This is a genomic window from Ruegeria sp. CDSB013 (assembly GCF_059611165.1).
On record NZ_JBXWPA010000005.1, the window covers coordinates 170,046 to 226,852 of the forward strand.

A 56,807-nucleotide genomic window follows, 5' to 3' on the forward strand; every position below is an offset into this window, starting at 1 on the left:
GACGATTAGCATATCGGTTTGATATTCCATGCGCCCGTCCCTCCCAAAACGACCGATCTGTTTGGGTCAGACTATAGGCGTTGGAATGCGTGAGAACAGCTTCCCGTAGGGTCAGGAGCCGTTCACGGTTTATTCAGCCGCGTAGGATTTCACCATTTGGATCAAAAGGCGGCTCGGACAGAATGGTCGCCTTGTGCGGATGTCCCAATACCATCACCTCGACCTCATCCCCTGCTTTGGCATCGGTTACAAAGCCAAGCGCCAGAGACATGCTGACGGAATAACCATAAGCGCCAGAGGTCACGCGGCCGATACCCTGACCATTTTTGAAGATTGGCTCACCGCCAGTCGCGTCGGCGTTCGACGCGCTGGTGTCAGCCTCATCCAGTTGCAAAAGGACAAGCTGTTCGCGGGCAGGGTTGGCTATAACGGTCTCGGCTGCGTTCTTGTTCAGAAAGTCTTTGCTGAACTTGCACAACCGATCCAGACCTACCTCATGCGGCCAGTATTCGGGGCTGTATTCGCGGCTCCACGATCCATACCCCTTTTCGACGCGCAAAGACATCAACGCCCGGCTGCCAACTGGACCCGCGCCGAATTCCTGACCGGCTTGAAGCAGCGCGTCATACAGACCGGCCTGATCTTCGGTGGCGCAGTGCACCTCCCACCCCAGGTCACCCGTGAACGAGACCCGCAGGGCCAGCACCTCAATCCCGGCCAGTTCGATTTTCGCTGACCGCATGAATGGAAAATCCTCGGTGGCGAGTGAGGTATTAGTGAGTCGTTGCAAAATCTCGCGCGATTTTGGGCCCGCGACGTTGAACCCGCACACAGCTTGGGTCTTGCTTTCGAAAGTGGTGCCCTTGGGCAGAGGAACCTGCTTGAAGAACCGCTTGTGATAGCGCTCCGCCATGCCTGAACCGATGATCCAGAATTCGTCCTCGGCCACGCGGGTAACGGTGAAGTCCCCAGCGATTCCTCCGCGTTTCGAGATCAGCGGCGTCAGGCAGGACCGACCTACCGCTTTAGGCATCGTGTTGGCGAAAACTGCGTTGAGCCAACCCTTGGCCCCGGGGCCTTTGCAGACATATTTGGCAAAGTTCGAGATGTCGATGATCCCTGCGCGGTCACGCAGCATACGGCATTCCTCGCCAACCGGTCCCCACCAGTTCTGACGCGTAAAACCATTGGTGTCTTTGGCACCCGGAGTGTCTGCGAACCATAGCGGATGTTCCCAACCAGCATTCAGGCCGAAGACCGCACCCATTTGAGCCTGCGTGTCGTAGACAGGGCGCGTACGCGCCGGACGACCTGCGCTGCGCTCTTCGTTGGGGAAGTGAATGGCGAACCGGTGGGCGTACTGGTCCTGAACGCGGGCCATTGTGAACTCTTTCGTCGCCCAGTCATCGAACCGAGCCATATCCCAGGCGAACATATCGTACTGCGTTTCACCCTCGATGATCCATTGCGCCGCCATCAGGCCCATGCCGCCGGATTGTGAAAAGCCGGGGATGATGCCATTGCAGCAGAAATAGCCGTCGACCTCGGGCACTGGTCCCATCAGCACGTTGCTGTCGGGCGACCAGATCATCGGCCCGTTGATAACCCGCTTGATTCCGGCTTCACCCACGGCGGGCAGACGTTCGATGGCGTTCATCATATTCTCTTCGATCCGTTCCAGATCGTCGGGGAAGAGATCATGCGCGAAGTCGAGTGGCGTGCCATCCTCGGCCCAGAATTTCATGTCTTTTTCATAGGCGCCAACCAGCAGGCCCTGACCTTCCTGCCGCAGGTAGTATTCGCCGTCGCGATCACTGACCGAAGGCAGGCGCGTGCCGTGCGCGGCTACGTCCGCCATGGTTTCGGTCACGAAGTACTGATGCTCGGTCGGTTGCAGGGGCAGCTCGATGCCAGCCAATCTGGCGACTTCGCGCCCCCACAGACCGGCGGCATTGACGACCCAAGGGGTGTGGATATCGCCTTTGGGAGTCCGAACAATCCAAGTACCATCTTCTTGCTGGTCGGTCGCGGTGACTGGGGTGAAGCGATGAATCTCGGCCCCGCGCTGCCGGGCGCCCACCGCATAGGCATTTGTGACACCCGAAGGGTCCACATTGCCGCCGTCAGGTTCGTACATCACGCAGCGGATGCCATCGTAGTTGACCAGCGGGTTCAGTCTTTGGGCCTCTTCGATGCTGATCTTATAAAAGTTCATGCCGTAAAGCTTGGCCTTAGCGGCCTGCAACTTCAGCTGATGTTCGCGTTCTTTGGTCTGCGCCAGATACAGCGAACCAGGCTGGAACACGCCGCAGCTCTGGCCGGTTTCGGCTTCAAGTTCTTTGTACAGGTTCATCGTGTAGTGCTGAATGCGGCTGATATTGGTGCTGTCGTGCAGCCCGTGGATGTTCGCCGCGGCGTGCCAAGTGGACCCGGATGTCAGTTCATCCCGTTCCAGCAGAACCACATCCGACCATCCCAGTTTGGTCAAATGATAGAGGATCGAACACCCGATCACCCCGCCGCCAATCACCACCGCCTGTGCATTCGTTTTCATGAGCCTGCCGTATCAAAGTTGGTCCCGCCGCCATGTGTCATCATCGCAATGGCACCGGCAACGGACATTAATTTCAAGTTGGGTTGAGTGAATTTAATCTGAAGCTAAACTCAGAACTCCAGCTTATGCGTGCGGCCATGCGCGACCAGCCGCTGGTTCAGCGCATCGGCTTCAGGCGCGCCGGATTCCAGTGCGAAAATGAAGGCATGGGTCAGGTAGAAACAGGCGGCGTCGATGTCCCGCGCCGTTTCGCGCTCATCCGCGGCCAGCGTATAGTACCGGATCAGGTCGGCAGGATCGTTGCGATCATGAGCGTCCAGCAGAAGTCGATCCAGTTCCTGTTTGTCCATAGGTGTCCCTATTTGTCGTCGACCGGCCAACCTCTGACTGGCTGGCCGATCCGATAAGGTTAGCCTGCGCGGCCGTTTTCGACTTGCGTCGCGACCCAATGGTGGAAGTTATGCGTCGGCCCGTCCATGGCGGGCGAAAACCGACCGCCGTCGAATAACATACCATGTCGGCCTTTCTGCATGCCTTCGACGACAAAGACATCCTCTTCGAATACCGTCTTCCACAGCTGCGCGTTCGAAGCACGCAGTCCATCATGCTGCGGAGTGTCATCAGTGCTTTTGGCGTAGTACAGCTCGATATGTTCGACGGTGTTTTCCTGATCGACTGCCTCCAGCACAATGGCAAATGCGTGATCGCGTTGCACACCCAGCAGAACGTTTGGATAAACCGCAATATACTCAGCGCCTTCGTTCCACTTGTCGCTCAGCCCGTCAAAATCCGGGAAGGTTGCGCCGTCCTGATCTGTCAGTTGGCGGTAAACCAGGGTTCCTTGGCCCGAATACTGATCGCGCTCTTCGATGTTGTAGTGATCCTCCAGCCGCGAATAACTGTTCAGACCGGGATGCACCCATGGCAGGTGATAGCTTTCGCAATAGTTCTCGACCGCAAGCTTCCAGTTGGTCTTGACCTCAAGCTTGAATGAGGACGTTTCACCGCCGTGGAAGACGGGTTTCTCAAATTCCTTCCAACGTTCCAGCAGGGGGCCGTGTACCTCTTCGAATTCCGGTGCTGTGCCGTCAACATTCACAAAGATCACATCCCGCCAGACGTAGGACCGCACGCGGATCAGACCCAGGTCTTCGCGATTGACGTCTTCGTGCTTGTTCTGGCCGGGACCACCCACATGCGGGGTTGCGCGCAGCTCACCTTTCAGGCTGTAGCACCAGCTGTGATAGGGGCAGCGGATTGCGCCGCCGATTTTGCGCGGCGTGTCTACCAGAATCATCCCGCGGTGGCGGCAGGTGTTTTGGAAAACGCCAACCTCGCCGTCTTTGTCCCGGACAATCAGCAGCGGCATGCCCAGAAAATCGACTGGTTTTGCATCGCCTTCTTCCGGAACATCCTTGCCGAAGCCGATCCCGGACCAGTTGGCATACAGCACAGAACGCTTTTCTTCGTCAAAAACGGTCGGATCGATGTAATGTTCGTTCGGCAGGCCATTTGCGACGTTTACATCGGCCAGAACGGAAGACAGCGCGCTATGCTTGTTCATCGGGCTCTCCTGAGGTTTTGCTGGATGCTATTAATCCCTATTGGCGGATTGAACCTGTTGGTCTCAATATCAGAAAAGCTCATCAGAGAGTGATTTCACCTAAACCGAACCTTCCTGAACCTCTTGAACGATCCAGTTCTTAAGGGCGCGGGCACTTTCTGAGAGCTCTTCGTCCGGTCGCCCGACCAAATAAAACTGGTTCGGCGCGGGCACTTGATGCGTGCCAATCGGCACCAGTTTGCCTGATTGCAGCATGGGTTGGATCAGCCGCTGCCAACCCAGCGCCAGCCCGGCACCCTTGCGCGCAAGCTGCAGCGCGACGGAATAGCTGTTGACGCGGGATTCAATGGGCACTGTGCCATTATATCCCAACTGCTGGAACCATTCGGGCCAGGTGGTCCAGGTGCGGTCTTCTGACTCCAAATGGATCAGCCGTTCAGAGGTCAGATCCTCAAGACCGGCATCCGCAAGCCTTTCTGCCATCTCTGGGCTTCCGACCGGGACTAGCTGGTCGCGAAACAGCGGAGTGTGTGACAGGTTGGGATCGCTGTCCCGCCCATAGCGAATGAAAAAGTCGACGTCAGGCCGATCGCGAAAGGGGCGATCCTGTGACAGTTGATCAACATTGACTTCGGGCATGTCCCGCCAGAACCGAATGACAGCCGGAGACAACCACAACGCGGCAACCGCGGTTGTCGATCCTACGGTCACCTTTCCGGCTGTCGATCGGTCGCGGATCATGCTCAGCGTTTTCGAAATGCGGCCGAAGGACGTGGACAGCGCGTCATAAAGCGCCTTGCCATCCTCGGTCAGATCAACGCCGCGATGCTTGCGTTGAAACAACGGTGTGTCCAGATCGCCTTCTAGCGCCTTGATCTGGTGGCTGACCGCACCGGGTGTAACGGACAGTTCAACGGCGGCGTTCTTAAAGCTCAGGTGGCGGGCGGCGGCCTCAAAAGCTGACAAGGTTGTCAGCGGCGGCAGGTTGTAGTGTCGTCTGGACATGGAAGCTGGTGAATCGTTTTTCGGGTTAGTTTAATTTTTATCAACTCAGTTTTAGTTTTTTTGAAGGTGAAAGCTATAGCGCTTTTGATGATTTGATGTTTTTCTGGCTCAAGTTAAAGGCGGATGTCGCATTTTTCGTCAATGCGTCGGTTCTGGCCGAATTTTGAACGGAGCGCCACTATAGTCAGTTCTACCAACAAACTTTGTGTTTTTCGGGCTTTTCGAGAGAATTTTCCGGGCGTCGCAAGACGGTACTGCGACACAATGATGTCCCGAACTGACAAACGGGAAAGGTCGAAAGGGGACGTGAAGGAGGCGCGAACCCATTCCCAGTTGGTAAGACCGAGTATCGCCTGATTGCACGGTGTGTTGAATTCAATGCAACTCAGAAGGCGTAAGACCATGCGGCGGTGCCGCATTTCTGAAACACAGAAACGAGACAAGAAAGAGCCGATACGTCTGCTGCAGCACCTTCCCCATCGTTCGAGGCGATTGGGCGAATTGCGTGAAGTGCAGAGACAGTATCGCAATTGATACAGCACCACGGAGGAGCAACATGTCGATACCCGAACCCTTTACGGATCTAGAGATAGAAACGGCCGATGCCGGATTCTATGAAAATTACAGCGTCCCAATCGCCCTAATCAGTAAGGGCATCATGGTTGCCCTTGTGCTATGGGCACTTGTCTTTCCGGCCAATGCCAATAGCACACTTGGCAGCTGGAACGGAAAGTTGCTGGAAGTCTTCAACAGCTTCTACGTGGTCATTGTCGGCCTGTTTGTCATCTTCCTCGTCATTGTTGCCATCCTTCCAACGACCGGAAAGCGGGTTATGGGAACAGCGGGCGAAAAACCCGAGTTTTCGAACTTCTCCTGGTTCTCGATGATGTTCGGAGCGGGTCTGGGTGTCGGCCTGATGGTTTTTGCCACCGCTGAACCTTTGGGCCTGTGGGGATCGAACCCCGAAGTCGTGGCCGGTGCAGTTGCAGGCAATGATCCAGAGTCCGTTCAATCCGCGTATCGGTATACTTTCCTGCATTATGGCTTTCATGCCTGGGCAATTTACGTGGTGACCGGCCTGTCGCTGGCCTACTACGCCTATACTCGTGACATGCCTCTGACCATTCGCGCGGCTCTTACCCCGCTTTTCGGTCGTCTGATGAACGGTTTTCTCGGCCACGTCGTTGACGTTCTGGGTGTTGTTGCAACGATCCTGGGTGTGTCTGTTACGATCGGGTTTGGTGTCAGCCAGTTCATCGACGGTCTGTATGCAATCACCGGCATGGAATGGATCATGGATTTTGGTGGTGAAGTACCTACGCCAAGCAAAGTTGGTCTGATCGCAGGTCTGGTTGTCATCATGGGTCTGTCGATCATTTCGGCGGTCTCGGGTGTTGGTCGCGGTGTTAAATACTTGTCGAACCTGAACCTTGTTCTGTCGATCATCCTGCTGGGCACCTTTGTGATCTTCGGCTCGTTCGTATTCGCCATGACAACCTATGGCACAGCACTGTTTGACTACCTTCTGCACTTCCTCTCGCTGAGCTTTGGTGCATACGGTCCGTTGTCGACCGAAGCGTTTGCAGCGGCTCTGCCTGCAGAAGCGCAGGCGCATGCTGCTGATCTGGTGGGTGGCGCAACCAACGCATGGGGCAGCTTTGACGGCTTTAAGAGCGGTCTTGAAGGTGCTGCGGCGGAGTTGAGTGACGACACGCTGGCGGCTGTTTACGCCGCAGGCGAGCAAGGCCGTCAGTTTGGCTGGCAGTCGGGCTGGACCACCTTCTACTGGGCTTGGTGGATTGCGTTCTCGCCGTTCGTGGGCCTGTTCCTGGCGCGCATCTCCAAGGGTCGGTCTGTGCGTGAGTTCATTCTGGGCTGCGTACTGGCGCCGGCGCTGGTTTGCTTTGCCTGGATGACTGTTCTGGGTGGTACCGCGATTGATCTGGAATTGGCTGGTGCAGCAGAAGGCGCGATCATCGGTGCGTCGAACACCAACAAGCTGTTCGTGACGCTGTCTTACATGATCGACGGTGGGCTTCTGTCCATGCTGAACGTCATGTGCGTGATCCTGATCATGACCTTCCTGGTGACTTCTGCGGACTCGGGCATTCTGGTTATGAACACCATCATGTCCGGTGGCAGCCAAGAAACCGGCGTTAAGCACCGTATCATCTGGGGTGTTATCCTGACAGCTGTGATCGGTGCGCTGATCTTGGCCGCTGGCGAAAACAACCCGATGGACGCGTTGCGCAATGCGATGATCATTGGTGCTCTGCCCTTTACTGTTGTCATGGGGCTGATGATGGTTTCGCTGACCAAGGCGCTCTATCGTGATGGTCGGCGCGACAAGCACACCGATGCTAGCGCGCAGGCCGCAGAATAAGCGCAGGTCTTAATGCCAAAACAGACGCCGCCCCATTTGGGGCGGTGTTTTTCGTTCCGGGTGTCTATGTCGTTTCCTGCAAACAGATATCGCAATCAGTGAGGTGCGCCGGCGCCGAATCCGTCAGTCTGATTAGCAAGATTGGAGGATTGCCCCGTGAACATTCGTACTGCGACACGCTCGGGCGGACGCTCTGCCCGCCGCGCCCTGCGCACTGCCCCGAACTTTGAAATGCTGCCTGGCCTGACCAGAGGCATCCCCTTGTGTGAAGTGATGGATAGCGCTCAAGTCGAACGCATAGACAGTGCCTCGATGGACATCCTTGAGAACGTTGGCGTTCAGTTCCGAGACCCCATCGCGCTGGAAGATTGGAAGAAGGCCGGTGCCAAAGTCGATGGCGAACTGGTTTACCTCGACCGCGGGTTGGTGCGCGAGTTGATCGCCACCATACCCAGCGACTTCACATATCACGCGCGGGATCCGAAAAAGAATGTGCGGCTGGGCGGTAAGCACTCGATCTTTGTGCCTATGACCGGCGCCCCATTTCTGCGCGATCTGGACGACGTGCGCCGAAATCCGTTGTTGGAAGATCTGGCGATGTTCCACAAACTCAGTCACATGATGCCCGCGCTGCATTCCTCGGCCCATCACATCGTGGAACCCTACGACCATCCGATCAGTCAACGGCACCTGCGCATCACCTATTCGTCGATGAAGCATTCGGACAAGACGTTCATGGGCATGACCACTTCACCCAAGAATGCCGAAGACGTCATGGACATGTGCGGGATCTTGTTTGGCGAGGAATTTCTTGAAGATCACCCGGTGACCACCGGTAACTGCAACGGCAACTCGCCGTTGGTGTGGGACGAAACCATGCTGGGTGCATTGCGGGCCTTTTGCCGTCGCAATCAACCAGTGCTCTGCTCACCCTTCGTTCTGGGGGGGGCCAACACGCCTGCATCTGTTCCGGCCACTGTGGCGCAGCTGAATGCCGAGGCGCTTAGCGCGCTGGCCTACACACAGGTCATTCGCAAGGGTGCGCCGGCGATCTATGGGCACTACCTGTCGACCGTGTCGATGAAATCCGGTGCGCCGATGGCGGGTACACCCGAAATTAACCTAATGAATTTCATGATTGGCCAGATGGCCCGGTATTATGACGTCCCTTGGCGTACTTCGAACACGCTGGGTGGTGCCAAAACCTTTGACGCCCAGGCCGGATATGAATCTGCCACCACCTTGCAGGCAGTCATGCATGCGGGCGCTAACTACATCTGGCATTCAGCCGGATGGAATGAGGCCGGGATGCACTGTTCCGTGGCCAAGTTTATCGTCGACGCCGAACAATGCGCGATGGCCTATCGCATGGCTGAGGGGCCGAGATGGGATGATTTTGATCAAGCTCTTGCAGCAGTGCCCGATGTCGGGCCCGGCGGGCACTATCTGGGACATCCGCACACGCAGGACAATTTCCAGAGCGCCTTCTTCATGCCTGAACTGTTCGACAACAACTCGATCGAACAATGGCAGGCCGAAGGTAGTGTCGAAATCACGGAACGCGCCCTGAACCGCGCACGCGCGTTGCTGGCCGAATATGAGGAACCCAAACTGGACGAGGCGAAAAACGAAGCCCTGCTGGATTACATCGCCCGGCGCGAGCGCGAGATCCCGGCGGCTGACGAGCTGAACCAGAGTTACTAGGATTATCGCCCCCGAGACTTGCCCGCCCGACACCAGGGCGGGTTTTTTCCTTTCAAGACACGATGGAATATCTGCAGTGAAAATTACCGAAATTCACATCTATAGCCACGATCTGCCGGTCAAGAACGGCCCCTATACAATGGCCAATGCCGAGGTCTGGGCGTTGGACGCCACACTGGTCAAGTTGGTGACCGACAACGGATTGGTCGGATGGGGAGAGACTTGCCCGGTTGGCCCCACGTATGCCGAGGCACACGCTGCTGGTGCGCGTGCCGCTCTGGCCCAAATGGCAAATGGGTTGCTGGGCGCCAAGGTTTCGCTGCTGGGGCTGCACCGTCGGATGGATGGTCTTCTAAACGGCCACAACTATGCCAAAGCGGCCATCGACATTGCAGCGCATGACCTGCTGGGCAAGCAATTTGGGGTCAGCGTATCGGAACTGCTCGGCGGTGCCGAAGTGGACAAGGTTCCGTCGTATTACGCGACTGGTGTTGGGGCGCCGGATGATATCGCCACACTGGCAGCAGGAAAATTGACCGAAGGCTATCCGCGACTGCAAATCAAGGTTGGCGGTCGTCCGGTTGAGGTTGACATCGAAACCATCCGCAAAGTGTGGGAGGTCATTGGCGGGTCCGGAATGCGCTTGGCCGTGGACGGAAACCGAGGTTGGACAACCCGTGATGCGTTACGCGTCAGTCGCGTATGCCCGGATATCCCTTTTGTCATGGAACAACCCTGCAACACGATTGAGGACCTGCAAAAGATACGGCCACAAATTGGCCATCCGATATACATGGACGAGAACTCCACCGATCTGAACACGGTTATCTCAGCGGCCGGCACTGGCCTGGTGGATGGGTTTGGTATGAAAGTCACACGGATTGGTGGCCTGCAGCCAATGCGCGCGTTTCGAGACCTCTGCGAGGCGCGCAATCTGCCTCATACCTGCGACGACAGTTGGGGCGGGGACATTATCGCCGCGGCCTGCGTGCATATTGGCGCGACGGTCCGACCCGATCTGCTGGAAGGTGTTTGGCTGGCTGCACCATACATCGAAGGAAATTACGATGCCGAGAATGGAATCAGCATAGAGGGTGGGTATATCCAAGTTCCAACCGGGCCGGGGTTGGGCGTCGTTCCCGACGAAACCCGCTTTGGCGCGCCCGTCGCATCTTTCTGATGGAGCATATCATGGAGTTTGCAGGAAAATCGGCTTTGGTCACGGGCGCTGCTGGGGGGATCGGAACCTCTCTGGTGCGCCGCCTACGTGCTGCCGGCGCGCAGGTTGCCGTTGCTGACCGCCTGACCGACGGGATCGAGGCTGATGCCCATCTGCCCGGCGATCTGCTGGACCCGGTCTATGCCGATGCGCTGCCGAAACGGGCGGCAGATGCGCTGGGCGGGTTGGACATTGTTGTTAACAACGCAGGTGTCATTACGCGGGGTGCCGTCACTGAAACCTCGGATCAGGATTGGTCTCTGTCTCTGGGCGTGAACGTCGAAGCCCCCTTTCGAATTTGCCGCGCTGCGATACCGATAATGGCTGCGAACGGAGGCGGGGCGATCGTAAACACCGCATCCTGTTGGGGTCTGCGTCCTGGCCCAAACCATGCGGTCTACTGCATGACCAAGGCAGCGATCGCCTCTCTGACCCAATGCATGGGGATGGACCACGCCCATCAGGGCATCCGCATCAACGCCGTTTGCCCAAACGAGGTGAACACGCCTATGCTGCGGTCCGGGTTCGCCAAGCGCGGGTTCGATCCGGATACCGCGGTGGCCGAACTGGGGCAGACTGTTCCCCTGGGCAGAATTGCCGAACCTGAAGATATTGCCGACGTGATCCTGTTTTTGGCCTCGGATGCGTCGCGGTATGTGTGCGGTGCGTTACTGGAAGTGAATGGAGGCAAGCCGGTATCATGACCCGATTTAATGGCAAAATCGCCCTTGTCACCGGAGGACGCAGCGGGATCGGTCGGGCCATTGCTGATCGACTGCGTCAGGACGGGGCGCAGGTGTTTACCGCACAACGCGGGCAAGATCCCAGGTTCGAAGGGATCGAGGCAAATTTTGGTGATCCGAGCAGCCCGCAATCTGTGGTAAATCAAGTCGTTGAGCGGGCAGGGCGTCTGGATATCCTCGTCAACAACGCGGGCATGATGCAGGAAGCCCTTGTCGAAGATATGAGCCTGGAGGATTGGCAGCGCAACCTGACAGTCAACCTGACGGCCCCTTTTTTGCTGATCAAGGCGGCATTGCCCCATCTGCGGCAGACGCAAGGGAACATCGTCAACATCGGCTCGATCGAAGGATTGGGCTGTAATCCGGGCCATGCGGCCTATTGTGCGACCAAGGCCGGGTTGCACGGCTTGACCCGTGCCGTCGCCGTGGATCACGGGACGGAGGGGGTCCGCTGCAACGCGGTGGCGCCCGGCTGGATCGACACTGAACTGAACATGGGTTTCATCGACGCTCAGCCGGACCCGGATGCATTTCGCCGCGACATTGGCCGCATCCATCCCGTCGCCCGGACTGGCCGACCAGAGGAGGTCGCGGCAGTGGTGGCGTTTCTTGCGTCTGAAGAGGCCAGCTTTGTCACCGGTCAGATTTATACGGTGGATGGGGGTCGCATGTCCAAGCTCAGCCTGCCCTGACAGGTCATTCCTTTCCGGAACGCCACTCTTTCCAAATCAGATAGCTGTTTGCACCCAAAGATGCGAACGGCTCGGGTGGTAGGCGCGGCGGCATCGGCTGGGTCAGGAAATGATCCGCAATGTATGATCCGCCCTGCGTGACCAATTCCGCCACCGCCATGCCCTGCAATGTCCCTCGGGCAATTCCCAAACCGTTCTGACAACAGGCCGAGAAGACGCCCGTGTCCAACTCTCGGAACGCCGCTGATCCGTTTCGGCTAAGGCAAAGCATTCCAGCCCAACGATGCTCCATTTGCACATTGGGCAGATGCGGGAATCGTTCGCGGAACTTGCGGTCGTGCACCCACCCTGCATTACGCAGGCGCATTGGGCTGGTTTCGATTGTCGGGTGAAATGTTGAACAAGACCGGATCAGGATCCGGTCGCCATAGCTGCCCGAGACCCGCCGGACCGAGGTGCCCATCGGATCAGCCGGAGTGACCGACCAGCGGGATTGACCGCCCAATGTCGTGACCTGTTCAGGCGTCAAACGCTCGGTGATCGACGCGTAAAGGCAGATGTGCATCAGTCGGCGCTCGTAGAACCCGAAGCTTTCCAAATGGCCGTTATTGGCCAGAATGATCCGACCTGTTGAAACTTGCGCATCGGGTGTTTTTACCAGCCACCCCGCGCCTTGTTTTTCCAAGGCGGTAACGGGAGAGTTTTCGAACAGATCAACTTGTGACGATAAGTGGGAGGACAGAGCCCGAATGTAACCGGCGGGCTGAATCATCACCGTGCCAGGCGCATAAAGGCCCGAGCTGTAGTGCGGGCTGCCCGTGATCTCTTGCATCTGTTGGCGGTCAAAAAGCGTGCTGGGCTCTCCCAACCGATCCAGATGTGCGGCGAATTCGCGGTTGTGCCTGTCCCCGGCTCGTGTGGCAGCGGCGTTGAACTTGCCACATGGGTCGAACATTTCCTGCGGCAGCTCGCATTCTTCAGCCACGTTCGTTGCAAATCTTATTGCGCGGCGGTTTAGGGCTATGGTTGCGCGGTCCGCTTCCAGCCCGTTTCCGGCGTAATTGTCCGAGGCCAGATCATGAGGCAGATCGATCATGAAGCCCGAATTGCGACCAGCGGAACCTTCGGCAAAACGACCGGCCTCTAGCAGAACAACCTTGAGCGCTGGGTCAACCTGATGCAGCCGGCGCGCAGCGCTCAGCCCGGCAAACCCGCCACCGACAATTGTGACGTCGGCTGAGATGTTCTGTTCAAGTCGGGGGAGCGATGTTTGGGGCGGCAGAATGGCGTTCCACCCCGCCGGCCCAGTCTGTCGTGGCAGCCGTTTTGCAGTATAGGCCGTCAATCGATCGCCTCGTCCGCGTCATCGGCCAGATCAATCCAGATGGTTTTCAACTGGGTGTACTGGTCGTGGGCGTGGACCGAGTTGTCGCGGCCACCAAAACCGGATTGTTTGTAGCCGCCGAAGGGGGTGGTGATGTCACCCTCGCCAAAGCTGTTCACCGTCACGGTTCCGGCGCGGATCGCCCGCGCGCCGCGGATGGCTCGCTTGGCGTTAGCCGTAAAGATCGAAGCACACAGGCCATAGTCGGTGTCATTGGCAATCTTGATGGCCTCGTCAAAGCCAGACACTTCGATCACCGACAGAACGGGACCAAAGATCTCTTCGCGCGCCAGAGTGCTGTGATTGCCGGGCACTTCGACCACGGTCGCTTCGACAAAACCCTTGTTGGCATTGCCACCAATCACCACGTTTTCGGCTTGTTCTAAGTAGCCGCAGACCTTGTTGTAGTGGCCTTCGCTGACCAACGCACCCATTCGGGTTTCCGGGTCCAGCGGATCACCGATGTTCCACTGCTTCGCGTGATGGGCGATCCGCTCCAGCAACTCGGCCTTTACGTCCTTGTGCACGATCAGACGGGACGAGGCGGAACAGTTCTCACCCATATTCCAGAACGCGCCATTCACGACATGGGCCGCCACGCGGTCAAGGTTCTCGGCATCATCCATCACGATGGCCGGGTTCTTGCCGCCCATCTCCAACACAACCTCTTTGGCGTTGCTTTCCGCCGAATAGGTCAGGAACCGTTTGCCAGTGACGGTCGAGCCGGTGAAAGAGACCATGTCGATATCCATGTGTCGACCAATCGGCTCACCGACATCAGCGCCGCCACCGGGCACGATGTTCAAAACGCCGCGCGGCAGGCCCGCCTCCATCGCCAGTTCCGCGAGGCGCAGGGCGGTCAGCGTGGTTTCGGTCGCCGGTTTCACCACGACGGAACAGCCCGCCGCCAGCGCTGGCCCGATCTTCCACGCCAGCATCAGCAGCGGGAAGTTCCACGGCAGCACCAACCCCACAACTCCGATGGGTTCGCGCACCACCATGGCGATGTGGTCGTCGCTGGCGGGCGAGACCTGATCATAGATCTTGTCGATCGCCTCGGCATGCCATTTCAGGCAGTGTATCGTTTCGGGGATATCCACGGTTTCGCAGTCATAGATGGTCTTGCCGCTGTCGATACTCTCCATCACTGCCAATTCACGGGCATTGCGAGTCATCAACTTGGCCAGTCGGATCAGTATGTCCTTGCGATCCGAGGGGTGCATTCTGGACCAGCGTCCATCGTCAAACGCCTCGCGCGCTTTTTCGACGGCAAAATCCACATCCGCCGCGTCGCAAGCGGCAATATCGGCCAGATTCTCACCTGTAGCGGGGTTCACCGTCGCAAAGGTCTTGCCTGAGATAGCCGGGCGGTAAGCGCCGTCGATGAAGGCCCCGGTGGGCAAGGTCAGGCCCGCAGCGATGGATTTGTATTCGTCCTGTGTCAGCAATTCCATGCCTTAGCCCTCCGCCACGATATCTGCGATTGTTTTCTTCAGCACGCGCGTCACCTGTTCCAAAGCGCGTTTGTCATCCTTGTTCAGCCCCTTAAGCGGGGGCCGCATCGAGCCTGCGTTGATCCCGTTCATGGTGACGCCATGCTTGATGGTCTGGATGAACTTGCCGCCCTGTTCCAGCACCCGCATCAACGGCATCATGGCGGACATGATGCGGCGGCCCTTTGCGAAGTTCCCTTCGACAACGCAGGCTTGATATAGTGCCACATGTTCGGCTGGCAGGAAGTTCGACCCACCGCAGACCCAGAACGGTGCGCCCCAGGCGAAGAATTCCAGCGCCTGATCATCCATGCCGCAGCCAAGCTGGATATGCGGGTAATCCCGCGCCAACAAATGCACCCGGTTGATATCCCCTGAGCTTTCCTTGATGCCGCAGAAGTTTCGGCTGCGCCCCACGCGGTCAAGGAATTCTTCCCCCATCATTGTACCGGTGCGGTGCGGGTAGTTGTACAACATCACCGGCAAGTCAGCGGCCTTGTCGATAGCCAGCGCGTTCAGGGCGTTTTCCCGATCGGTCGGCACAGAATAGGGTGGGCTGGCCAGCAGGATCGCGTCTGCGCCAATCTCACGCGCGCCCGAGGCCAGCGCGATGGAATCCGGCGTCAGCATCGCTCCAGTTCCGACAACCAGAGGCAACCGGCCTTTCAACTGCTTATGCGTGAACGACGCCAGTTCCAGCCGTTCTTCGACGGTCTGGGCATAGTTTTCACCCGTTGACCCGCCCGAGATCAGCCCGTGCACACCATTCTCGATCAGGTATTCGATCACGTGGGACAGGGCATCCCAGTTCACGCGGCCATCTTGGTGATAGGGCGTGACCACCGGGGTATAGATCCCCTCAAATCTGAAAATCGGGTTCATTCCGTCCTCATGCAGGTTTCGAAAGGGGCGGGATACCCATCGGGATATCCAGCGCAGCAGGCATCACGAACAGTTCGATTTGGTCGCGTGACAGGTTCCAGTGGTCCTCGGCCAGCTGCGCAGCAGCCGCCTCATCGCCCGCCTCGATGGCGGCGATGATGGCGTCATGCTGGCGACTTGCCTCGGACAGGTTTTCGGTCTTGTGCGCGGATTGGGGTCTATAGAAGGTCATCCCGATCCGGGCATGGTCGATCAGCAACCGGTTGAATGATGGCCGCAAGTAGACATTGTCTGACATCTCTCCGGTCACATCATGAAAGCGGTTATTGGCCAATGCCCGATCTTCGGCGGATCCGGATTGCAAAGCGGCCATGAACGCCTGTTGCGCGTCTTTCAGGTCGTTGATCTGCGTCCGCGTGGCGTTCTGCGCGGCAAGTCGCAAAACTGCGCCATAGACCATGGGTGCCGCCAGAAAGAAGTCACGCAGGGTGGTATAAGACATCTCGGACACCCGGGCACTGCGGTTGGTGCGCAAGTCCAGATAGCCTTCGCCCGCCAGTTGCCGGAACACTTCGCGCAACGGTGTCCGGGACAAGCCGAAAGCGTCGGAAAGATGCGCCTCGTCCAGATCTGTGCCTGGTTGCAGGCGCAGCGTCAGGATCGACACCTTCAGGTGCTCCATCAACTCTGCCTTACGGGACTTGGCGTCGTCTTTCATCCGTTCCTCCAACAGTCGCTGCGCGAATCGTGCCGGCCATTTCGTTCATTCTCTGTATTCCAATAAAATACAAGTTGTATACAGAAAAGAATCGTGCAGCATAGGCCGTCGACCACGTCAAACTGAATCGGACGTCTATGCGCCAACCCCGTCACATCACTTTCATCCTGATCGAGGAATTCTCACACCTCGCCTTTTCCTGCGCGGTCGAGCCGCTGCGCATTGCCAACCTCGTCAGTGGTGAAAATCTGTATGAGTGGTCTTTTGTGTCTGAACACAGCAAGCAGGCCGTCTGTTCCAACGGGTCGGTGACATTGGTTCATGGTGGACTGGATGCGCTGCCAAAAACAAACCAGCTGTTCGTGCTGTCGGGTATTCATATGCGCAACCATGTCTCGCGCCCTTTGCTTGCAACCCTGCGGCGCGAACGGGCACGGGGAACCGCCATCGGCGCCTTGTGTTCGGGCGCGTGGTTGCTTGCCGAGGCAGGGTTTCTGGATGGGATGCAGGCCGCCATTCACTGGGAGTACCACGATGCCTTTATGGAAGCCTTTCCCGAGGTGAACTTGGTGCGCAGCGTCTTTGTCGCCGATGAAAAGCACATCACTGCCTCGGGTGGCACGGCGACCGCCGACCTTATGTTGCACCTGATTGAACGGGACCACGGCCAAGAGTTGTCCATCGCGGTTGCTGACCAGATGGTCTACAACGCCGTGCGCAATGCTACGGCTAAACAGCGTGTGTCTCTTCAATCGCGCAACGGGATGCGTAACGCGCATCTCGCCAAGGCAATTCATATCATGCAGGACTGCATTGAGGCACCGGTTTCCCCATCTGATATTGCCGGGGGTCTGGGGATTTCAACGCGCCAGTTGGAACGGTTGTTCGGCAAATACCTCAACACGTCGCCCAAGAAGTACTTTATGGAGCTTCGGCTGGAGCGCGCGCAGAAGCTGCTATTGCAGACCGAAGCATCCGTGACCGAAGTGGCAATGGCCTGCGGGTTCGAAAATCCGGGACATTTTTCGCGCGTTTACCGGTCGAGTTTTGGTGTGACGCCACATGCCCAAAAGAACAAGATAGACTAAGTGATAAGGACGGGGGGAGCGTCTCTGTCCTAAGGCGAGCCTGGCTGAACAGGCGCTCACCCCCTGATCCTGCTTCGTACCCCCTCGTTAAAACTTTACTGGTAAACTGGTCAGCAGGATTGAGTATTCATACATATCGAAGTGGGCATAACTATTACAAGATCGTGTCAGATATGTGTGCTTTTTGTTTAAAACATTAACGTTTGCGGTGTTCACCAGTTGACCAAATGGCTCAAAACAGGCCAACTTATAGGGTGAAATGTATAGACAGACTCTGAAGTTGGCCAAAAAAGACGACAAATCGGGAAATTCTGACCGCAATTCCCATGCCGGCGATGCCGTCAGATTTTATATCTTCATCACAAATTGACGGTGGAGGATATCAATGCACTTGGAAATCGGTAAATCTGACTCCCGCTTCGCCAACGGCGCGGTTTCTCGTGCCAGTCGCGAGCGTCAGATTTGCGATGCGGCCAAATTGGCCGAAGCTGCCTTTTCCGAACTCACCGCTGTTGCAGACCGCGCGCCGGATATGGCGGCGTCCAACGGTCAGGTTTTTCAGGTGTTCCGTTGGTTTTTCTTGTCGGCTTATTGCACGCGACTGCTGACCAACGCCGCCCATCGCCTAGAGCGTCAGACTTTGCAGGTCTCGATGGATGTATTCAGCGCAGTTCGAATGGCCCTGCCGGAGTCCGAGGTTGAGGTTTCCATGGCCTTGGCTCGCGATAAGGCGACAACTCTGGCCGCTGCGCGCACGAACAAAATAGGATGCCGCGGACATTCTGCGGGCTGGATCGCCGCAAAGATGAAACAGCAAGGCCGGAACATCCCGTCTGAGATCAAAAGCTCACTAGCTGGTGCATTGTCGGCGTCGGAACGGCGCATTTGACGCATTCAACGGTACCGTCGCAAACTGGGTGATTTCTAAAACGGGCTTTCGGGCGTGAACCGCACAGCCCTGGTTTCGGGCATTTGTGGCGCAACCAGCGCGACAACCAGATTCCACATTCATAACAAAGCAGCGCTTGCGTTTAGCAGTGGAGATTGGATGGTGCTGCTGGAGAGAATTGAACTCTCGACCTCTCCCTTACCAAGGGAGTGCTCTACCTCTGAGCTACAGCAGCGCTGTGGGCGGGTGATTAGACTCAAACGAAACGCGGCGCAAGGGTGTCTGGACGGTTTTTTTTGTCTCCTGTAGAGAAAGACAATGGCAGACAAAAATTCACCCAAAAAAGACGGTAAATCCGGGGACGCGCGCGAAGAACGGCTTAAGGCCGCGCTCAAGGCAAATATGGCGCGGCGCAAGGCGCAGGCCAAGGCACGAGCGGCTTCCGGAGACAAGGCCGGCAAGGACGAGGGATAAGAGCAGATGGATTCGATTTTGGTAACGGGCAACGGGCCGCTGAACGGACAGATACCGATTGCGGGGGCCAAGAACGCATGTCTGACGCTGATGCCCGCAACGTTGCTCAGCGAAGAACCGCTGACGTTGACCAATGCGCCACGGCTGAGTGACATCAAGACAATGACTGCGCTGTTGCAATCGCTGGGGGCCGAAGTGTCCTCGTTGCAGGATGGGCAGGTGCTGGCGATGTCCAGCCATGACCTGACCAGTCAGACGGCGGATTATGAGATCGTGCGCAAGATGCGGGCGTCCAATCTGGTGCTGGGTCCGTTGCTGGCGCGTTTCGGGCAGGCCGTCGTGTCGCTGCCCGGTGGGTGTGCCATCGGCGCGCGTCCGATGGATCTGCACGTCGAAGGACTTGAAGCGCTGGGCGCAGAAATTAAACTGAAAGACGGTTACTTGCACGCCAAAGCCCCCGGAGGGTTGAAAGGCGCGGTGCATGAAATGCGCTTTGCCTCGGTGGGCGCGACCGAGAACATCGTCATGGCTGCGACGCTGGCCAAAGGCACGACCGTTCTGAAGAACGCTGCACGAGAACCTGAGATCGTCGATCTGGTCGAATGTCTGCGCAAGATGGGTGCACAGATTTCGGGTGAGGGGACCTCGACCATCGAGATTCAGGGCGTAGATCGGCTGCATGGTGCAACACATCAGGTGGTGACCGACCGGATTGAATTGGGTACCTATATGCTGGCCCCTGCGATGTGCGGCGGCGAGGTTGAGCTGTTGGGAGGTCGTATGGCTTTGGTCGAATCCTTTGCGGCCAAGCTGGATGCGGCAGGCGTGCATGTCGAAGAAACTCAAAATGGCCTGAAGGTTGTCCGCAAGAACGGTCGTGTCAGCGCCGTGGATGTGGTGACCGAGCCATTCCCCGGCTTTCCGACCGACCTGCAGGCGCAGATGATGGCACTGATGTGCACGGCCGAGGGAACTTCGGTTCTGGAAGAACGTATCTTTGAGAACCGCTTCATGCATGCCCCCGAATTGGTGCGCATGGGCGCAAATATCGAAGTGCATGGCGGTACAGCGACCGTGACCGGAGTTGAACGCCTGAAGGGAGCGCCCGTGATGGCGACGGATTTGCGGGCCTCAGTCTCGTTGATTCTGGCCGGAATGGCAGCTGAGGGGGAAACGACCGTCAGTCGGGTCTATCATCTGGACCGCGGATATGAACATGTGGTGCGTAAGCTGGAAGGCGTGGGCGCAAAGATTGAACGGATCAAAGGCCAATGACAGATGCAAGTTTCGAAGACGGACGCGAAGCCCCACTGAATCTGGGGGCCGAGGACGCCGATGACCTTCAGGTGATCTCGACCCTGGCGCAGGATGCGATTTTCCCAATCACCGAAATGACGTGGCGACCCTCTGAACGCCGCTTCGGTTTACTGCTGAATCGCTTCCGCTGGGAAGACAAGGACGCTGCCGCGCGCCGGGATCGGCCATTCGAACGGGTGCAGGCGGTTTTGGTTGTCGGCTCGGTCCTGTCAGTGGCCAGTCAGGGTGTCGACCGCAGCGATAAGGACATGGTGATGTCTCTGCTGTCGATCGATTTCGAAGCCGGAGAAGATGGCGCCGGGCAGATTACGCTGACGCTGGCAGGCGACGGTGCAATCCGTTTGTCGGTCGAGGCGCTGGATGTCACCCTCAAGGACGTGACCCGGCCGTATCAGGCCCCATCCGGTCAGGCACCGCACCATCCGGAATAAGCGCGGCATAGCACAGGCATTCACCGGACCCCCACAGGGTCTGGTGCTGCGCCGTGCGACCGTTTTCGATGTGTTCGATCTGAGCCATGTTCTGATCCGGTCAATTACCGAACTTTGTAAGGCGGACCATCAGGATGATCCTGAGTTGATCGCGCAATGGACCGCAAACAAGGATCCGGCGACGATCAGGGGTTGGATCAGAAACGGCGCACAAATCTGGCTTGCCGAACATAACGGGCAGCCTGCGGCAGTTGGTGGGCTGACCGAAGCCGGAGAAATCACGCTTTTGTATATCGATCCAGGTCACATTGGTTGCGGTATTGGCGGTGCTTTGTTGAAGACGCTAGAGCAGGAACTAATCGCTCTTGGCTGTACCGAGGGGCAGCTTGAAGCCACCCGAACGGCACAGGGTTTCTATGCGCGACACGGCTGGAAAGCCACCGGAGGATGCAGTCAGCGCTGTGACTTATCCTGTCTGAGTATGCGCAAATCGCTGCACCTACAGGACTGAGGGTTGAGGCCGGCCCATCTGGGCGGTATGTCCCGATCAAACGCTCCGGAGTGCCAGAACATGCCTGTTTTCCTCGACACGACGTCGTCTGAATTCGAGACCGCCTTCAAAACACTATTGTCCGCCAAGCGCGAGGACAGCCCGGATGTGGACGCCGTTGTCGCTGAGATTATCGATGACGTGCGGAAACGCGGCGATGCGGCGGTGATCGAACTGACCGCCAAGTTTGACCGGCTGGAGCTGACCCCCGAAACATTGGCCTTCAGCGCTGAACAGATCACTGAGGCTGTGGATCAGGTCTCGGCCGAAGATCGGGCCGCGCTGGAATTGGCTGCCGACCGTATCCGGACCTATCACGAAAGGCAGATGCCTGAGGATCACGCGTGGACCGATGAAGCAGGCGCAACGCTGGGGTGGCGCTGGTCTGCAGTGTCGGCTGCTGGTCTTTATGTGCCCGGCGGGCTGGCATCTTATCCGTCATCAGTGCTGATGAACGCAATCCCGGCCAAGGTTGCGGGGGTCGAGCGTTTGGCCATCGCGGTGCCAACGCCGGACGGGCAGGTGAACCCGTTGGTCCTGCTGGCGGCGCAGCTTTCCGGTGTGGATACAGTCTATCGTGTAGGCGGTGCACAGGCGATTGCCGCACTGGCCTATGGCACCGACAGTATCGCGCCCGTCGACAAGATCACCGGGCCGGGCAACGCCTTTGTCGCCGCCGCCAAGCGCCGCGTTTTTGGAAAGGTTGGCATAGACATGATTGCCGGCCCGTCCGAGATTCTGGTGATTGCCGACAAGGACAACGACCCCGACTGGATCGCGTTGGATCTGCTTAGCCAAGCAGAACATGACGAAAGCGCGCAGTCGATTCTGATTACAGATGACGCCGGGTTTGGGCAGGCTGTCGCCAAAGCCGTCGATAAAATCCTTGAAACCCTGCAACGCCGCGCAATCGCGGGGGCCAGCTGGCGTGATTTCGGCGCGATCATCACCGTGCGTAATTTGGACGAGGCGGCGGCATTGTCGAACCGCATCGCGCCCGAACACCTTGAGTTGTGCGTGGCCGACCCGGTCGCGCTGAGCGCCAAGACTGTCCACGCTGGCGCTATCTTCCTGGGCCAGTACACGCCCGAGGCCATTGGAGACTATGTTGGCGGCCCCAACCACGTACTGCCGACGGCCCGTTCGGCCCGCTTCTCCTCGGGTCTCAGCGTGATGGATTTTCTCAAGCGCACCACACTCAGCCAAATGACACCAGAAGCCCTGCGTGCAATCGGACCAGCAGCTGAGCAACTGGCACAATCCGAAAGCCTAGAGGCGCATGGGCTGTCTGTCACGGCGCGGCTGAAGCGCCTGAATGGCTGAAGGTTTATGGCTATGGGGTCACACCTGCTGTGAACCTGTATTGGTTTTCATGGATTGGGCTTGAAACATATGGGTGTTCAACGGCGCCCTAGCCGCAAGACGACCCGGTACAAAGGAGCCAGACTTGGAACGCGTGGCAACACTCTGGATCGGCAAACGGTTTAGTTTTCTAGAGCATTTGTGCCTGAAATCCTTCGCGGATGTGGACCAGAAGCCGATCGTCTACCACTATGGCGACCTCGAGGATATTCCGGATTACATCGAGGCGCGTGACGCACGTGAAGTATTTGATACGTCCGAGATTTACTGCGACCCGATCACCCGATCCGTTGCCGTTCATGCGGATCTGTTCCGCCTGAAGCTTATGCAGGATACCGACTATATCTGGGTGGATGCCGATGCCTACGCGAACAGACCGTTCGAGACCAAACAGGGTTACTTGTTTCCTAAGGCGAATATGAAACGTCGACGTATGATGAATGGTGTTGTTGCCTTGCCAAGCGACAGCCCGGCATTGAAAAAAATGTGTGATTTTGCTTTTGACAGTGACCTTGTTCCGCCCTGGTGGGCAGAGGATCGGCGAAAGAGCTACATCGACATATTCGGCAGATCAACTGTCTGGAGTTTGCCGCTTTCGACCTTTGGGCCACCTTTGTTCTTTCACTACATTTATGACACGCCGGAACATGATATGTGTTCTGCCCGCGCCGAGCTTTACGCGATTCCTCTTAGGTACAGAAAGCACTGGAACGATCCGGATATGTCGGCGCTCGAGTTTCTGGACTGGCAGAACAAAATGTCCGTGCATTTCTTTGGATCTTGGTTTCGGAAGATTTTTCAGGGTCGTGAAATCGCCAAGGGCTCGCTTGTCGACACCCTGCTGCGGAAGCACGGAATCGACCCTTCGGATCACCCGTTGTAGCGAGTTTGTCAGGAAATGGTCTGTGTGCGTTGCCCATTTAATTTTGTTGCTATAAGTCTGTCCCGACCTGAACGGACCACGCCTTATGACTCGTATCTCGCACATCGAACTTGACGACCGAAACCTGCCTCCGCCGACCCCCGAGATTGAGCAGGAGCGTAAGGTTGCGATCTATGATTTGCTGGAAGAAAACAGCTTTGCGCTGCCGGTGCGCGATGACCGTGTCACGCCTGATGGACCATACCGTGTGCAGCTGTCGATCCGCGATAAGCGGCTGGTCTTTGACATAGCCACCGAGGCCGAGGAAAAGGCAGCTGAGTTTCACCTGTCGCTGGGGCCGTTCCGGCAAGTGGTCAAAGATTATTTTCAGATCTGCGAAAGCTATTTCAACGCGGTAAAAACCCTGCCGCCCAGCCAGATCGAAACCATCGACATGGCCCGTCGCGGCATCCACAACGAAGGCAGCCGCGTCTTGCAGGAGCGACTTGAAGGTAAGGCCGACATAGATACCGATACCGCGCGTCGCCTTTTCACGCTGATCTGCGTGCTGCATTTCGGGGGCTGACGCGTGAAGCCTTTACCGCAGTCGGTCCTGTTTTGTTGCGACCATAACGCGGTTCGGTCCCCTATGGCCGAAGGGCTCATGAAAAAGTTCTATGGTACGGGCACTTATGTGCAGTCCGCCGGTGTGCGAAATGACCTTGAGATTGACGGATTTTGCATTGCTGTCTGTCAGGAAGTCGGCGTTGAACTGTCCCGCCATCGGTCCCGCTCGTTTGATGAGATGCAGGAATGGGGTGACGACCTCAGCTCGTTCGACTTGATCGTTGCGTTGTCTCCAGCCAGTCAGCGCCAGGCTCTGGAATTGACGCGCATTTTTCACTTGGATGTCGATTATTGGCCAATAATGGACCCTACCGGACTGGGCGAAAGCCGCGCAGACAAGTTAATTCACTACCGACAGACCCGCGACCAGATCATTCAGCATCTCAAAGGTCGCTGGGGCGAACCTACGGAGTGACCATGAACCAGACCGTCAAAACCTATTTCGACGCTTTCAATGCCGGTGACGTCGACGGCATGCTGGCTTGCCTGTCAGATGACGTGGCTCATCACGTGAACGAAGGCCAGATCCGCACTGGCAAGGAAAAATTTGCAGCCTTCTGCGCCCATATGAACCGCTGCTACAAGGAACACCTGACGGACATCGTGGTGTTTGAGGCCGAAGGCGGCACCCGCGCTTCGGCCGAGTTCACTGTGAACGGCACCTATCTGCAAACGGATGAGGGTTTGCCCGAAGCCCACGGCCAGACCTATCGCTTGCCCGCTGGGTCGTTCTTTGACTTGAAAGACGGCAAGATCACCCGCGTTACCACGTTCTACAACCTCGCTGACTGGACAAAGCAGGTTTCGAATGGCTGAGGTTACAGCTGTCCGCCCCCTGACTGGCGCGGCGCTGACAAGTGCTTTGGACGATGTGGCGCGTTTGCGGATTCTAGTGTTTCGGGCATGGCCGTATCTGTATGACGGCGACATCGATTACGAGCGGAAGTACCTGCAATCTTACCGTGACAGCGACAAAGCGGTCGTTGTTGGAGCGTTCGATGGTGACCGCCTGATAGGCACTTCAACCGGTGCCCCTCTGACCGATCACGCTGATGATTTCGCCGCCGCCTTTGAAGGCTCGGGCCTGGACCTGACCGACATCTTCTACTGCGCCGAATCTGTCCTTTTGCCGGACTATCGGGGGCAGGGGGTTGGGCATAAGTTTTTTGACCTTCGCGAGGCACACGCGCGCAAGCTGGGCTACAGAAAATGCGCCTTTTGCAGTGTACAGCGCGCCCCAGACCACCCCATGCGGCCCAATAATTATCGCCCCTTGGATACCTTCTGGCGCGCGCGGGGATATGAGCCGCTGCCCGGTGTGATCGCGCAGTTTTCGTGGAAGGATGTTGGCGAAGAGGGCGAGACAGCAAAGCGACTGCAGTTTTGGATGCGGGATCTGTAGATAGTTTTCGTCTGCTCTGCGGACAAATCGGTCTTTTGCTGTTCTTGTGCCTTGTCTTAGTCGAGCCTGAACCCGATTTTCATAGCGACCTGGAAGTGACCAACTTCGCCATCCGTTATGTGACCTCGGATATCCGAAACTTCGAACCAATCAAGGTTTTTAACTGTCTCAGCCGCCTTTGAGATACCCGACCTGATAGCTGCATCAACAGATTCCGTTGACGTGCCGACGACATCGATTTTCTTGTAAGTTGCATTCGTCACTTTCATTCTCCCTAAGCTGAACTGGATTATTGGGTGCGTGTTTGATGGCCCCTCGGAACCGACCCTCAGGCTCTCTCATCATTGCCAAGACATCAACTGAATCTGTCTCTTGCAGACTGACAGATGGTTGTATGCTGACATACCAGCACTTTAAAATGAATTGTGTGCTGGTTCACCGGTCAACAATGACGGTTTCGTTGGCCGCTCATTTCCGACAAGAGCAAGGATTGGCAGTCATTCATGCATCCTGCGGCATTTGACAGTTCGGGGTCATAGCGGAAATGGTCACTCAAAACCCAAGGTGTCAGGATGGGGCTATACAGCCCGCGAACTCACACTTAAATTCGCCCGAGTTTGGACCGCAAGGATAGCCCATGAAAGTCGCTACTGCCGCCTATAACCTCGATTGGCTCGACAGCTGGGCGCAGTATGAAGATAAGCTGGACCGCTGGGTCTCAGACGCCGCGGGGCAGGGGGCGGACCTGCTGGTTTTTCCTGAATATGGCGCGATGGAGCTGTCTACGCTCGACGGGGCCGAGGTGGCGGGTGATCTGGAGCGGTCGATCCACGCGGTCTCGGATCGGATGGCGGATGTGCGAAATCTGCACCGGCGCCTCGCGCAGGAGTACAAGACGTACATTTTGGGCGCATCGGCCCCGGTTCTGGATGGCCCTGGTCGACCTGTGAACCGGGCTGCATTCTATGCCCCAGATGGCAAACAGGACCACCAGGACAAACAGATTATGACCCGGTTCGAACGCGAGTCGTGGGATATCGCCCCTGGCGGCCCATTGAAACTGTTCGATACGGCGCTGGGCAAGATCGGGGTGTTGATCTGTTATGATAGCGAATTTCCGTTGCTGGGTCGTGCTCTCAGCGAGGCAGACCTTATCCTTGTCCCCTCGTGTACCGAAGCGCTTTCGGGTTACTGGCGCGTTCGGATTGGTGCTATGTCAAGAGCGTTGGAAAATCAGTGCGTTACGGTTATGGCGTCATTGGTCGGGAACAACGACTGGTCCGAGGCTGTAGATATGAATACCGGAACGGGTGGCATTTTCGGCCCGCCAGACAAGGGCTTTCCGGCCACCGGCGTACTGGCCGAAGGCACACTTAACCACCCCGGTTGGACCTATGCAGACATCGATCTGTCCGCCATCGCGGAAGTGCGTGCCGACGGCCAGGTGCTGAACCGAACGCACTGGGAAGAACAAGCCCCCCGAGTCGAATCGGTCACATTATCCGCCCTTTAGGTGATTCCGCCCTTGAAATAAGCCCCAAATGGGCTCATTTAAGCGCACATCCTCGCAGATTCTGCGAGTGCAACTTAAATGTGGAGACAACATGGCCAAGGAAGATACGCTCGAATTTCCCGGTGTCGTGAAGGAACTCCTGCCTAATGCGACGTTTCGGGTCGAGCTGGAAAACGGCCATGAGATCATCGCACATACGGCAGGCAAGATGCGCAAGAACCGCATCCGTGTTCTGGCCGGCGACAAAGTTCAGGTCGAGATGACCCCCTATGATCTGACCAAGGGTCGGATCAACTACCGCTTCAAGTAACGCCTGCCGCAATGGCGTTTATCTTAGGATCGGGCAGCCCAAGGCGGCTGGACCTGTTGGCCCAGCTTGGCGTGCAGCCCGATGCCATCCGAGCACCCGACATTGATGAAACGCCGCTGAAAGGTGAGCTGCCGGTGCCCTATTGCAATCGCATTACGCGGGCAAAAGTGCAGGCGGTACAGGCCGATGGCGACGATGTAACTCTTTGCGCGGACACCACGGTCGCACTGGGGCGCCGTATTCTAGGAAAACCAGAAGACGCGAGCCAGGCGGCTGAGTTCCTGCATGCTTTGTCCGGTCGACGGCACCGCGTAATCACCTCGGTCGCCGTACGGTGCGGGGACCGCGTTCTGCAACGTGATGTGGTGTCTCAGGTCAAGGTCAAACGCCTGTCAGACGTTGAAATCAACGCTTACCTGGCGACCGGAGACTGGCAGGGCAAAGCAGGCGCTTACGCCATTCAAGGCCCCGCCGGGGCTTTCATCCCGTGGATTTCCGGTTCGTTTACCGGCATTGTGGGTCTACCTTTGTCCGAGACCGCCGCGCTTTTGCAAGGCATCGGCTATCCCCTGTATCGTGAGGTGTCATGAAGGGTCGAACCATCGTTCTGGATCACATCGAAAACCGCGAAGCTGCCGCCCTTATGGTCGACGGCCAGCTGGACGATTTCCTGATTGCAGCTGACGCGCCCGCGCCGGGTACGATTTACCGTGCCCGTGCCGACCGACCGGTCAAAGGGCAGGGTGGCATGTTCCTGACCACGCCAGATGGTCCGGCCTTTTTACGACAGGTCAAAGGGCTCGCACCCGGTGCCCTGATGTTAGTTCAGGTGACGGGCTATGCCGAACCCGGTAAGGCGCTGCCAGTGACCGATCGGGTTCTGTTTAAAAGCCGCTATGCGATCGTCACGCCTGATGCGCCCGGTTTGAATATCTCACGTTCCATCCACGACGAAGATGAGCGTGACCGCCTTCTTGAAATCGCTCATGAGAGCATGGAGGGCAGCAGCCATGGCCTGATCCTGCGGTCCTGTTGTGAGGGCGAAGGTGCGGCTGAAATCGCCGGAGATATCGGCGCAATGCTGGCCCATGCGGATCAGGTTTTGAACGATCCGGGAACTGAGCCCGAGCTGCTGCTGGAAGGTGACGGACCCCATGTTCTGGCCTGGCGCGACTGGACTGACCCAGCTGAGGTTGTGACACAGCTGGGCAGTTTCGAAACGCATGGCGTATTGGATGCATTGGACGTGGCGCGTGGTATTTCCGAGCCACTGCCCGGAGGCGGGTATCTATATATTCAGCCCACCCGGGCCTTGGTCGCTGTGGATGTCAACACTGGGTCCGACACGTCGATGGCGGCCGGAACCAAGGCCAATTTCGCCTGTGCCAAAGGGCTTGCCCGTGCATTGCGCGTTCGCGGTTTAGGGGGGCAAATCACTCTGGACCTAGCACCAATGCCCAAAAAGGATCGCCGTGGATTCGAGGCCTCTCTGCGCGCTGCGTTGAAGGCAGATTCGATCGAAACCACGCTGGCAGGCTGGACCCCTCTTGGCCACTACGAACTACAGCGCAAACGCGGCCGTATCCCGTTGTCGGAAGTGTTGAAATGAGCTGCCCGATCTGCGCAGAAAAGTCTGTAACCGAGTTTCGGCCATTCTGTTCGAAACGGTGTGCTGATATTGATCTGGCCAAGTGGCTGAACGGGTCCTACGCGGTTCCATCGCAGCGGGAAGAGGACGTTGAAACCGAAGTTTCCGATCCCGAAGCAGAGCAACAACGTCCACATTGAAAAAATGTGAAAAAGCCTCTGGACACTGCCTGTAGCAAGTCATAGAAGGCCTCCACCCAACGGCAAACGCCGTTCCCGTGCCCGGGTAGCTCAGGGGTAGAGCAGTGGATTGAAAATCCTCGTGTCGGTGGTTCGATTCCGCCCCCGGGCACCACTTTATCTGGTAAAGTATTGGTTTCGCATCGGCTTTTGACAGTTGGCTGAAACTGCAGACAAGTTCATCAAAAGATACCTACGTGACCGGCGGTTTTTTACTTCGGTCACCACAAAAGACACGGCTATACATTGCCAGCGACTCCCGTTAAGAGGCGGTCTTTAACCTTGGAAGATGCGCTGATTGCAATACCGCAAGGCACGTATCCCCCGGCTGATACAAAGAACACCACCGTGAAACAGACCATCGCAGATGCGCTTGCCCGCAAGGGTTACGATACTTTGACACAAGTCCAACAGGCCGTGACACAGCCTGAGCTGGAAGGGCGCGATATGTTGGTGTCGGCGCAAACCGGATCGGGAAAAACCATCGGGTTCGGGTTGGCGATTGCACCACAGTTGCTGGGCGAAGATGAGACGTTCGGGGCGTCCGGTGCGCCGTTGGCTTTGGTGGTTGCGCCTACGCGGGAACTGGCCATGCAGGTCAAGCGTGAACTGAGCTGGCTTTTCTCTGATGCCGGCGCGTTTCTGGCCTCGTGCGTCGGTGGCATGGATATGCGTGATGAACGCCGGGCTTTGGCGCGGGGGGCGCATATTGTTGTCGCAACGCCGGGGCGACTGCGCGATCATATCATGCGTGGTTCCATTGATCTGACCGCGATCCGGGCCGTGGTTCTGGACGAAGCGGATGAAATGCTTGACCTTGGATTTCGCGAGGATCTTGAGTTCATCCTGGATGAAACCCCGGCGGAGCGGCAAACGTTGCTGTTCTCAGCTACGGTCCCACGCGCCATTGCTAGCCTGGCAACCAGCTATCAGCGCGATGCCGAACGGGTGAGCACTGTCAGCGAGAAAACCCAACATGCCGATATCGAATATCGTGCAATGATGGTGGCGCCGCGGGACGGGGATAACGCGATCATCAATGCGTTGCGGTACTACGAAGCCCCCAACGCCATCGTTTTTTGTAACACGCGTGCGATGGTGTCACGATTGACCACGCGGCTTTCCAACCGCGGGTTTTCTGTGGTGGCACTGTCTGGTGAGCTGACGCAGAGTGAACGCTCTAACGCGTTGCAGTCGATGCGTGATGGGCGTGCGAGGGTATGTGTGGCGACAGATGTCGCGGCGCGCGGGATTGATTTGCCGAACCTCGATCTGGTGATCCACGCCGAGCTGCCCAACAGTCACGAGACGCTTTTGCATCGCTCTGGGCGCACGGGCCGGGCAGGGCGAAAGGGCGTCAGCGCCCTGGTGGTCGAACCGTCATCGCGGAAAAAGGCCGAGCGCATTCTGAAATTCGCAAAGCTCACGGCGGATTGGGGCGTCGCCCCGTCTTCGGATGAGGTGAACGAGCGGGATCAGGCGCGGATGCTCGCCTCGGATGACTGGCAGGTTGAGGTTACCGAAAGCGAACATGACGCGGTTCAGCACCTGGTTGAAAAATTTACCCCTGAACAAATAGCGGCAGCGTATCTACGTCAGTATAAATTGCGCCATTCAGCACCGGAAGAGTTGGCCCCGGTTACGGCGGACCGCCCCAAACCCCGCGCCGCCTTTGGTCCGAGCGTTTGGTTTTCCTTGTCGGAAGGTCGCAACCAAAATGCTTCGCCGCGCCATTTGCTGCCGATGATCTGCAAGGCCGGTGATCTGACCAAAGACGATATCGGTGCGATCCGGATTGCCGATGATGTGTCTTACGTCGAGATCCGCGAAGCCAGTGTTGCGGGCTTTCTGGCGGCTGTTGGACCGGGTATGAAAATCGAAGGTTCGAAAGACGTTGTGCGCTTGGATGGCGCGCCTGACGTGCCAGCGTTTGAGCGTCCAAGGTCCAACCGCCCACCCAAGGGTAAACCGCGCCCGCGCAAAGGGGACACCACCCCCGTTGATTGGAACGATGCCCCGACGCCCCGTAACCGCAAACCCAAGCCCGAAGATCGCAAGCCCAGTAAAGCAGCGGAACGCGGTTTCAAACAGACCCGATCAAAAGAACATGGCTCGACACCGCACCGCGACTCGTCACTGAGCGAGCCGGATGTTAAATTCACGGCAACGAGCGCAAAGAAGAAAACCCACAAAACGCCCGCTAACAAGAGCAAAGACGGAAGCGTAAAGCCCGGCGGTAAACCCACCAAAGGCCCGCCGCCGCCCAAGGGAAAACCCAGCAGCAAGAAAAACCGCGCCCGCGTTTCAGCCGCGAAAGCGGGCAAGGGCGGAGATGCTGTGCCGAAACGGCGCAAGACTTAGCACCGCTCAATGTGGCCGCAGCAACGCGCCAGCGGTCATATTCCCGTCGACGCTCAGGTCCGAGCGTCGACGATTTCGAGTATCCGGTTACGCTGAATCTTACCCGATGGCCCTTTTGGCAGATCACGCAGGATGTGAACCTCGTCAGGGGATTTGAACCGACCCAGCTTGGTCTCACAAATCTCCAATAGGGTCAGCGGCGTCAGCTCGGACCCTTCCCTGATTTTGACAGCGGCCTCGACGGTTTCGCCATAGCTGCGACAGGGGCGTGCAAAGGCTGCGGCTTCGACAACGTCGGGGTGGGAATAAAGCGCCTCGTCAATCTCACGCGGTGCGATGTTTTCGCCGCCCTTGATGATCAGCTCCTTCAGGCGGCCGGTGACATAGACGTATCCATCCTCATCCATACGCGCCAGATCGCCGGTGCGCAGCCATCCATCGGCCGTAAATGTGCCCGCAGTCGCATCTGGGTCCTTGAGGTATTCAAGCATCACGTTCGGGCCGCGTATGACCAGCTCTCCCTCGGTTCCGTGCGGGACGGGCTGTTGGTTCGCATCCCGGATCGCGGCGTCGTTTCCATAGGCGACGCCCGGTGAGCCGATTTTGCGCACACCCGGCGGAAGTGGGTTCGACAGGATCTGCGCGGCGGTTTCGGTAAGCCCCATGGTTTCGACGATAGGAACGTCGAATCGTTCTTCGAAAGCCCGTTGTACGTCCGGTGCCAGCGCGGAAGAGGCAGAGCGCCCGAACCGCAACCGCTGGCGGGTTTGGATGTCCGGATTGGTGTCGGATTGCAGCAGATGAGAGATGATGGTCGGGACTACCGAAAACCAAGTTGCCTCAGTCTTTCCAAGATTGTCCCAGAACCGGCTGGCCGAAAACCGTTCGCACATAGCCAGGGACCCGCCCGAAACGAGGGTTCCCATCACAGTCACGCACAGACCGTTGATGTGATAGATCGGCAGGACGCAGAAACCGCGATCCGTGTCGGTCAGCTCATGTGCGACAGCGGTGGTCCAGCCGCCTGCCAAAAGGCTGGAATGGGTATGAACAACGCCCTTTGGTCTGCCGGTTGTGCCTGAGGTGTACATGAGAAGGGCATGATCATCGGGCGTCAGGTCGTAAAGCTGGGTATCTGCGTCACCAGCACCGGCGACCTGCAAAGGCTTGGTCACGGCAGGGTCGGCTGTTCGGCCAAACAACTCTGATTGATCCGGGTGCACGAAGGCAAAGCGTGCGACGCTGTGTTCAAGGGCGTAGGCCACGGCACTGTCGCCAGCGACGAGATTGATCATGGTTGCCCGGAATCCGCCATAGAGAACGCCGAACAAGGCGATAAGGGCCTCGCGGCAATTAGGATAGACAAGGGCGACGCTTTCGCCTTTTTGCGCCCCAAGGCTGGTCAACATGCTTGCGACGTTTTTGGCCGAGCCGTGCAATTCAGCCCAGCTCAGATCCTGTGCGCCATCGGGAAAAACAAACCCGGTTCCGCCCTGATCGGCTCTTAGGTCGAGCCAATCGCGGACCGTTCCTTTGGGCGGTTCCATCATTGGTCAGCCTCCCTCCAATACGCGCCGAATACGTCCTCGAGCGCGGGTTCGCGTGGGGCTATTTCACGCACAATTTTGGTGGTCTGGACGAAGTGCCGCCAATGCAGGTTGGTATCGATAGAGTTTCCGCCCCAACTGCCGCATCCCATAGATAGAGAGAAAGGCATTCCGTTGGTGAAGCTGCCGCCCGTGGCAAAGGTATGGGCTTGGTTCACGATAACTCGGCAGGTGGGCAACTCTCGACCCAGCTCAATGGCGCGTGCGTCGTCGCTGGTGTGAATGCCGACCGAATGTCCGGCTCCCTGATAGGCCAGGACGCGCGCTGCTGTGGCCTTGGCAGCCGCATAGTCCGACGTCCGGTACAGCGCCAGAACGCGGCTCAGCTTTTCTCCGGACAGGGGATGATCGGGACCGATCCCATCGGTCTCTACCGCCAGAAACTTTGTGCCTTCGGGTGCTTTGTCTGCCATCCCCAACGCATCAAGCATCTTGTCGGCGTCCTGAGCGATCGCGGATCGGTTGAGGTGCCCGTCCGGCCAGAGACGCGCAATGATACCTGCGGCATCGGATGCGGGGACCAGCGCGCCACCTTCGGCGGCCATTGCTGCGACAAAGTCATCATAGACCGCGTCTACCACCACAACTGCGTTTTCGGACGAGCACGAAGTCGCATTATCAAAACACTTTGACGCCGTGATCTTGGCTGCCGCCGCCGACAGATCGGCGGTTTCATCGACAATCACGATGACATTGCCTGCACCAACCGCGACAGCCGGTGTGCCGCAGGACTGAGCGCGGTGAACGTTGTTCTGACTGCCGGTGCAGATCACCCGATCCGAGGTCTCCATCAGCCGTTGGGTTTTGGATTTTGATCCCGGTGCGGGGATCATCTGAACCAGATCCCGATCCAGACCCAGCTTGTCAAACTCCGCGTGGATGAAGCTTAGCAGCTTCTCACAGGATGCCACGCCCTTGGGCGAGGGGGCGACGACGATAGCATTGCCACCTTTGAGAGCATTAATGATGTTGTTGGCCGGTGTTGCGGCCGGATTGGTCGAAGGAACCACCGCGCCTACGACGCCGATCGCACGGGCGATTTCTGTGATCCCTGTTTCAGGATCGTCGCTGATGATGCCATATGTCTTTGCCTCGGCAATGTCGCGCAGAAGACCCAGAGTTTTGCGATGGTTCTTGGTAATCTTGTCGGGGACATTGCCCAGTCCGGTGGTTTCAACCGCCAGTTCTGCCAGTGCCTGATTGCGTGCGGGTTCCATGATCGCCCAACCTGCCGCCAGCGCCGCCTTGTCATAGAGCGCCTGACTGCCAGTTGCCTCATAGGCAGCCTGAGCCTTGCGTGCCTGTGCCACGATCCGGTCCACTTCGGCGATTTCGGGGGCTATGTCGTTTGGAGCGTTCATTTTGGTCCTCGATTGGTTGTCCGGGGCGGGTTCTGCCCGCCCCGATTGGGGTCGGTTAAAGACCAGCCAGCAATTCGTTCAGCGTTTGCTGGCGCTGCGCCCACATCTCGATCACTTCGTCACGTGTCATGATGTGCATGGGCGAGCCACCCGCCTCCATCTTCTTGGAAACGCGAGAATTGGCGAACATCTCGGGCACGGTTGCGGCCAATTTTTCAATCACCTCAGGAGGTGTTCCCTTGGGCACCATTACACCCCGGAAATTGACCGAGGAGTTGTCCACGTCCAACCCCTGTTCCATCATCGTCGGAACATCCGGCAGAAACGCATTGCGCTCAAGATCAGCAACGCCGAGGATCTTCACATTGCCCGCCTCTTGCGCGCGGAACGCATCGGACAGGTTGTTGATGCCGCCCATGACTTCACCAGCGATGACGGCCTTCATGGCTGCTGCTCCGCCACCTTTGGTCGGGATGTAGGCCATCTTGGTCCCGGCTGCCTTGTCGATCTGCAGTGCCGCGATGTGGTGGCCCACAAAAAGGCCCGCGCCGGATACCGTCAGCTTGCCCGGGTTTTCCTTGGCATAGGCGACAACGTCATCCATCGAGTTGAACTCACTGTCGGCACCAACCACGAACACGGCCGGGTCTGCGCCCCAGTTCGCGATGGGTTCAAAGCTGTCGGTCGAATATTCGACGCCACCCTTGATCGACTGGGCGATGAAATGAGGAACGTTGTACGCACCCAGCGTATAGCCATCTGGATCGGCCTGAGTTGCGAACCAGTTCCAGCCAACGCGCCCACCGGCACCGGGCTTGTTGATGATGGCGATGGGCATTCCTAGCGCATCCTCGTTGCCCGAGGTCATGGTGACGATCCGTGCCTGAAAATCGGTCGCGCCTCCGGCTCCGTAACTGACCATCATCATGATCGGCCGTTCGGGATATTCCTCGGCCATTGCCGCGCCCGTCAGGCCCGTCAGAGCCATTGCTGCCCCTGCAATTAATCGTTTCATTTTGCGTTTCCTCCCTGATTTAGTTCATCCGCGCATTTGCGTGTTCAGAACAGAATTTCTCTTGGTGTGTAGACGTTCAAAAGCATGGCAAAGAGCCCGTACATCACCGCCACAAAGACCGCTGTGATGATCCCACGTTTGATCCAGGTTTTGACCTCGTTGTGGGGCGCGGGGTCATAGATCGACAGAAGGGTAAAAAAAGCGATGGTTGTCGCGGTGTAGAACCCCAGCGTTTTCGCCGCCCAGAAAACATAGATCAGCGTGATGATCAGACCCGGCAGCATGTTCACGAACATTGTCCGCGTCACGCCGTTTCCGACCTTGGACAGACCCATGACCGCTTTGCCAAATGTCCATCCGGCCAGAACCACAAAGACCGTTGCTATGAGGCGTGGGAACAGGAATGCCTCGGCGGGTTGTTGCGTGTAACTGACCCATGCGACCCACAGGCCAACTGCAAAGACCAGACCTGACCCGAATACGTGCTGTGAGCGGTTCATGCCTGTGCCTCCTCTTTGGTGGTGTAGCGGCGGCTGCGCAGTTCCATCCAGACCGAATAGGCGATCGAGGCCAGTACCACGGCGATCAGGAACAGGTTCAGCCCTCCGGTCATGAAGTACGACGCCTTGCCCACGGTCGCGTCAGCGATCATTCCACCCTGGATGAAGTTGGCCTCGGCGATTGGCCCGAGGATCAGACCCAGTACCAGCGGCGCGGCCGAGAAACCGAAGCGTTCCAAAAAGAACATCCCGATTCCGAGGCACGCCATGACATAGACATCACCCATAGAGCCCTGAACCGAGTATGCACCGAAGACCGACAAGGCCAGAACGATGGCGGCCATGACGGATTGCGGAACCTGAGCAACACGGGCCGCAAGCCCTGCAACATAGAGTCCGAAGATACACATCAGCACCTGGCCAATCAGCATCGAGTTGATGAAGGTCCAGGCGACATCGGGGTGATTGTCGAACAGGTCTGAGCCCGGGAAAATCCCGTGGATCAGCAACCCGCCCAACAGCACGGCGGCAGTCGGGCTGCCGGGGATGGACAGCGTCAGCAGCGGGACAAGCGAAGGGCCAACCATTGCGTTGTTGGCGGATTCCGCGGCGATGACGCCCTCGGAATGGCCGGTGCCGAACTTTTCTTTTTCCGACGAGAACTTCTTGGTCTGGTCATAGGCGACAAGGCCCGCGATCTGCCCACCGACACCGGGGATCAGGCCGATGATCGAGCCCGTCAGCGTGCCGATGCTCAGCGCGCGCGTGCGGCTGAACAGTTCCTTGAACGCCGCCAAGATCGAGTGGCGCTGCACTTCGATCACTTCAGCACCTGTGTTGTGACGCCCTTTGGCAAACATGGTCAGCACCTGTGGGATCGCAAACAGGCCAATCAACGCGGCAATGATGTTTATGCCGCCGCCGAGGGCAGGGTGGAAGATAAAGCGTTGTGCCCCCATGATGTCGTCGAACCCGATCGTGGCCAGCCACAATCCGATACATCCGGACAGCAGCCCTTTGACCACCGACGCGGAATCCAGTGTGCCAATCACCGTGACCCCTAGAATGGCCAGCCAGAACAGGTGCGACGGGCCAAAGGCCAGCGCCCATTGTGCGAGAACCGGCGTCAGAAAGATCAGCAGCAGAACACCAAAGATGCCGCCCACGGCCGATGCCAGAAAAGACAGCTGCAAGGCGCGAGCACCTTCGCCTTTTTTGGCCATGGTGTGCCCGTCCAGAGTGGTGGCGATATTCGCCGGAGCGCCAGGGATCTTCAGCAAGATGGCACTGACCGCTCCGCCAGCCACGGTCGAGGTATAGGCCGCCCCCAGCAGGATCAGGCCTTGCGCGGCCTCAAGTTGAAAGGTGAACGGGATCAACAGGGCCACCGCCATCGTTGGCGACAGGCCCGGTGTCGCGCCCAGGATCAGCCCTCCGATCGTGCCGCCCAAAAGCAGCAGGAACGACATCGGCGTGAACACATCTCCGAAGTAGTAAATGAATTCCATCCTGGGCCTCCCAACCCGTCCGTTCGCACTTTTACCTTTGTTGACAAATCAGGTTAGGGGATGAAAATAGTATTGCAAATGTTTTCATAAATTTGACCGGATAGGGTAAAATTATGGCTAATTTTCAAAAGGGTAAGGTGGATATTGTGGCCGTTGCAAAGGCTGCAAAGGTGTCGCCATCTACGGTTTCACGTACCTTCAATCACCCCGATCTGGTCAACCCGGCGACTCGCAAAAAGATCAACAAAGCGGTGCAGCGCTTGGGATACATCCGCAACCGCGCCGCCCAAACGATGCATGGAAAACGGTCGGGAACAATTGGCCTTGTGGTGCCCACAATCAACCATGCCATTTTTTCCGAGGTTATTCAGGCCTTTTCGGATTCGATCGACCAGGCAGGATTCAGCCTGTTGCTGGCGTCGCATGGGTATGACCTAGATCGGGAATACGCGATGGTTCGCAAGTTTCTTGAACATCGCGTGGACGGCGTGGCGCTGGTCGGGTTGGAACATTCCAATGCCACTAACCGCTTGATTAAACAGCAAAAGATTCCCGCGCTGGCAATCTGGAATTACTCAGAAGAATCACCCCTGCCTTGCGTTGGTGCGGACAACCATCTGGCCGGACGATTGGCGGCCGAACACCTGCTAGATTTGGGACACCGTGACATCGGGTTGATCTTTCCCGAAACTCAGGGGAACGACCGCGCGCAGCACCGCCTTTCCGCAGTGCACGACGCGTTGGGCGAACACGGGGTTTCCGTACCTGATGAGCATGAAACCCAAGCGCCGTACAGTGTTTCTCAGGCCAAGCAGGCGGCCTTGGCCCTTTTGACGACGCCGAAACGTCCGACGGCATTGCTGTGCGGCAATGACGTCATTGCGCAGGGGGCGCTGTTTGCTGCCCAAAAGCTTGGTTTAAGCGTTCCCGATGATCTGTCGATAATTGGTATCGGAGATTTCAAGGGCTCAGCTGACGTCGAGCCGGGCCTTACAACCATCCGCATTCCCGCAGAAACCATCGGAGCACTGGCCGGTGAGAAATTCACCGACTTTATTACGTCGGATGACCCCAAGCATTTCAGCATCCGCTGTGATTTGGAATGTGTCGCCAGACAAACGACCCGTTCGCTGGCGACCTGACAGGCCTGGGCAGAATAGTTAGGCTATGATTGCCTCAATCTTATCCAGCGTGGCTGCATTGACTGCAACGCCGTCGGTCTGTGCCTGCCTGCGCTTGCCGCCGCGTCCATCGCCGGGCAGATGCGCTCCGTTCTGTGCACGGATTGCGCCGACCAACTCGCTGATCCCCGAAGTAAACGCATCGCCAGAGGTGGCGGTCGGGTCGATCGCAATGAAGAACTGCCCGGTCTTGGGGGGGCCACCGGCGGTGCCGGAAAAAGGCGCGGCGTTAATGCCAAGGGTCGCGCCGGTCAGGGCTGCGGCCAGTACCTCGGTCAGCAGGGCAACACCGACGCCTTTGTAACCGCCTGACGGTGCCATCGACCCCTTAAGGCCGACATTCGGGTCCGTGGTCGGATTGCCATCTGCGTCCAGAGCCCAGCCAACCGGAATCGGTTTGCCTTCGCGGGCGTGTTTCATGACCTCGCTTTTGGCAATCGTGCTGGCGCTTTGGTCGATCAGCAGGGCAGGCTGGCCGTCCGCACCCGGTGCCGCGATCGAGAAAGGGTTGGTCCCGACGACGGGTTTCGCACCTCCCGAGGGCGCGATCGAGGCCGGAGCGTTGGTGAACCCCAATCCCACCAATCCGGCCTGCGCCAAACGGTACGTATGGTAGCCAAGGACACCGCAGTTATAGCTGTTGCGGATCGACAGCGCCGCGATCCCCTGTTCACGCGCGGCTGGGATAAGGGCCGAAAAACCCATATCAATCGCGGAATGGGCAAAGCCGGTTGCTGCGTCCACGTTCACTGCGCCGGGGCGTGGGCGCGACAGTTCCGGTTGGGCTGTTCCGTCCACTTTCCCACATTGCACGTGCTCGCAATATATCGGGATGTAGGCCAGCCCGTGGCTGGCAACCCCGTCCGCCTCGGTTGCCGCGGTGGCAACGGCCAATGGCCGGGCGTTGGCTTCAGATGTTCCTGCGGTGACAAGCGCGCGGAAGGCGAGATCTTCGATCTGCTCAAGGCTCAGGGTACGGGTTTCGATCATTGGGGCCTCTTTAATCGTTGTCGGATAAGCCCGCTCCGGCCCCGCGCAGGCGGGATTCCTCGGTGGCGGGGGCGTATGTGCGGTGGGCGAACCGGTTCAGAATGTTCCAATCAGTTGGATCAGGTTCCGCCCGTGTTCGACGGGGGACTGGTGCGGTCAGTTGGCCACCGATTTGCACCGAAACCTGTTGTGCCCTATCCGAAAGTGGGGCGTTCAGGGACAGGTCAAATCCGTCGGTTTCTACCTGTGCACGGTCACAGTCAACACTCACGCAGGTCTGTAACACGCGCGCCGCATTTGCCGCGAACGGAAGCAGCAAGGCAGGCACAGCTACGTTCTTTATCTCAATCGGGGCTGAGTTCAGTTGGTGCGCACAATCTGACAGCAATGCGCCAGTCACTAAAGGGCAAAGCTCGCTATCACTCTGCCATTCTCCGCTCAGATCGGCCGGGGAGTGTTGTTTAGGTGCGCGCGTCAATTCCAGTTGCAGCAGCTGAGCCAAAGCACCGGTGCCGTTTTGCCCCCGCGCGCACAGCCAGCGTGTTGCTTTCGCGGCTTCCTCGGCCAGTCCCCAGCTATATCCTGCACCACGCGCCGCGCGCTTTGCGGTGGCTTCGATCTCATTTAGCGAGACGTTCATGAAGATAGCTCCGGGTAAACCCACAAGTCTGCTGTGCTGGTATTCAGGTCTTCAGGGTAAGGCGCGCCAGCGTACATGCAGATACGGACCCAGCGGTCCGAGCGCGGATCAAAATGCGTGGCACCGAAAAACGACAGCTTGGCCCGGAGCATATCGATGGGCATGACGTCTGCGCTTATCGTGTTGTCGCGAAGCTCGCCATACGGGGCTACAACGCCGATCTGCGCGCGCCGCACCGTGTGGCGGTGCTCGGGATGGCGCAGTAGGAACTCGGCTATCGACCTGTCGTCCTGCCAATTCTCAAGATCCGCATAAGCCAGCGCGGCGTCTCTGGCCGGTGCAAGGGGCTGTTCATATTCGGCAATCGGTTCCTCGAACCGTTCACCAAGTCGCGGTTCCAGCTTTTCTTCGGACACGTACCAGGCGCGCGCGCAGTTCGCCTCGGCCGACCAATCCATATCCAGTGCCCAGCCAAAGCGATCGTGGATCGCGGCACGGAGTTGATCGACAGTCATGCCTCCATCAATAACCTGTGCCTGAGCATTCCCGTCAGCCATACAACCGGTCAGGCCATCCACCAGCTCGCCATAGGGTTCCAGAACAAGCGACGCGAGCAGTTCCTGACCTTCTTCGCCAAGTGTGGTTACTGACCAGCGGATGAGCCGATCCCACGGGCGGTCCTGCGTCAGGTCATTTTCGTCCAGATAGCCGGAAATGGCTGTTAGATCGGCATTCAATGAGGCAATCTTTTCAATCTGGACCGGATGCTCGGATCGCCACCACGACATCGATAACTTGCTGCGATCATAGATGTCCCGAAAGTGTCGGGCTTCGTCCTCTGACGCTGATTGCAGAGACCGAACACGTGCCAACGCCTCTTCGCGCGCCATGATCCAGTTGTTGAACAATACCGGGTGATTGACGATGAATGGAGCCATCCCCAATCCGGTTGAGTTTCCGATGCCCAGCCACTGTGCAATCTCGGGGTTCAGTTCAGCCGTCCGCATGCCGCCTTTGGCGAGGGCCATATGTTGCACCAGATCGCGGACAAATGTTCGCGTCAGGTAGACCGACAGCATTTCCGCCTGAAAGGGTGCGTGCAGTTCTGGCCGGTTCGCAATCTTCTCGCGATCCGCGGCGCCGAACTTGCCCGATCCGTAAACGGCTGTCGTCCGCATCAGGTAGCCGACTTTATGGATTTGCTCCAAGTCGGGCTGTTGTCCGGCAGCCAACCTGTCAACCACGTGTTTCCACAAACGCACGGACCGGTTGGCACGAGACAGGGACAGCTCGCTTTCGCTTACGCGCCCTGCCTCTTGCAACGGAACGTTTTCTGACAGGCGTTGGATGTCCTGCTTCGTTGGGATGCCATCGAATAATGCGAAAGTGGCGTCCCACGCCTCAGCGATCACCCGGTCCGACCGTTGTTCGGGCGGCAGGTCATGGGCGAACGCAACCAGCGAATAGGCGCGATCCGGACCTTGCGCCGTGTAGACTGCGTGGCCGACGCCGTTTTCGTCGATCTCAAAAACAGGACGCGTAAAGGCCCAGTTCTCGCGCGCCATACGTCGGGTCAGTTGTCGCATAAAGCTGAGTCTGCACTGATGCAGCGAGCCCAGCCGCGACAGGCGCATAACCTGCGCAGGATCGCGTCGCGGGATATCAGTACTGACGTGGTTCATGCGGTTTTTGATCCAAAGTTCAGATCGAAAAAGCGGTACCAGTTTCCGCCCATGATGCCCGAGACTTCTTCGGCGTTCATGCCAACGTTGCGCAGCCCGGTTTCGATATTTCCGAAGTCGCGATTATCCTCGAACCAGCTGGGCATCGGAGGAAAGCCGGGATTGCTGGCTGAACCTTCGCCGTAGTCGATTTCCTTGGTCCAGCGACCAACGCGCATCCATTCGACGATGCTGTCGGGCTGATCCTGACACAGGTCAGTTCCAATCCCTAGATGTTGTGCACCGTATTTGTCGGCCGTACGGGCAATCATTTCGCAAAAACTCTCTAACGTGCAGTCGGACTTGTCTTTCAAGTGATGAGGGTAGACCGAAAAGCCCAACATCCCACCGTTTTCCGTGACCGCGCGGATCACCGCATCGCGCTTGTTGCGCAGGGCAGGGGACCATTCGTGCGGGTTGGCATGCGTAATGGCGATGGGACGTTCGGAGATCTCGGCCGCTTCTATGGTCGAACGATCCGCCGAATGGCTCATGTCGACTACCAGACCCACACGGTTCATCTCTTTGATGACCTGTTTGCCCATGCGGGTGATGCCGGTGTCCTCGGCCTCGTAACACCCGGTCGCCAGCAGGGACTGGTTGTTATAGGTCAACTGCATGAACCGCGCGCCCAGATCGTGCAGGATTTCCACCAGCCCGATATCATCTTCGATGGGCGACGGGTTCTGGAACCCAAAGAACACGGCCGTCCGCCCGGTTTCCCGGGCGATGTCGATGTCGCTGGCCCAACGGCCTTTCATGATCAGGTCTGGAAATTGCTCAAACCAGCGGTTCCACTTTTCAAAGTTCAGAACCGTTTCGCGAAAGTTCTCGTGATATGAGATGGTGACGTGGATCGCATCCACGCCCCCTTCGCGCAGTTGGCGGAAGATTTTCTCCGACCAGTTGGCGTATTGCAGCCCGTCGATGCGCATCAGACCGGGGTCCCGGCGCTGATGTATGCAGTTTTGACCGTGGTGTAGAACTCCGCCGCTGCCTTGCCCTGCTCGCGTGGACCGTAAGAGCTGTCACCGCGTCCGCCGAAGGGCACGTGATAGTCGGTGCCCGCAGTCGGAAGGTTCACGGTCACAACACCAGTGCGCGCGTTGCGGCGGAAATGGGTCGCGCGGGCGAGGCTTTGCGTCACGATCCCCGACGTCAGCCCGAAATTGGTGTCGTTAACTACGCTCAGCGCTTCGTCATAGCTGCCGACCTTGATGACGCTGGTCAGCGGCGCGAACATCTCTTCGCGGTTGATCCGCATATCGTTGTTGGTGTTCAGGAAAACGCCGGGGGACATGTAGAACCCGTCATGCGGCATCTCAAGCCGCTGACCACCGCAGGCCAGTTCTGCGCCCTCAGATTTGCCCAGATCGACATAGGCGAGGTTTTCGCCCAGCTGCTGTTCGCTGACGACCGGCCCCATCTGAACGCCCTCTTCCAAAGCGTGGCCAACTTTCATCGCCTGGGCACCGGCCACGAGCTTTTCGACAAACGCATCATGCACACCGGCATGAACGACCAGACGCGAGGACGCGGTACATTTCTGACCTGTTCCGCCAAAGGCTCCGCCCAGTGCCAGCGTGACCGCGAGATCGAGATCGGCGTCGTCCATGACGGCCAGCGCGTTTTTCGATCCCATCTCCATCTGAACTTTGGTCAGGTTCTGGATCGCAGCGGCGGCTATACCTTTGCCAACTGGAACGGAACCGGTGAAGGAAATCGCGTTGACCTTGGGGCTTTCCACCAAACGCTGACCGATCGAGCGGCCCGACCCCATGACAAGGCTGAATAGCCCTTTTGGAATGTCCTGACGTTCGATGATTTCGGTCAGGGCCACGGCAGAAGCCGGCGTGATGTTGGCGGGTTTCCAGACAACTGCGTTGCCATAGCACAGCGCCGGAGCAATCTTCCACGACGCGGTCGCAGTCGGGAAGTTCCACGGGCTGATGATGGCAACCACGCCCACGGCTTCGCGGCGGACGTCAATTTCAACACCGGGGCGGACGCTGTCGGCGTTTTCACCGATCTGGCGCAGGCATTCGGCTGCGTAATAGGTAAAGAACTGACCGGCGCGGTAAACCTCGCCCTTGCCTTCGGCCAGCGGCTTGCCTTCTTCGCGGGCCAGCAGGGTGCCCAGCTCTTCGGCGCGCGACATCAACTCGTTGCCGATGTTCATCAGAACCGCTTGCTTGCGCTCGGGACCGTAGGCTTCCCATTCTGCCTGTGCAACACGCGCCTGATCCAATGTGGCCTCAAGCTGATCGGCGCTGGCCTGAGCAAACATGCCAACCAGATCGCTCAGATCCGAAGGATTGCGGTTTTCAATTTCGGTCTCGCCCGCCAGCCATTCGCCAGCAATCAGGTTCAGTTTTGTCACGATGCGCCCCAGAGTCATGAAAATTGGTCTGGCGCAGAATGGCTTTTTGAGTAGATATCAGTCAAACTCAAATAAATTGAGCAAACTTCAGAAAAGGTGAAGCTTGGCGATCAAGATCGAGACCCTGCGATGCTTTTGCACTGTCGCCCAAACCGGCAACCTGATCGAGGCGGCCGACCGGCTGGGCCGGACCCAGTCGGCGGTGTCTATGACCCTCAAGCAGTTTGAAGATGAACTGGGCAAAAAGCTGTTTGAAGGTGAGCGAAAGAACCAACTGTCGCCTTTGGGATTGCAGGTCTTCGAGGTGGCATTGAAACAAGTCCGCCAGTTCGATCAAGCCGTCCTGGATATCATGGCCGCAGCAAAAGCAGAGCACGGGTTGCTGCGCATCGCGTCCGTTCCATCGGTTGCGGCGCTGATTTTTCCTAAGGTTCTGGCCTATGTCACCGAGCGCTTTCCCGGCGTAAAAGTCGAATTGCGTGACACAGATACTCAGCAGGTATTGGACGCACTGGTTGAGGGTAAAGCGGATATTGGCATCGCCTCAGGTCAGCACGCGCTGAACGGAGTTCGGTCGCTTCCATTGTTCGAAGACAGGTTTGGGCTGGTATGCGCCTCTGATCACCGTTTGATACGACAGCCAAATATGCCAACAATTGACGAAGTCCTGACACTTCCGTTTATACGAAACGCGCTGTGCGATCTGATTCAATCGCCCAAGTTCCGGGCATCCGAAGCGCAGGCGGATGTTACTGTTCACAACACCCATTCCCTTATCACAATGGTCAAGACCGGGGATTGGGTAACGGTGTTGCCGCAATCGGTCGCCAGTTTTATGCCCGAGGCGACGGCGTTTCGCGAAATTGCGGATTTGCCCGATCAGCGCCAGGTCTGCCTCTATGTCAGTGAACATGCGCGGTTCAAGCATCTGACCGAAGAGGCGGTCGCTTACATTCTGGAACTGGGCGCTGCCTGATGGCAGAGTACGAGTTCACGGCCAATTTTCGACAAAGCCGAAACATTTCTATGATAATATCGAATTTGAGTGCTTCTTGGACGTAACGCTTGATGGGTGACGCGTCACCATGTTTCAATTTTTCTTGCCGGGTCGGCGCATCGTGCGGCTGACCCAAAAATGGGAAAGCATCGGCTTTCCGACTTTGTTTGCAAGGTGCACCACGGCCCCCGGGCATAGAAAAACAGCGCCGCAGACGTCCAACAAGGAGACACAAATGAAAAAATTAGCCACGTTACTGGGAGGCGCATCCGCTGTGATCGCTGGACCCGCCCTTGCTGCTGATATCGTGATCGGCGTGCCGAACTGGCCTTCGGTAAATGCGACGGCACATATTTTGAAAGTTGCGATCGAACAGAACCTCGGTCTTGAGGTTGAACTTCAGAATGGCACCAACCCGATTGTGTTCGAGGCGATGGACTCCGGTGCCATGCACGTACACCCCGAAGTTTGGATGCCCAACCAACAAAACCTGCATGATACCTACGTAAAAGATAAGGGAACGGTTACGTTCAACGCGAATGGCGTTGAAGCCTTTCAGGGTATGTGCGTCGACAAGGCAACCGCCGAAGCACATGGCATTACGTCCATTGAAGACCTGACAAATCCCGACAACGCCGCGCTGTTCGACAGCAACGGTGACGGGCAGGGTGAGCTATGGATCGGTGCGCCGGGATGGGCGTCGACCAACGTCGAAAAAATTCGGGCCAAATCCTACGGTTATGACCAAGTTTTTGAACTGACAGAAATTGACGAGACAGTGGCTTACGCGAATCTCGACAATGCAATCAAAGCGGGCGAGCCGTGGGTTGGGTTCTGCTACACGCCGCACTATGTGTTTGCCCTGCATGACATGCAGATCTTGGAAGAACCGGCGTACGACGCAGCCAAGTGGAACGTGCTGCAGCCCACAGACGACCCAGATTGGCTGGAAAAATCCGAGGCCGGCGTTGCCTGGGATCTTGCCTACCTGCATTTGCACTTCGCAAAGTCGCTTGAGGAAGAATATCCGGAAGTGGCGACCATGCTGTCCAACATGAAACTGGATACGGACACGGTTTCGGCGATGACCTTTGCATTGGTGATCGAAGGCCAAGAGCCTTTGGCTTATGCCGAGGAATGGGTCGGTGCGAACGAAGATGCCGTTCTGGGCTGGATGTCAAATTGATTGACGCCCACCGGAATTGAAACTCTGGCAGGCCGTCGGGACAGCCCCGGCGGCCTGTTTTGCACCAAAGGGACAAAAATGACCGAAACAGTCGTTAAACTGACGGATGTCTGGAAAATCTTTGGCGCAAAAGCCGAAGAAGCCATGGAAGCCGTCCGGAATGAAGGCATCGGAAAGCCTGAAGTTCTGGAAAGATTCAATTGTGTCGTTGGCGTGCAGGGCGCGTCCTTCGAAGTGCCAAGGGGCGAGATTTTCTGCATCATGGGCCTGTCAGGCTCTGGCAAATCGACGCTGGTACGACACGTTAATCGCCTGATCGAACCGACCGCCGGAAAGATCGAAATTCTGGGGCAGGATGTCTCCAAGATTTCCGAGGCCGAGCTGCGTCGCATTCGGGCCATGCAAATCGGGATGGTGTTTCAGCACATGGCACTGATGCCACACCGATCGGTTCGCGATAACGTCGCCTACCCGCTGGAAATCCGCAAAGTGTCCAAGTCGAAACGCTGGGCAGTTTCAGATCATGCACTGGGGTTGGTAGACCTGACAGGCTACGAGGATCGCCTGCCCAAAGAGTTGTCGGGTGGGATGCAGCAACGTGTGGGGATCGCCCGTGCGCTGGCCTCGGACCCCGAGATTTTGTTGATGGACGAGCCGTTCTCGGCGTTAGATCCGTTGATCCGGTTGCAACTGCAAGATCAGTTCAAGGCGCTTGTGGCGCAGCTGCAAAAGACGACGCTGTTCATCACCCACGACCTGGACGAGGCCATCCGTATCGGGCACCGGATCGCCATCATGAAAGACGGCGTCATAGTTCAGATTGGCACGCCCGAAGATATCGTCATGAACCCGGCGGATGACTATGTGCGTGAGTTCGTACAGGGCATTTCCAAACTCAAACTGGTCAAAGCGCATTCGATCATGGAACCAATCGACAGCTATTCCGGCTCGACTGAGGGCGCACCACGCGCGGATGAAGGGGCGGATTTGGACCAGTTGATCGACCTTGCCGTCAATACGGACCTGCCGGTCATCATTACCGATGCTGGCGCTGATGTAGGCGTGGTCACTAAACCGCGTTTGCTGCGCGGAATTCAGGGGGGCAAAAATGACTGATGCAACCACGGAAGTAAAAGTCACGGCCGCCTCGGATATCGAAGTCGATCGCGACGCATTGGACCGTTCAATCCATGAGTTTGCGGGACCAAACGGCGATTATTACGTCAACGCTTTTCACAAAATCCATGATGCGACCAGTGGCATTCCAAACACGTTCAACATCTGGGCGGCTGTTCTGGGGCCGTTCTGGTCAGCCTCACGTGCGATTTGGGGGATGTTCTGGACTTTCTTGATCCTGGAAATCATCGCCTGGGTTCAGATCGGCCGCGGTGCCTGGGGCAATCCTGGCGCTGATTTGGCCGAACGGGCCGAGCGTCAGCAAACTCGCGCGAACGAATTGTTGGAGCGCGCGGCTGCGGCGACCGAAAAGGCAGATATAGACCGGTTCAACAAACTGGCGGCTAATATCCAGAAGGCGGCGGATTCCAGTTTTGAAAAAGCCGCTGCCGCTCAGTCCGAAGCCGTAGGCATCATGGTTACGGGCCTGTTGATGCTTCTGGTCTTCAAGCTTGCGCAAGGCTTTTATGCGGACCGCGTGTACGAAAAGCAGTACTCCAATTGGCGGACGGATCCTGCCAGCACCGAAAGCGGCCGCTCGACCCGGAACACTGTTTTGGGCGCTGTTCTGGTGGCCGCAATTGGTCCGCTGATCGTGTACAAATTCACTGTAAACGCTTCACTTCCATTGTTGGATGCATTCCCCGAGCAGGAAGTCTCCGCGATGATATTGGGCGAAGGCAACGGAACGTTGTTCTCAAATCTGGCAAGCTGGATGGAGGCGCAAATAGATGCAGCCGCCGCAGCCGGCGGGGATGTATTCGACGGTATCGTGGCGGGTGTGCGATCTGTTCTGGACGCGTTGACGGTGGCATTGATCGGTTCCCCGTGGCCGGTTGTGATGTTGGTGATCTGTGTGACCGCGTGGCGCGCGGCAGGGCCAAGGGTGGCAATCTTCACCGCGTCTTCGTTGGCCTATATCGCGCTTCTGGGGTATTGGGATGTGGCGATGGAAACCGTGGCCTTGGTGGGCGCGGCGGTGCTGTTATGCGTGGTTTTTGGCATTCCGCTGGGCATCTGGTTCGGCAAATCCAAGCGCGCCTACCGGGCGGCCGAGCCGGTGTTGGACCTGATGCAGACATTGCCGGCGTTTGTCTACTTGATCCCAATCATCGCTTTCTTTGGCACAGGCAACCCGCCGGGCATTTTGGCGACGATCATCTTTGGTATGCCGCCAGTTATTCGCCTGACTGCGCTGGGGATGCGCGGGGTTCCGGAAAGCATCAAAGAGGCTGCCGTGGCTTTTGGGGCGTCGAAATGGCAGTTGCTCAAGGATGTTGAGATCCCGCTTGCCCTGCCGTCGATCATGACCGGCGTGAACCAGACCATTCTGATGTGCTTGTCGATGGTGGTGATTATCTCGCTGATCGGCGGTGGAGGTCTGGGCAAGGAAATCCTTGAGGCGCTGCAATACGCTGCCAAAGGTCCGGGCCTGCTGGGTGGGTTCGCCATCCTGTTCCTGGCCATGGTCATGGACCGTATCGTTCAAGGTGCCTTCCGCCGAGAAGACGAGAAACTCTGAACGCAAACGCCCCCGGTTCACATCGGGGGTGTTTTTCTTTCACCGGAGACGCAGATGACCGACCGTTACGAACAGTCTATGATGGACAATCTATATTGGTGGGGGATACCGACCCTATTTCGGTGCCCCAATCAAGGTCCCGAAGGGCAGGACATCGCTTTGGTCGGAGTGCCGCATTCGGCAGGCAACGGCACAACCGAGCGGGATCAGCATTTGGGCCCGCGTGCTTTGCGGCATGTCTCGGCCGTACAGCGGCGGGTACATTCGGTGTTTGAAATTGATCCGTGGAATAGCGCAAAGATTGCAGATGTGGGCGACGTTCCATTTCCGCGGGCAAACGATAACGAAGACTGCATCGAACGGATTACGGCTTTTTACAAAGACATCGATGCAGCCGGTGCGCGCCCGGTGTCGATTGGCGGCGACCACTCCATCACTGGCGGGATAGTGCAAGCGCTGGGTTGCGGTAAACTGGCTGGTGGAGAGCCTGTCAGCTTTCTGCATTTGGACGCGCATACTGACGTCTTCACCAAGGTCGATCATTTCCTGGGGGCGAAGAAATCAGCGGCCCATTGGGGCGCGTATCTGGCGGATCAGGGGCAGGTCGACCCCACGCGATCCATGCAAATCGGACTTAGGGGCCATCCACGAAGCTTGGACTGGCTGCAGCCGTCCTACGACTATGGCTACAACATCGTCACTATGCGCGAATTCCGTCAACGAGGGTTGGAAGACGTCGTGGCTCAGACCAAAGAAGTGCTGGGGGACCGCCCAGTCTATATCACGTTCGATCTGGATTGCCTTGATCCCACTGTCGCGCCTGCCGTGTCCAATCTGGAACCGGGCGAGAAGGGTTTCGATATTGACGAGGCTGTCGGCATTCTGCGTGCCGCGCGCGGGTTGAACATTGTGGGCGGGGACGTCGTTTGCATGATGCCAACCAAGGACAGCCCGCACAACATCACCGCGCTAACGGCAGCTGCGGTGATGTTCGAAATGATCTCGATGATCGCCGAAAACGCCAGCTAGCGCCGTGCGTCAACAGCCTGGGCCAAAACGCAGAGCAGTTCGAACATCAGCGAAATGCCCAGCCACGCGGTGCCTCCGTTCGGATCGAATGGGGGCGATACTTCGACCAGATCAGCGCCAATCAGGTTCACGCCAGACATCTGGCGGATGACCTGCTGCGCCTGAAAACTGTTTGGTCCCCCGATCTCGGGCGTTCCGGTGCCAGGGGCGTAGGTTGGGTCAACAAAATCAATGTCATAGGTGCAATAGGTTGGTGCTTGCCCAACGATACCGCGCACCTCGGCCATCACGTCGTCGATGCCCCGATCAAACAGTTCCTCGATACGGATGATGCGAATACCCTGTGCCTCGCCCCATTCGATGTCTTCGGTGTTGTAGGCGGTGCCCCGGATGCCAACCTGAACAAAGCGTTTGGGGTCGACCAGTCCTTCTTCTACCGCGCGCCGAAACGGAGTGCCGTGGGTGAACTTATGGCCCCCAAAATAGCTGTCGAACAGGTCTGTGTGACTATCGAACTGGATCAGGCCAATGGGGCCTGCGGCGGCAAGCGCACGCAAAACGGGCAGGGTGGTCAGGTGGTCCCCGCCAGCGGTGAGCGGAACAATGCCTTTTGCCTGTAGGGTCGAGTAGAAATCCGTAACCCGGTTCAGAGTATCTTCGATATCAACCGGATTGGGCGCAACGTCGCCAAGATCGGCGCAATTGACCATTGAGAACGGCGCGACGCCTGTGACCGGGTTCATCGCGCGGATCATCGTGGAATAGTCCCGCAATTGTCGCGGACCATGCCGCGCGCCGGGGCGATTGGTGGTGCCGCCATCCCACGGGATGCCGATGAGACCGACCTGAACATCCAAAATCCGTTCGTGATCCAGGTCCAGGCTGGGCAAACGCATGAACGAGGGGATGCCGGCAAACCGGGCCAGCTCCATCGCCGATACCGGCTGAAAAAATGAATCGGTCATGGCCTTATCCTTCGCGCAATTCCCATTGGACCCTAGCGGCCCAATGAAGTGTTGGGAATGCTCTGTGGTTTTTATGTCAGAATGCGGAAACGTTTCCGGATTTCGGCATCCTGTTCGGCGCTCAAATATTCTGGGTGATGGCTGGCCAGAACTTCTTTGGCGTGATGCCGGGCAGATGACCATGCGTCTTTCGCACCATCGTTTTGCCACGTGCGGGGCTCCTGTCGATCGGCGAGTTCAGGGTAAAAGTAATCCCGCTCCATCGCCGCATAGGTCTGCGCGCTTCCCAAGAAATGCCCGTCCCCCAGAACAGAATGGCAGATGGCGTCAAAACCCAGGTTTTCCTCGCTCACCTCAATCCCGCGCAGCGCCCGATAAGTGTGTGAGTGCATTTCGTTGTCCAGAACAAACCCCTCGAAACTTGCGCCTAACAAGGATGCGGTCATTCCCGAGCTTTCATAGATCAGGTTCCCCCCAGCCAGTGCCGCGGCAAGCGATGTCATGCCTTTTTCAACGCCGTACTGCGCGTCGATAGCCTTTGCGTCGGTCATCGATGCGGCCACGCCCGAGGGCAGGCCCAGCCAGTTTGTGAGCTGAGCTGAGGCCGCGTTCAAAACGGCCGTCTCTCCGCTGCCGCCAGCAAAAGACCCGGTTCTCAGGTCTACGATGAAAGGCCAATTGGAAAACACCATCGGAAATCCGGGCCTGATTGCGTGGACCATGACAAGGCTGGCCAATGTCTCGGCCAGCGATTGCGCCAAAAACCCGGCCAAAGTTGCCGGTGCCGTGGCGCCGGCCTGCGCGGCCGTGATGCACGACATGGGAATATTGTGGGCGACGCATTCATAGACGACTTCAACCGCATCCTCCCCATACCGCAGTGGCGAAATCACCGGGCTGATATGAGCCTTCAGAAAGGGGCGTTTGGCGAATTCACCCGGCCCTCCGGCGACGATATCCAGCAACTCGACAATGGGGCCGACATGTTCGGCCAGGGTAAATGATGTTGCCACTGGTTTGGTCGTATTGCGCACTAACGCATAGGCGGTGTTGACGTCCAGATCGAATACATCAGGTACATCTGTGGCCACGCAGCATCGGGTGAACCAACTGACATTGGCCAGCGTGTCCTGCAATCGCGTGAAGTCGTGCAGGTCCTCGAGCGTAGAAGGGCGATAGAAACCGCTATTGATGTCCAGCGTTTGAACGGCCGCGCCACCCGTGCCGAAAAACACGCGGTCGCCGCCAACCTCGATGGAGCGGTTTTCGTCCCGGCCATGAAACACGAAACTCTTGGGGGCCGTATCGATTGCGCGCTGAACTAATACACGTGGGAACAACAACCGGTCTTGTTGACCGACCTGCACACCTGCGGCTTTGAGGTCTGCCGCTAATCTGTCTGGCACGTTTCCCATGCCCAAACGTTCCAACAGCTGCAGTGCTGTATCGTATATCTGTTCGATCTCGCGTTGGCTCAGAGGTTTATAAGCGCCGCCCTTCTGGCCGGGTGGGCAGGGGTCTACGACCGGTTTGGCTGCTCGCTGGGCATGCCGCGCTTTTCGGCCGCTGCGTTTAGAACCCTCTGATGACATCCGGTCCAATTCCTTTTTATCACTTTCCTGCACCGTAAGGGGCGGAACATCCCGGCAACAAAGGCGAATTGCCTTTTTCAGAATCCGAAATCGCAGTTTCGATTTTCCTGCACCCGCATTTGCGCAGTTGTCGCCCCAGCCTTTTCTTCCGCAAGACTTGGACGAAATCTTACGGAGCAAAGCCAATGAAGTCGCGTACCAAAGTCGTTGTGATCGGCGGCGGCATCGCCGGATGTTCGACCCTCTATCATTTGACGCAAGAGGGGTGGACCGATGTGGTGCTGTTCGAACGGAACGAATTGACCTCGGGCACGACGTGGCATTCGGCCGCGCAGGTGACGAACTTTGGCATGAACCAGACGATGGTAGGCCTGAAAACGCACTCGATCCAATTGTACAAGGAGTTAGCCGACGATCCGGATTATCCGATCAACTACCACCACGGGGATGGGGGGATACGCCTCGCCAACACCGAAGGCCAGATGCAGGGCTATCGCCACTTTGCATCCATGGCGCGGGGTATGGATGTGCACTTCGAGGTGATTGACGCGGACGAATGCGCCCGCCGCCACCCTCTGATTTCAACCGACAACCTGATCGGCGGGCTGTGGGACCCCTTGGACGGCGATATTGACCCCGCTCAGTTGTGTCAGGCATTGGCGCGCCGGGCGCGCAAGGCAGGGGCAGAGGTTTATCGGAATACACCAGTGACTGGTCTGGTGCAGCACGCCGACGACACCTGGACTGTGCAGACCGAGCATGGTGACATCGATTGCGACATCGTGGTCAACGCCTGCGGATATCGCGTCAACGAAGTCGGCGCAATGATGGGCGTTCATCATCCTGTTTCGTCGATGGAGCACCAGTACTTCCTGACCGAAGAGATACAAGCGATACGCGACGCGGGTCACCGGATGCCGCTACTGCGTTGTCCGATCAGCGACTATTATTGCCGGCAGGAAAAAAACGGCCTGTTGCTCGGGTTTTACGAACAGGACTGCAAGACCTGGGGTATGGACGGGATTGAGCCGAACTTTGTGAACGCTCTTTGTCCCGATGATCTGGATCGCGTGACGGATGTGTTGGAGGGCGCATTCGCGCGGATGCCCGCGCTGATGGAGGTTGGTATTCACACCGTGGTCAATGGGCCGATTACTTATACGATCGACGGGGCTCCGCTGGTGGGGCCAATCCCAGGCAAACGCAACGCCTTTTGTATCATCGGTCTGCGCGCAGGGCTGGGCGAAGGGGGTGGGCATGGGTGGCTGCTAGCCCAACAGATTGTGCATGGTGAGGCTTGTTACGATACGTGGTGCCTCGATCCCCGGCGGTTCACGGGTCATGCAAACGTCGAATTGACCGCGCTCAAGGCCATCGAAGATTATCAAAACGAATTCCGGTTCCACTTTCCGCATGAACATCGCCCTGCAGGACGTCCCGCCAAGACTACACCTCTGACGCCGGTGCTGGCGGCGGGAGGGGCCGAGTTCACCGTGGTCAATGGGTGGGAGAGGGTGGATTATATCAAACCCTCGCCGGAGTTTACGCCGACGCATAGTTTCGGTTTTGACGAAACATTTGATGTGGTCGCCGCTGAGGTTCGGAATGTGCAATCGGGTGTTGGACTGGCCGAGGTGAACGGGTTCAATCGGATCGAAATCACTGGAAACGACCGGCATGCTTTTCTGGACCGGATGTTCTGCGGGCTTGTGACCCGGCGCGAGGGGCGTGTTGGGCTAGGATACCTTCTGAACCATCATGGTATGATCAAAGCAGAGGCTACTGTCGCCAATCTACCGGCCAGCGACCGGGGGGAGGCGCGCGTCTGGTATGGCTCAGCCGCAGCAAGCGAATTTCATGACATGGATTGGCTACGCCAGCACATGCGACGCGATGAAGACGTTCATCTGCGCAGTTTGACAAATGACCAAACCATATTGGTGCTCGCTGGCCCGAAGGCGCGAGACGTCTTGTCGGTCTGCGCCCGAGGGGATTGGTCGGCTGAGGCTTTCCCGTGGCTCAATGTGCGCGAGTGCTTCGTTGGCATCGCTCCGGCTACGGTCATGAACCTCAGCTTTTCGGGTGAATTGGCCTATGAAATCCACGTACCCAACGCCTCGCTTTACGCGGCCTATTTGGCGTTACGGCAAGCAGGTGAGGCACACGGGTTGAAGGTGTTCGGGGCACGGGCTGTTGAATCGATGCGGATGGAGAAGAGCTTTCTTCATTGGAAAGCAGACCTGATCACCGAGTTCGATCCCTATGAAACAGGATTGGACAGGTTCGTCCGATTGAATAAGGGAGATTTTGTCGGGCGGAACGCTTTGTTAAATCGACAATCAGAGGGGCTTCTTAAGAAGCTTGTCGTGCTTCAGGTTTCCTCAACCTTCGGTCCTGCACATCCTGGAGCGTCATTGATGCAGGGGGATAAGGTGGTTGGAACCGTCACATCGGGTGATTGGGGACATCGCACCGGGTTGAATCTGGCGCATGCATTTGTCGATCCCGCCTACGCGGATATCGGATGTGAAATGGATCTGGACAGTTGCGGTCAGGGTGCGCGCGCAACGGTCATTCCGTCGTGCCCATATGACCCGGGCTTTGACCGGATGAAGGCGTAACTGGAACTTTGGCATTGCCGCAAGAGTAAATCTTTGCTTGGCTAGTTTCGAGCAAATCGAAACAATGATTGGCACCCATGTCCAAATCGCTGAGCCTGAGATGGTTGGAAATCTTCCAATTGATCGCCAAATCCGGATCGATCCAACAGGTCGCGTCCGAAACGGGTTTGTCGATCAGCACGGTCTCGAACCACCTGCGCAGCTTGGAAAACACGCTTGGTATCGAGCTGGTCGATCATGGGCGCAGACCCATGGGCCTGACGCCCGCGGGCGAAGTCTTTGCGCGATATGTCCGCGACGGTTTGACTGTTCTGAAACGCGGCGAGGCCGAAATCCGAACGGGCAATTGGCAACATGCGACCGACCTGCGATTGGCGCTTATTGACGATTTCGACAACCAGATCGCGCCTGATATGGTCCGGTTTCTGGCGCAGGCATTGCCGCGTTGCAATTTTCGTCACTATACGCGTCCCAGCCACGAAATCCTCTCCAAGCTACAGGAACATAAATTGGATGTGGGTGTTGCCACCCGACCACCGGGACGAACCGAAGGGTTGATCGAGTACCCGTTGATGCGCGACCCGTTTTTGGTCGTGCTTCCCAACAGTTTTGAAGGGTCGCCAGAAGAGTTGTTTCACCCGGACGCGGACTTACCCCTATTACGGTATTCGCGGGACTATGTGATCGGGAAGCAGATCGAGATTCAATTGGCACGCAGCAAGTTTAGCCTGCCGAACAGGTTCGAACTGGAATGCAACCAGTCGATCATCGGTTTGGTGGCCCAGGGTAGCGGTTGGGCGATCACGACGGCCGCCTGTTTTCATCGGACCCAGCGGTTCCATAACAGTGTCAAAGCCATGCCGTTTCCCGGTAGAAACTTCGTGCGAACCGTGTCGCTGTTCACGACCGAAGTGTATCCCGTGACGACCTCGGAACTGATCCAGAAAGTTATGGTGAAACTGATCCGGCAACATTTTACTCGCCCAATGTGCGCCAAGCATCCTTGGCTAAAAAACGACTTCCGCACGATGGAGGGGGAGGCGGCTTAGCCCGGCGCAGGCTTACCAAGCGACGGTCGATTTACAATTCTCGTCGCCAGTTGTTCGCTAGTCCCGGCGGTTTGGTTCTCGACCATCTCCACCAGTTGCAGGGCCGCTTTGCGCCCCATTTCACGATGTGGCACATGCACGGTCGTTAGGGCCGGGGAAACAATTCTGGCCAGTTCGATATCGTCAAAACCCGTGATCGATACATCGCCAGGTACGTCCAACCCCATCTCTTGGGCCTGTCGCAAGGCACCTGCGGCCAACACATCGTTTCCACACAAGATTGCAGTCGGCGGCGGGTCAGCGTTCATCAGGTCGCGGAAGGCTTTGGCACCGTTTTCGATCTCATAGGATGTTTCGACAAGAGTCAGATTGTTGGCCGCGAGCCCGCTATCAGATATCGCATCCCGGATGCC

Annotated in this window: 54 protein-coding genes and 2 tRNA genes (2 of these 56 cut by a window edge); 32 read left to right on the forward strand and 24 right to left on the reverse strand. The window is 57.6% G+C overall.

Going from position 1 to position 56,807, the window contains the following annotated elements; translation table 11 throughout:
- The 5 genes from AC2FJF_RS11125 to AC2FJF_RS11145 all read right to left on the reverse strand — a co-directional run.
- Window positions 1-30, reverse strand: the 5' end (the start) of a protein-coding gene (locus AC2FJF_RS11125; protein WP_496725467.1) for a flavin-containing monooxygenase. It extends 1,440 nt beyond the left edge of the window; the window shows 30 of its 1,470 coding nt (coding positions 1-30); it begins with the start codon at window positions 28-30; its stop codon lies off the left edge, out of view.
- A gap of 103 nt (window positions 31-133) precedes the next feature.
- Window positions 134-2,554: a GcvT family protein gene (locus AC2FJF_RS11130; protein WP_496725468.1), complete on the reverse strand. Its 2,421-nt coding sequence runs from the start codon at window positions 2,552-2,554 to the stop codon at window positions 134-136.
- 110 nt (window positions 2,555-2,664) lie between these two features.
- Entirely contained in the window at window positions 2,665-2,904 is a 240-nt protein-coding gene (locus AC2FJF_RS11135; protein ID WP_496725469.1) for a hypothetical protein, read from the reverse strand.
- 59 nt (window positions 2,905-2,963) lie between these two features.
- The gene (locus AC2FJF_RS11140) at window positions 2,964-4,118 is read right to left on the reverse strand and encodes an aromatic ring-hydroxylating oxygenase subunit alpha (protein WP_496725470.1); all 1,155 of its coding nucleotides are present in this window, start codon (window positions 4,116-4,118) and stop codon (window positions 2,964-2,966) included.
- A 99-nt stretch (window positions 4,119-4,217) separates the two neighbouring features.
- Window positions 4,218-5,123, reverse strand: a complete 906-nt coding sequence (locus AC2FJF_RS11145; protein WP_496725471.1) for a LysR substrate-binding domain-containing protein — start codon at window positions 5,121-5,123, stop codon at window positions 4,218-4,220.
- 556 nt (window positions 5,124-5,679) lie between these two features.
- Here AC2FJF_RS11145 and AC2FJF_RS11150 point away from each other — a divergent pair.
- The 5 genes from AC2FJF_RS11150 (at window position 5,680) to AC2FJF_RS11170 (ending at window position 11,864) form a co-directional block, all read left to right on the forward strand.
- Entirely contained in the window at window positions 5,680-7,506 is a 1,827-nt protein-coding gene (locus AC2FJF_RS11150; protein WP_496725472.1) for a BCCT family transporter, read from the forward strand.
- A 156-nt stretch (window positions 7,507-7,662) separates the two neighbouring features.
- Window positions 7,663-9,210 (forward strand): trimethylamine methyltransferase family protein, encoded by a 1,548-nt coding sequence (locus AC2FJF_RS11155; protein ID WP_496725473.1) that lies wholly within the window; start codon window positions 7,663-7,665, stop codon window positions 9,208-9,210.
- 76 nt (window positions 9,211-9,286) lie between these two features.
- Window positions 9,287-10,390, forward strand: a complete 1,104-nt coding sequence (locus AC2FJF_RS11160; RefSeq protein ID WP_496725474.1) for a mandelate racemase/muconate lactonizing enzyme family protein — start codon at window positions 9,287-9,289, stop codon at window positions 10,388-10,390.
- A gap of 11 nt (window positions 10,391-10,401) precedes the next feature.
- Complete coding sequence (locus AC2FJF_RS11165; RefSeq protein WP_496725475.1) at window positions 10,402-11,133, forward strand: SDR family NAD(P)-dependent oxidoreductase; 732 nt, start codon at window positions 10,402-10,404, stop codon at window positions 11,131-11,133.
- Window positions 11,130-11,864 (forward strand): SDR family NAD(P)-dependent oxidoreductase, encoded by a 735-nt coding sequence (locus AC2FJF_RS11170; protein WP_496725476.1) that lies wholly within the window; start codon window positions 11,130-11,132, stop codon window positions 11,862-11,864. The genes AC2FJF_RS11165 and AC2FJF_RS11170 overlap by 4 nt, the downstream gene beginning before the upstream one ends.
- A gap of 4 nt (window positions 11,865-11,868) precedes the next feature.
- Here AC2FJF_RS11170 and AC2FJF_RS11175 read toward each other — a convergent pair whose 3' ends face one another.
- From AC2FJF_RS11175 to AC2FJF_RS11190, 4 genes are read right to left on the reverse strand one after another with little or no spacing between them, the layout of a single operon-like run.
- On the reverse strand, window positions 11,869-13,209 hold the full coding sequence (locus AC2FJF_RS11175) for an NAD(P)/FAD-dependent oxidoreductase (RefSeq protein WP_496725477.1): 1,341 nt from the start codon (window positions 13,207-13,209) through the stop codon (window positions 11,869-11,871).
- Window positions 13,206-14,702, reverse strand: a complete 1,497-nt coding sequence (locus AC2FJF_RS11180) for an aldehyde dehydrogenase (RefSeq protein WP_496725478.1) — start codon at window positions 14,700-14,702, stop codon at window positions 13,206-13,208. Before AC2FJF_RS11180 ends, AC2FJF_RS11175 begins: the two co-directional genes overlap by 4 nt.
- Before the next feature lie 3 nt (window positions 14,703-14,705).
- Window positions 14,706-15,623 (reverse strand): dihydrodipicolinate synthase family protein, encoded by a 918-nt coding sequence (locus tag AC2FJF_RS11185; protein WP_496725479.1) that lies wholly within the window; start codon window positions 15,621-15,623, stop codon window positions 14,706-14,708.
- A 7-nt stretch (window positions 15,624-15,630) separates the two neighbouring features.
- Entirely contained in the window at window positions 15,631-16,341 is a 711-nt protein-coding gene (locus tag AC2FJF_RS11190; RefSeq protein WP_496725480.1) for a GntR family transcriptional regulator, read from the reverse strand.
- 137 nt (window positions 16,342-16,478) lie between these two features.
- On the opposite strand from AC2FJF_RS11190, the gene AC2FJF_RS11195 reads away from it, so the two are divergent.
- Both AC2FJF_RS11195 and AC2FJF_RS11200 read left to right on the forward strand, forming a co-directional pair.
- Window positions 16,479-17,429: a GlxA family transcriptional regulator gene (locus AC2FJF_RS11195; protein WP_496725481.1), complete on the forward strand. Its 951-nt coding sequence runs from the start codon at window positions 16,479-16,481 to the stop codon at window positions 17,427-17,429.
- Window positions 17,430-17,814: 385 nt separating this feature from the next.
- A complete protein-coding gene (locus AC2FJF_RS11200; protein ID WP_496725482.1) occupies window positions 17,815-18,318 on the forward strand; it encodes a hypothetical protein in 504 nt (167 codons plus the stop codon).
- Between the two features lie 160 nt (window positions 18,319-18,478).
- Here the strand turns inward: AC2FJF_RS11200 and AC2FJF_RS11205 are convergent.
- A tRNA-Thr gene (locus AC2FJF_RS11205) sits at window positions 18,479-18,553 on the reverse strand.
- Between the two features lie 83 nt (window positions 18,554-18,636).
- Between AC2FJF_RS11205 and AC2FJF_RS11210 the strand changes: the two genes are divergently transcribed.
- From AC2FJF_RS11210 to AC2FJF_RS11255, 10 genes are all read left to right on the forward strand, one after another.
- On the forward strand, window positions 18,637-18,792 hold the full coding sequence (locus AC2FJF_RS11210) for a hypothetical protein (protein WP_496725483.1): 156 nt from the start codon (window positions 18,637-18,639) through the stop codon (window positions 18,790-18,792).
- A 6-nt stretch (window positions 18,793-18,798) separates the two neighbouring features.
- Entirely contained in the window at window positions 18,799-20,067 is a 1,269-nt protein-coding gene (gene murA, locus AC2FJF_RS11215; RefSeq protein WP_496725484.1) for a UDP-N-acetylglucosamine 1-carboxyvinyltransferase, read from the forward strand.
- Window positions 20,064-20,540, forward strand: a complete 477-nt coding sequence (locus AC2FJF_RS11220) for a DUF2948 family protein (RefSeq protein WP_496725485.1) — start codon at window positions 20,064-20,066, stop codon at window positions 20,538-20,540. Before murA ends, AC2FJF_RS11220 begins: the two co-directional genes overlap by 4 nt.
- Before the next feature lie 43 nt (window positions 20,541-20,583).
- Window positions 20,584-21,051 (forward strand): GNAT family N-acetyltransferase, encoded by a 468-nt coding sequence (locus tag AC2FJF_RS11225; RefSeq protein WP_496725486.1) that lies wholly within the window; start codon window positions 20,584-20,586, stop codon window positions 21,049-21,051.
- A gap of 60 nt (window positions 21,052-21,111) precedes the next feature.
- Window positions 21,112-22,413, forward strand: coding sequence for a histidinol dehydrogenase (gene hisD, locus AC2FJF_RS11230; protein ID WP_496725487.1), 1,302 nt, complete (start codon window positions 21,112-21,114; stop codon window positions 22,411-22,413).
- 124 nt (window positions 22,414-22,537) lie between these two features.
- Window positions 22,538-23,335, forward strand: coding sequence for a hypothetical protein (locus AC2FJF_RS11235; RefSeq protein WP_496725488.1), 798 nt, complete (start codon window positions 22,538-22,540; stop codon window positions 23,333-23,335).
- Window positions 23,336-23,420: 85 nt separating this feature from the next.
- Window positions 23,421-23,900 carry a UPF0262 family protein gene (locus AC2FJF_RS11240; protein ID WP_496696377.1) on the forward strand — a complete coding sequence of 160 codons (480 nt, stop codon included), beginning with the start codon at window positions 23,421-23,423 and terminating at the stop codon, window positions 23,898-23,900.
- A gap of 3 nt (window positions 23,901-23,903) precedes the next feature.
- Window positions 23,904-24,356, forward strand: a complete 453-nt coding sequence (locus AC2FJF_RS11245; protein WP_058275393.1) for an arsenate-mycothiol transferase ArsC — start codon at window positions 23,904-23,906, stop codon at window positions 24,354-24,356.
- A gap of 2 nt (window positions 24,357-24,358) precedes the next feature.
- Complete coding sequence (locus AC2FJF_RS11250) at window positions 24,359-24,757, forward strand: ketosteroid isomerase-related protein (RefSeq protein ID WP_496725489.1); 399 nt, start codon at window positions 24,359-24,361, stop codon at window positions 24,755-24,757.
- Entirely contained in the window at window positions 24,750-25,343 is a 594-nt protein-coding gene (locus tag AC2FJF_RS11255; protein ID WP_496725490.1) for a GNAT family N-acetyltransferase, read from the forward strand. The genes AC2FJF_RS11250 and AC2FJF_RS11255 overlap by 8 nt, the downstream gene beginning before the upstream one ends.
- Before the next feature lie 56 nt (window positions 25,344-25,399).
- Here the strand turns inward: AC2FJF_RS11255 and AC2FJF_RS11260 are convergent, their stop codons facing one another.
- Window positions 25,400-25,606, reverse strand: coding sequence for a dodecin (locus AC2FJF_RS11260; protein ID WP_496725491.1), 207 nt, complete (start codon window positions 25,604-25,606; stop codon window positions 25,400-25,402).
- A 374-nt stretch (window positions 25,607-25,980) separates the two neighbouring features.
- Between AC2FJF_RS11260 and AC2FJF_RS11265 the strand changes: the two genes are divergently transcribed.
- The 7 genes from AC2FJF_RS11265 (at window position 25,981) to AC2FJF_RS11295 (ending at window position 31,354) form a co-directional block, all read left to right on the forward strand.
- Window positions 25,981-26,856, forward strand: coding sequence for a carbon-nitrogen hydrolase family protein (locus AC2FJF_RS11265; RefSeq protein ID WP_496725492.1), 876 nt, complete (start codon window positions 25,981-25,983; stop codon window positions 26,854-26,856).
- A 91-nt stretch (window positions 26,857-26,947) separates the two neighbouring features.
- Window positions 26,948-27,166: a translation initiation factor IF-1 gene (gene infA / locus AC2FJF_RS11270; RefSeq protein WP_005978431.1), complete on the forward strand. Its 219-nt coding sequence runs from the start codon at window positions 26,948-26,950 to the stop codon at window positions 27,164-27,166.
- 11 nt (window positions 27,167-27,177) lie between these two features.
- Window positions 27,178-27,756, forward strand: coding sequence for a Maf family protein (locus tag AC2FJF_RS11275; protein ID WP_496725493.1), 579 nt, complete (start codon window positions 27,178-27,180; stop codon window positions 27,754-27,756).
- Window positions 27,753-28,775, forward strand: a complete 1,023-nt coding sequence (locus AC2FJF_RS11280; protein WP_496725494.1) for a ribonuclease E/G — start codon at window positions 27,753-27,755, stop codon at window positions 28,773-28,775. Before AC2FJF_RS11275 ends, AC2FJF_RS11280 begins: the two co-directional genes overlap by 4 nt.
- The gene (locus AC2FJF_RS11285) at window positions 28,772-28,954 is read left to right on the forward strand and encodes a DNA gyrase inhibitor YacG (protein WP_109312468.1); all 183 of its coding nucleotides are present in this window, start codon (window positions 28,772-28,774) and stop codon (window positions 28,952-28,954) included. The genes AC2FJF_RS11280 and AC2FJF_RS11285 overlap by 4 nt, the downstream gene beginning before the upstream one ends.
- Before the next feature lie 79 nt (window positions 28,955-29,033).
- Window positions 29,034-29,108: transfer RNA gene (locus AC2FJF_RS11290), tRNA-Phe, on the forward strand.
- Window positions 29,109-29,341: 233 nt separating this feature from the next.
- Window positions 29,342-31,354, forward strand: a complete 2,013-nt coding sequence (locus AC2FJF_RS11295) for a DEAD/DEAH box helicase (protein WP_496725495.1) — start codon at window positions 29,342-29,344, stop codon at window positions 31,352-31,354.
- 53 nt (window positions 31,355-31,407) lie between these two features.
- Here AC2FJF_RS11295 and AC2FJF_RS11300 read toward each other — a convergent pair whose 3' ends face one another.
- Genes AC2FJF_RS11300 through AC2FJF_RS11320 form a run of 5 tightly spaced genes read right to left on the reverse strand, consistent with a single transcriptional unit; the run spans window position 31,408 to window position 37,345 of the window.
- On the reverse strand, window positions 31,408-32,904 hold the full coding sequence (locus AC2FJF_RS11300; RefSeq protein WP_496725496.1) for an AMP-binding protein: 1,497 nt from the start codon (window positions 32,902-32,904) through the stop codon (window positions 31,408-31,410).
- Window positions 32,901-34,322: an acylating sulfoacetaldehyde dehydrogenase gene (sauS, locus tag AC2FJF_RS11305; protein ID WP_496725497.1), complete on the reverse strand. Its 1,422-nt coding sequence runs from the start codon at window positions 34,320-34,322 to the stop codon at window positions 32,901-32,903. Before sauS ends, AC2FJF_RS11300 begins: the two co-directional genes overlap by 4 nt.
- Before the next feature lie 55 nt (window positions 34,323-34,377).
- Window positions 34,378-35,337 (reverse strand): Bug family tripartite tricarboxylate transporter substrate binding protein, encoded by a 960-nt coding sequence (locus AC2FJF_RS11310; RefSeq protein ID WP_472723032.1) that lies wholly within the window; start codon window positions 35,335-35,337, stop codon window positions 34,378-34,380.
- Window positions 35,338-35,381: 44 nt separating this feature from the next.
- Window positions 35,382-35,837, reverse strand: coding sequence for a tripartite tricarboxylate transporter TctB family protein (locus AC2FJF_RS11315; RefSeq protein WP_496725498.1), 456 nt, complete (start codon window positions 35,835-35,837; stop codon window positions 35,382-35,384).
- Entirely contained in the window at window positions 35,834-37,345 is a 1,512-nt protein-coding gene (locus AC2FJF_RS11320) for a tripartite tricarboxylate transporter permease (RefSeq protein WP_496725499.1), read from the reverse strand. Before AC2FJF_RS11320 ends, AC2FJF_RS11315 begins: the two co-directional genes overlap by 4 nt.
- A 113-nt stretch (window positions 37,346-37,458) precedes the next feature.
- Here AC2FJF_RS11320 and AC2FJF_RS11325 point away from each other — a divergent pair, with 113 nt between their 5' ends.
- Window positions 37,459-38,487: a LacI family DNA-binding transcriptional regulator gene (locus tag AC2FJF_RS11325; protein ID WP_496725500.1), complete on the forward strand. Its 1,029-nt coding sequence runs from the start codon at window positions 37,459-37,461 to the stop codon at window positions 38,485-38,487.
- 18 nt (window positions 38,488-38,505) lie between these two features.
- On the opposite strand, the gene AC2FJF_RS11330 is transcribed toward AC2FJF_RS11325, so the two are convergent.
- From AC2FJF_RS11330 to AC2FJF_RS11350, 5 genes are read right to left on the reverse strand one after another with little or no spacing between them, the layout of a single operon-like run.
- Window positions 38,506-39,516, reverse strand: coding sequence for an Ldh family oxidoreductase (locus AC2FJF_RS11330; RefSeq protein ID WP_496725501.1), 1,011 nt, complete (start codon window positions 39,514-39,516; stop codon window positions 38,506-38,508).
- A 10-nt stretch (window positions 39,517-39,526) separates the two neighbouring features.
- Window positions 39,527-40,156 carry a DUF3726 domain-containing protein gene (locus AC2FJF_RS11335; RefSeq protein ID WP_496725502.1) on the reverse strand — a complete coding sequence of 210 codons (630 nt, stop codon included), beginning with the start codon at window positions 40,154-40,156 and terminating at the stop codon, window positions 39,527-39,529.
- Complete coding sequence (locus AC2FJF_RS11340; RefSeq protein WP_496725503.1) at window positions 40,153-41,838, reverse strand: hypothetical protein; 1,686 nt, start codon at window positions 41,836-41,838, stop codon at window positions 40,153-40,155. Before AC2FJF_RS11340 ends, AC2FJF_RS11335 begins: the two co-directional genes overlap by 4 nt.
- The gene (locus tag AC2FJF_RS11345) at window positions 41,835-42,812 is read right to left on the reverse strand and encodes a membrane dipeptidase (protein WP_496725504.1); all 978 of its coding nucleotides are present in this window, start codon (window positions 42,810-42,812) and stop codon (window positions 41,835-41,837) included. Before AC2FJF_RS11345 ends, AC2FJF_RS11340 begins: the two co-directional genes overlap by 4 nt.
- Window positions 42,812-44,275: an aldehyde dehydrogenase family protein gene (locus AC2FJF_RS11350; RefSeq protein WP_496725505.1), complete on the reverse strand. Its 1,464-nt coding sequence runs from the start codon at window positions 44,273-44,275 to the stop codon at window positions 42,812-42,814. Before AC2FJF_RS11350 ends, AC2FJF_RS11345 begins: the two co-directional genes overlap by 1 nt.
- A gap of 85 nt (window positions 44,276-44,360) precedes the next feature.
- On the opposite strand from AC2FJF_RS11350, the gene AC2FJF_RS11355 reads away from it, so the two are divergent.
- From AC2FJF_RS11355 to AC2FJF_RS11375, 5 genes are all read left to right on the forward strand, one after another.
- Window positions 44,361-45,233: a LysR family transcriptional regulator gene (locus AC2FJF_RS11355; protein WP_496725506.1), complete on the forward strand. Its 873-nt coding sequence runs from the start codon at window positions 44,361-44,363 to the stop codon at window positions 45,231-45,233.
- A 256-nt stretch (window positions 45,234-45,489) separates the two neighbouring features.
- A complete protein-coding gene (locus tag AC2FJF_RS11360) occupies window positions 45,490-46,440 on the forward strand; it encodes an ABC transporter substrate-binding protein (RefSeq protein ID WP_058279528.1) in 951 nt (316 codons plus the stop codon).
- 78 nt (window positions 46,441-46,518) lie between these two features.
- Window positions 46,519-47,556 (forward strand): quaternary amine ABC transporter ATP-binding protein, encoded by a 1,038-nt coding sequence (locus AC2FJF_RS11365; RefSeq protein ID WP_113790018.1) that lies wholly within the window; start codon window positions 46,519-46,521, stop codon window positions 47,554-47,556.
- The gene (locus AC2FJF_RS11370; protein ID WP_496725507.1) at window positions 47,549-49,138 is read left to right on the forward strand and encodes an ABC transporter permease; all 1,590 of its coding nucleotides are present in this window, start codon (window positions 47,549-47,551) and stop codon (window positions 49,136-49,138) included. Before AC2FJF_RS11365 ends, AC2FJF_RS11370 begins: the two co-directional genes overlap by 8 nt.
- Before the next feature lie 54 nt (window positions 49,139-49,192).
- Window positions 49,193-50,167 (forward strand): arginase family protein, encoded by a 975-nt coding sequence (locus AC2FJF_RS11375; protein ID WP_496725508.1) that lies wholly within the window; start codon window positions 49,193-49,195, stop codon window positions 50,165-50,167.
- On the opposite strand, the gene AC2FJF_RS11380 is transcribed toward AC2FJF_RS11375, so the two are convergent.
- A complete protein-coding gene (locus tag AC2FJF_RS11380) occupies window positions 50,164-51,132 on the reverse strand; it encodes an agmatinase (RefSeq protein WP_496725509.1) in 969 nt (322 codons plus the stop codon). The two genes, AC2FJF_RS11375 and AC2FJF_RS11380, sit on opposite strands and share 4 nt — an antisense overlap.
- Before the next feature lie 71 nt (window positions 51,133-51,203).
- Window positions 51,204-52,724, reverse strand: coding sequence for a trimethylamine methyltransferase family protein (locus AC2FJF_RS11385; RefSeq protein ID WP_496725510.1), 1,521 nt, complete (start codon window positions 52,722-52,724; stop codon window positions 51,204-51,206).
- Between the two features lie 185 nt (window positions 52,725-52,909).
- Here AC2FJF_RS11385 and AC2FJF_RS11390 point away from each other — a divergent pair, with 185 nt between their 5' ends.
- Both AC2FJF_RS11390 and AC2FJF_RS11395 read left to right on the forward strand, forming a co-directional pair.
- Window positions 52,910-55,345 carry a GcvT family protein gene (locus tag AC2FJF_RS11390; RefSeq protein ID WP_496725511.1) on the forward strand — a complete coding sequence of 812 codons (2,436 nt, stop codon included), beginning with the start codon at window positions 52,910-52,912 and terminating at the stop codon, window positions 55,343-55,345.
- 77 nt (window positions 55,346-55,422) lie between these two features.
- A complete protein-coding gene (locus AC2FJF_RS11395) occupies window positions 55,423-56,394 on the forward strand; it encodes a LysR family transcriptional regulator (RefSeq protein ID WP_496707022.1) in 972 nt (323 codons plus the stop codon).
- On the opposite strand, the gene AC2FJF_RS11400 is transcribed toward AC2FJF_RS11395, so the two are convergent.
- On the reverse strand, window positions 56,391-56,807 hold the 3' end of the coding sequence (locus AC2FJF_RS11400; protein ID WP_496725512.1) for a LacI family DNA-binding transcriptional regulator. It continues 609 nt past the right edge of the window; only the last 417 of its 1,026 coding nucleotides appear in the window; the start codon falls outside the window, past its right edge; its stop codon occupies window positions 56,391-56,393. The genes AC2FJF_RS11395 and AC2FJF_RS11400 overlap by 4 nt on opposite strands.

What these genes read in the sequence shown, in the direction of transcription:
- AC2FJF_RS11130 (WP_496725468.1), bottom strand. Translation starts at nt 2,554, where the DNA reads ATGAAAACGAATGCACAGGCGGTGGTGATTGGCGGCGGGGTGATCGGG.
- AC2FJF_RS11350 (WP_496725505.1), bottom strand. Translation starts at nt 44,275, where the DNA reads ATGACTCTGGGGCGCATCGTGACAAAACTGAACCTGATTGCTGGCGAA.
- infA (WP_005978431.1), top strand. Translation starts at nt 26,948, where the DNA reads ATGGCCAAGGAAGATACGCTCGAATTTCCCGGTGTCGTGAAGGAACTC.
- AC2FJF_RS11255 (WP_496725490.1), top strand. Translation starts at nt 24,750, where the DNA reads ATGGCTGAGGTTACAGCTGTCCGCCCCCTGACTGGCGCGGCGCTGACA.
- AC2FJF_RS11390 (WP_496725511.1), top strand. Translation starts at nt 52,910, where the DNA reads ATGAAGTCGCGTACCAAAGTCGTTGTGATCGGCGGCGGCATCGCCGGA.
- AC2FJF_RS11185 (WP_496725479.1), bottom strand. Translation starts at nt 15,623, where the DNA reads ATGAACCCGATTTTCAGATTTGAGGGGATCTATACCCCGGTGGTCACG.
- AC2FJF_RS11310 (WP_472723032.1), bottom strand. Translation starts at nt 35,337, where the DNA reads ATGAAACGATTAATTGCAGGGGCAGCAATGGCTCTGACGGGCCTGACG.
- AC2FJF_RS11285 (WP_109312468.1), top strand. Translation starts at nt 28,772, where the DNA reads ATGAGCTGCCCGATCTGCGCAGAAAAGTCTGTAACCGAGTTTCGGCCA.
- AC2FJF_RS11170 (WP_496725476.1), top strand. Translation starts at nt 11,130, where the DNA reads ATGACCCGATTTAATGGCAAAATCGCCCTTGTCACCGGAGGACGCAGC.
- AC2FJF_RS11250 (WP_496725489.1), top strand. Translation starts at nt 24,359, where the DNA reads ATGAACCAGACCGTCAAAACCTATTTCGACGCTTTCAATGCCGGTGAC.
- AC2FJF_RS11145 (WP_496725471.1), bottom strand. Translation starts at nt 5,123, where the DNA reads ATGTCCAGACGACACTACAACCTGCCGCCGCTGACAACCTTGTCAGCT.
- AC2FJF_RS11315 (WP_496725498.1), bottom strand. Translation starts at nt 35,837, where the DNA reads ATGAACCGCTCACAGCACGTATTCGGGTCAGGTCTGGTCTTTGCAGTT.
- hisD (WP_496725487.1), top strand. Translation starts at nt 21,112, where the DNA reads ATGCCTGTTTTCCTCGACACGACGTCGTCTGAATTCGAGACCGCCTTC.
- AC2FJF_RS11150 (WP_496725472.1), top strand. Translation starts at nt 5,680, where the DNA reads ATGTCGATACCCGAACCCTTTACGGATCTAGAGATAGAAACGGCCGAT.
- AC2FJF_RS11385 (WP_496725510.1), bottom strand. Translation starts at nt 52,724, where the DNA reads ATGTCATCAGAGGGTTCTAAACGCAGCGGCCGAAAAGCGCGGCATGCC.
- AC2FJF_RS11360 (WP_058279528.1), top strand. Translation starts at nt 45,490, where the DNA reads ATGAAAAAATTAGCCACGTTACTGGGAGGCGCATCCGCTGTGATCGCT.
- AC2FJF_RS11135 (WP_496725469.1), bottom strand. Translation starts at nt 2,904, where the DNA reads ATGGACAAACAGGAACTGGATCGACTTCTGCTGGACGCTCATGATCGC.
- AC2FJF_RS11195 (WP_496725481.1), top strand. Translation starts at nt 16,479, where the DNA reads ATGCGCCAACCCCGTCACATCACTTTCATCCTGATCGAGGAATTCTCA.
- AC2FJF_RS11210 (WP_496725483.1), top strand. Translation starts at nt 18,637, where the DNA reads ATGGCAGACAAAAATTCACCCAAAAAAGACGGTAAATCCGGGGACGCG.
- AC2FJF_RS11365 (WP_113790018.1), top strand. Translation starts at nt 46,519, where the DNA reads ATGACCGAAACAGTCGTTAAACTGACGGATGTCTGGAAAATCTTTGGC.
- AC2FJF_RS11380 (WP_496725509.1), bottom strand. Translation starts at nt 51,132, where the DNA reads ATGACCGATTCATTTTTTCAGCCGGTATCGGCGATGGAGCTGGCCCGG.
- AC2FJF_RS11220 (WP_496725485.1), top strand. Translation starts at nt 20,064, where the DNA reads ATGACAGATGCAAGTTTCGAAGACGGACGCGAAGCCCCACTGAATCTG.
- AC2FJF_RS11265 (WP_496725492.1), top strand. Translation starts at nt 25,981, where the DNA reads ATGAAAGTCGCTACTGCCGCCTATAACCTCGATTGGCTCGACAGCTGG.
- AC2FJF_RS11280 (WP_496725494.1), top strand. Translation starts at nt 27,753, where the DNA reads ATGAAGGGTCGAACCATCGTTCTGGATCACATCGAAAACCGCGAAGCT.
- sauS (WP_496725497.1), bottom strand. Translation starts at nt 34,322, where the DNA reads ATGAACGCTCCAAACGACATAGCCCCCGAAATCGCCGAAGTGGACCGG.
- AC2FJF_RS11345 (WP_496725504.1), bottom strand. Translation starts at nt 42,812, where the DNA reads ATGCGCATCGACGGGCTGCAATACGCCAACTGGTCGGAGAAAATCTTC.
- murA (WP_496725484.1), top strand. Translation starts at nt 18,799, where the DNA reads ATGGATTCGATTTTGGTAACGGGCAACGGGCCGCTGAACGGACAGATA.
- AC2FJF_RS11375 (WP_496725508.1), top strand. Translation starts at nt 49,193, where the DNA reads ATGACCGACCGTTACGAACAGTCTATGATGGACAATCTATATTGGTGG.
- AC2FJF_RS11340 (WP_496725503.1), bottom strand. Translation starts at nt 41,838, where the DNA reads ATGAACCACGTCAGTACTGATATCCCGCGACGCGATCCTGCGCAGGTT.
- AC2FJF_RS11200 (WP_496725482.1), top strand. Translation starts at nt 17,815, where the DNA reads ATGCACTTGGAAATCGGTAAATCTGACTCCCGCTTCGCCAACGGCGCG.
- AC2FJF_RS11395 (WP_496707022.1), top strand. Translation starts at nt 55,423, where the DNA reads ATGTCCAAATCGCTGAGCCTGAGATGGTTGGAAATCTTCCAATTGATC.
- AC2FJF_RS11330 (WP_496725501.1), bottom strand. Translation starts at nt 39,516, where the DNA reads ATGATCGAAACCCGTACCCTGAGCCTTGAGCAGATCGAAGATCTCGCC.
- AC2FJF_RS11240 (WP_496696377.1), top strand. Translation starts at nt 23,421, where the DNA reads ATGACTCGTATCTCGCACATCGAACTTGACGACCGAAACCTGCCTCCG.
- AC2FJF_RS11180 (WP_496725478.1), bottom strand. Translation starts at nt 14,702, where the DNA reads ATGGAATTGCTGACACAGGACGAATACAAATCCATCGCTGCGGGCCTG.
- AC2FJF_RS11370 (WP_496725507.1), top strand. Translation starts at nt 47,549, where the DNA reads ATGACTGATGCAACCACGGAAGTAAAAGTCACGGCCGCCTCGGATATC.
- AC2FJF_RS11325 (WP_496725500.1), top strand. Translation starts at nt 37,459, where the DNA reads ATGGCTAATTTTCAAAAGGGTAAGGTGGATATTGTGGCCGTTGCAAAG.
- AC2FJF_RS11190 (WP_496725480.1), bottom strand. Translation starts at nt 16,341, where the DNA reads ATGAAAGACGACGCCAAGTCCCGTAAGGCAGAGTTGATGGAGCACCTG.
- AC2FJF_RS11300 (WP_496725496.1), bottom strand. Translation starts at nt 32,904, where the DNA reads ATGATGGAACCGCCCAAAGGAACGGTCCGCGATTGGCTCGACCTAAGA.
- AC2FJF_RS11140 (WP_496725470.1), bottom strand. Translation starts at nt 4,118, where the DNA reads ATGAACAAGCATAGCGCGCTGTCTTCCGTTCTGGCCGATGTAAACGTC.
- AC2FJF_RS11335 (WP_496725502.1), bottom strand. Translation starts at nt 40,156, where the DNA reads ATGAACGTCTCGCTAAATGAGATCGAAGCCACCGCAAAGCGCGCGGCG.
- AC2FJF_RS11165 (WP_496725475.1), top strand. Translation starts at nt 10,402, where the DNA reads ATGGAGTTTGCAGGAAAATCGGCTTTGGTCACGGGCGCTGCTGGGGGG.
- AC2FJF_RS11320 (WP_496725499.1), bottom strand. Translation starts at nt 37,345, where the DNA reads ATGGAATTCATTTACTACTTCGGAGATGTGTTCACGCCGATGTCGTTC.
- AC2FJF_RS11275 (WP_496725493.1), top strand. Translation starts at nt 27,178, where the DNA reads ATGGCGTTTATCTTAGGATCGGGCAGCCCAAGGCGGCTGGACCTGTTG.